Here is a 57,671-nt window from a genome sequence, read left to right on the forward strand (position 1 = left end):
ATCGAGGTCAGCCTGCGTAAGTTCATCCAGTTCAGCCTTGGCTTCAGCAAGGTTTAAATAGATCTCTGCAATCCGGAAAACGGGTATATCGGTCTCGCTTTTATCAAAGGGATCCGCTGCAGTACCCATCGTGTACTTGATCAAATGATATCCTGTTGTAGAATAGGATAAATTAGGGGCAACACGTACCGTAGAATTGATACGCGTATAACCCGGTGTACGGATCGTCTGTGCCAGTCTAGGATCGCGGTTTTGGGTCTCTTCCACAAATTCTTTCAGTTGGTAATTGGGCAAATCCGTAAACCTCCCACCAGAAGAAGTTAAGTAGCTATTTACCATCGTTTTTGAAAGACCTGGCCGTCCAGTGGTACTCGAATTCGTGTAATTTTGTACGTTGTGAAGCAGATTTAGCGATTCCTGGTAGTCCCTAGCCAGGATTACTTCCTGCGAAGTGATATTCGTCGTAGCAAAAAGATCACGATAAGGCGTAGACCCTGTACGGTAAAGCGTGTAACCACCTTCGTCCATTAATCTCTCAGAAGCTTCTACACATAATCGCAAATAGTTGTCTGCATCAGCTACACTATGGTATTTACGAAATGTACCTTCAAAAAGCGTCGCCCTGGATTTCAAGGCCAGCGCCGCCCATTTATTGACCCGATAAACCTGCTTGTTAGCAGGAAGGTGTTCGATCGCATAATCCAAATCCCGGACGATGGAATCGATGATGAGACTTCTGGAATCCCTCGGTTTAAAGAGCAATTCATCCGTCGATTCGATCACGGTATTAAACCAAGGCACTTCTCCAAAGCGTTTTAATTTTTCAAAATAGAAGTATGCTCTGAAGAACTTAGCCAGCGCATTATATTGGTTCCGAACGGTGACATCATCCGTCTGATGCGAATTTTGCAATAGGTAATTTACCCTACGCAACGCATCCCAAGACCATCCCGAACCTGTCGCTGGTATCATACGCTGACCCGACACCGCATCATTTAGTGGGCTAATGATTATCGCGTCCGCGTTATCACTGTAAATGTTCGGCCCTGTAAGCAAAATATCGGGGTAGAATTTGTTGCTATATAGCTCAAGCTCCTTTTCATTTGAGAAATACGTATCAGGTGACAAAGTTGCTAGTGGAGTTTTATTCAAATCACATGACGCCAGGAAGAAAAGACATCCTCCGAGGTACAACATGATGTAGCTTATTTTATTTTTCATGACTGCAATGATTAAAGACTAATGTCCAAACCGAACATAAATGTTTTCGCCCAAGGATATGTCCTTGCGGTGCTTGTTGATACATTGTGTGAATTTAATGTCGACGCTTGCTCAGGGTCGATATACCTGCTTTCAAGCTTTGTAAAAGTCAATAAATTCTCTCCGCTAAAATATACACGTAAGCGAGACAGGCCAGCTTTAGACGCTACCGAAGCGGGCAAGGAATATCCTACCGTTACATTTTTCAGGCGCAGATACATCAAATTCTGTACGTACTTTGTATTGGCGACGCCCAGCGAGCGGTTGGTATTATTAAGCGCGACGTAACCGCGGGGCCTTGGAAAATAGGCATCGGGATTGTCCTCGCTCCACACCTTACTTAAAAAATCCGAAGCAACAAAGCTCGAATATGGTCTAGAATATGGCCCCCAAAATTGGGACGCATCCGTTCCTGGATACCAATGCTGCCTTCCGATCCCGTGTACGAACACGGAAAGATCGATATTATTCCAATCTCCACCGAGGTTCACGTTAAAATTATACCGCGGCAATGCGTTTCCGATAATTCTCCGGTCTCCGGGATTATCCAATGTATTATCGCCGCGTGAAATGATTTTATCTCCGTTTAAATCCTCAAACTTCAGATCGCCGGCACGTAGACCCTGATCCACCGCCGATGAATTAATAATCGTGTTTACCGCGCGCTGATCCACGTCATAATTTGCTGCCTCTTCGTCCGATTTAAAAAAGCCGTTCACTTCATAGCCCCATATCGCACCCAGATCCTGTCCTTCATAAAAATTCGCTAAATTTTTGTTCGGATTGTCAAACCGTGTAATCTTGGTCGTATTATCCCCCATACCTGCGCCGATAAAATAGTTAAAATCTTTATGTCCGAGCTGAATTCTATCTTTCCAGTTTAGGCTAAATTCCCAGCCTTTGGTCATCAGATCAGATGCATTTTCTCTTGGTATATCGGCGCCATAATATGCCGGTATTGTTTTCCCTGCTGTAAGCATGTTCAATGTTTCGCGCCAATAGATATCACCGGTAAATGAAAATCTAGATTTGAATAGGGCTACATCCAAACCAAAATTCGTTGTATTAACCGTCTCCCAGGTCAGTGCGCTCGAGTTTGGTGCGCTCTCGGTTGCAAACGGAGCCCGTGCCCCCTCTCCAAATGAGTATTCCAAATTACCGCCTGCATTAATTGTCTGCAGGTAGTCATAGTATCCAACCTGCTGGTTGCCCAAGGAGCCATAGGATGCCCTGATCTTAAATCCATTTAGAACTTGTTGATCAATAGCTTGGAAAAAGTCTTCCTGATCTAACCGCCAGCCCGCAGAAAAAGAGGGGAAGAATCCAAACCGGTTTCCTTCGGAAAATCGAGAGGTCCCGTCATAGCGTCCAGCAGCTTCAAACAGGTACTTGTCTTTATACCCATAATTTGCGCGGTAAAAGGTTCCAAATATGGCGTATTCATTCTGTCCGCCATTGATTTCCAATACATCCCCTGTGGCAATCTCGAAATCGTCCAGCTGTGTACTCAGTAAGCCATCACGCGCCACTTTAATATCCTTTAGGTACTTGGTCTCGTAGTTATAACCTCCCATCAATTTTAAGTCGTGTGCACCATTGATCCTTGTCTCATAGGTGGCGTACGTATTTACGGCTTGGTATTCATGGTTCGTTTGGATTTCGTACAGCCTATTGTTACCTATTCCGGAGACGATATTTAATACTTCGCCCGGATATTTTGAATATTCCACATTTGCCGACCGATTCATTGTTTGGTAGTTGTAATGAATAAACCGGTAGCTGGATCGGAGCTCAAAACCCTTAAATGGGTGGATCACCGCCTCGATTGTTGGCGAGAATTCGCCCACCTTATCCATGTTTCGATGTAAGCCCTGAGAAAGCATAGCGGAATAACCGTCCATCACGTTGTAGTTGCTTATTGACGTACCGTATACATAGGTACCGTCCGGGTTTACCGGTACGATACTGGCCAGCGCATGATTTGATGAATTATCGAACGTTTTTTCTACACCACCCGGTCCGGGATATGCGTAGGCAGACTTAAAATAAGAGATGTTGGTATTTACATCCAACCATTTGTTAACGTTAAAATCTACCTTTGACCGCATATTGTATCGGGTAATATTGTCCGTATTCTGGCGAAAGATACCATCCTGCTTGTATAGATTACCCGACAGACTATATTGGATCTTATCCGAACTTCCATTCAGACTGATATTGTGCGTCTGCATTGGTCTGCGCAGGTTGTACAAGTGATTATACCAATCCGTATTACCATAATATACATAGCTATCCCGTCCGTCTCTATTTTCGACCACTACCCAGGGCCGTTCGGGATTTTCTGTTTTATCGTTTCTTCTGATCCACAATTGGTACATATCATCATCTGTGTAGCGTGTATAGTTGGAGCCCGCATAGTTCGAAAAAAACAGATCATTGATCGCGGCAGAATAAAAGCCTCTCGTTTCATAATCCGTATCCGTGGTAGACGCACTGATGGAGGTCTGTCCAGCATAAGAGATCGAAGCCCCGCCTTTTTTACCGCTCTTGGTCGTAACCAATATCACACCATACGAAGCCCTTGCGCCGTACACGGCAGCCGAAGAAGCATCCTTCAGTACAGTTACCGATTCCACATCGCTGGGATTGATGCGATTAATATCCCCCTCAAAACCGTCGATAATCACCAGCGGCGAGGCATTGTTCGAAATCGAATTCACACCGCGGATATTAAAACTCCCCGTTGCACCCGGTCTACCTGTCTCGAACCGCACTTGCAGATTAGGAACGGTACCTTGCAACAGCGAGGACACATTGGCCGCCGGCCTACTTTGCAAAAGTTTGGAATCCACAACAGTGGTTGCCCCCGTTAAGTTTTCTTTTCTTTGCGTACCATAGCCCACCACCACGACATTGTCTATTTCAGCTATAGCGAGTTGCATGCTAACCACAACATTATTTTCATCACCGACTTTCATCTCCCTCTTTTCATACCCCAAAGAAGTAAATTGTAGTGTAGGATCATTTCCCTGCACGACCATTGAAAAATGACCTGTGTCGTTGGTGATAGCTACGCTTTGGTATCCGATCTCCCTTACTGTGACGCCCGACAAGGGATTACCGCCGACATCAGATACTGTACCCGATATACGACGCTCCTGCTCTACTTGAGCCGAAAGCTCCGTTGGGGACCTACGTTTCATTTTTGATAGGATAATATTCTTATCTACTATCTTGTAATCCAGCTGGTATTTATTTGATAGATCCTTCATTACCTCTTCTACCTTAGCTTTTTTATAAGCTACACGGATTGCCTGACTATCAGGAACTACCGATTCATTATAAAAGACGTTATACCCAGTCTGGCGCTGCAGTTCGTTAAAGAGTTGCGCCATGTTAAGATTATTCCGTTTTAATGTAAAGGTTTGGCCGAATGTACTTGCGCAAAGCTGCAGATTGGCTACCAAAAATAAAGGAATAGTTAATGACAATTTCATTAAAATTGTGATTTTATGTGGAAAACACCGTCGTTGCAGTAAATACTTCCACGTTTTTTTTTCATACATTTGTAGTTGATTGATTATTAATTATTAACAGGTTATTTTCAATCCTAGGTCAAATTGACAAAAGCAGGGGCGGTCGCAACGCTCCTGTATTTTTGCATCTTTGATTTATTTTAATATTATTCTAGTACCAGCACCCTCCTTCCTTCGATTTTAAAGTGTATGGTTTCCGTTAGTTCTATTGTTCTGAGCAGTTTATGTATATCTTCGAAACGCGACAGCGTACCCGTAAAATAAGTGTCTTCAAAGTCACCTTTAAATACGACCTCAACATCATACCATCGGGCTATGCTTTCCAGCACTTCATGGATAGATGCTCTCTGAAAGGCAAAGTTCCCCTTCGTCCAGGCCATGGCATATAAGGGATCCACGTCATGCACTTCAAAAGCATGATCATTAAATATGGATTGCTGGTTAGGTTTTAAGATTACAGGTTGGTGTCCATCCGTCAGCGACTCCAAGCTTACTTTCCCTTCTATCAGCGTTGTTTTTACGTATTTGTCATAGCTATTGATATTGAATTCCGTACCTAGCACCTGTAGTCTTTGGTTGCCTGCATGCACGACAAAAGGAATAGATTTACCATCTCTATGACTTTTAGCCACATCAAAATACCCCTCACCCACCAGTTCGACGATGCGTTCATCGTCTTCAAAATAGACCGGATATTTAAGACTACTTTCTGCATTCAGCGATACCTGCGTACCATCAGGAAGTGCTATTCTGTATTGCCCTCCTTTTGGCGTTACAATGGTATTGTATACGGTTTGTTGTATAGGTTTGTCTTGTTTGTCATATTGGTAGTACACCTCGCCGTCTTTACTTTTCACGATCGAAAATCCTTCCCGATAAATTACCGTATCACCTTGAATCTGGTCAAGATTGACTATCGTGCCATCTTCCAGAAGGATGTGGGCCTTATCTCCACCTGGCGTAATAGCTAAATGTAATTGTGCGGATTCATCTGGTGTTACTGACCTATCTGGTCCAAACATATAATAAATGGAGGGTACTAAGAGCAGCAGGACAACAGCGGCCGCAGCAGCCCAAGACCAGGCTCTAAATGGTATTATTTTATGGGGGTTAGGTTTTGAACCGATTTGTTTTGCGATACGCGGGTCGTTTACAATACGGCGTAAAAGCTGGTCTTTTCCTGCCTTTAACGCATCATCTACCGTTACTTCATCGAGTTCGTCATAGACATCTTCTAATAGCGCCTGCTTTGTATGATTTGATAACAGTTCTTTGAGGATCTCGAGTTCCTCGGCGGTACACTTGCCCTGGTGGTATCTTTCTATTATTTCTTTGACCCGATGTTGATTACGCATAGTAGACATTTGCTTCTATCTATATACACGTTTTGAACATCAAATCGTACTAGCTCAAAATAAATTTTTTAATATAAAAAGTAACACAATCAGGTTACTGAGCTTAAAACGCACTATTTTCGTAGCGCTAGCGATGTGATTACGCACTGTATTTTTTGACAAACCGATATCGCGTGCTATTTCATCGTAAGATTTGTCTTCAAATTTATTCATTTTATAGACTAGTCGCTGTTGTTTCGGCAATTGCTCGATCACCTGCGTCAACATCTTATTCAAGTCTTTGGCGTCGATGTTGTGTTGGCATTCATCCGTCTGCTCCTTCCAATCAAGCGAGAATTGTTCTTGAAATTGTGTTTTGATCACTTGTTTCCTAAAGTGAGAAATAGCTAATCTTTTGGTGACGACATAGATATAAGGATAAATACCCGCTGCATCGATCAGCTTCGTCTTATTCAGAAATAGCTGAACAAACGCTTCGTGGACAATATCTTCCGTAGCTTCCATATCCCGGCATAGCCGATATACTTTCTGAACGATCACATCGTAGTAACGACTATAAATCTCTTCAAAGATGTGTTCATCGCCCGATTGAAAACGTAAAAATTCATCTGATGACAACTGATTTTCAATAAATTTCATCTATAAATCTTTGATCGGGTAAATATATTAGTCCAATTTTAACCTAATGTTAAGGATAAATAAAATTTTCAAAGTTTGCGTCATATCAAAATTAGAACTGGTTAAACGAAGATAATCAAAATAATATGATTTCCATCAATCTGTCGTTAAACCCATTCGTTCTTATCACAAAATCGCCCTACCTTTTACAGTAGGGCGTTATGATTTTGGCTAGCGCCTCTTTTTTCGCGGCAGTAATCTCGACAGCAAGTAGCTTACCACTGTGCCGACCGCAGCGAGTATGATCGTCTGGATCAAATCCGTCCAGGGGATTAAGCCCATGATGCTGCAACAACTCCCGCCCAATACTGGAAACCAACCGCCGCCATGGCTATTCATCGCGTTCCTCCTCTTTATCGGTTTCCTTTTCATTTTCTTCGCCAACATCGATGGAACCAATAATCACTTTTTCGCTTTTATCCTGTTGGTCTTCGCCTTCTGTATCGCGCTTTTCCTCATCGAGGACTGATTCCAAGATTCCGAGCCCGACGGCTACGTATTTTACGATATTGAGCGCCTTACCCGGCAATTTAATTGGAGCCAGCAGTACCACCTGTAGTGCCCGGCTGATTTTCTTTATAATGTTTTTCATTTCTACTTTGCGGATTCGCGAATTTGCCTATCTGCGTATTCGCCTATTACCAAAAACACTTCTGCTTCCATATCCCATAGGCTGTACACCAGTTCTTTCAACTTCTCGAGTGCCTTACGGCTGTGGTCGCCTGTACCTTCCCCCGTGAGCGTCGTAACCGGAGCGATGCAGCCATGTAACTCTTTCATCGCGTTATTGGCTGGATGGATCAGGATCGCTTCGCGCCCCAGAACAGCAGGGATTCCGATCTGCTCCCCGTGCTTATAGTACTTTGTCTTCTGCAGTTTGTATCTTCCTTCGGGGATGCAGCTCAGCCTTTGTGTATTGTTCCGCCATGGCAATTCGATCGTATGGCAAATTTGTTCACCTTTATAGGTGATGGTTCCGTTCGTTCCCTTCTCTCCGTATGTCCGTCGGAGATAGAGTGTGTGTGTATTCATTTAGTATTAAGTATTGAGTAGTGAGTATTAAGACCTAGCTATAGGTTGAGATCTGGAAGCCGGAACCAGGTAACCGAATCCAGCTACCTGATTCCCTGCTTCTAGACACCAGTCACTGATCACCAGTTACTAGTCACTAATCAGTAGCCACCTAACTCCCGGTCATGCTAACCTAGGCTATGGCTCCATGTCCTCACCGTATGCTTTGATTACCGTTGTGATATTCTTGGGGGTGTCGAGCATGGTGATCCGATAGATCGCATTTTCATAGTCTGCGTTTGCCACAGTAGCCGTATAGCTCCACTCGACATTATCGGCATCGAGGGGAACTGCCAGTCCGGATTCGATCAGGACTTCACTTTGATCCAGGATCTCGATATTGATTTCTGTGACCTTCATGATATCTTTGATCAGGAAATTGAGCTCATCGCCTACCGCGCCTTTGTAGTTGATGTCGTTGAGCCGGCGCACCTGGGGAGCCGCAAAATAGTCCTTGAACGCTACGTTGTAGGCCGACTGATTGATGTTCGCTTTCGCCGCATAGGCTGCTTTAATCTCTTCGTCTTTGATCGCTTTCTTTGCATAGAGTGATGCATCCAAGAAGCGGTTCTGCACCTTCAGCTGTTTTTCGCTAACCGGTCTGTCGACCGCTGCGGCTCTGGGTCTTTTTGCGATAATCGTCTGATCGCCTTTTTGACGGAAGACTAGATTTCTTCCTACTTTACCTGATGCTCCCTGCATCACCACATTGTCTTTTGACTTTGCCATTTTTTTAGTTTTTATTACTGTTAAAAAATTTGTTCAGATAAGCTTTTCGGGGTACCCTTTCGATCGGCTTACTGAAACAAAGGTTTATAAAATATTTCATAAATAAATGACAATCAACTTGTTGTGAATGATTACGAACGAATATGAACGATTACGAATGATTATGATGTGGATCGGGAATATATTGCATTTTGCCAGTCGTGTCTTGGTCATTTCTTGGGAGTTTCTTGTTTATAGACAGGGTATAGGCTGTACTGCGGTAGGCTCTGGCTAGGGTGATCCTTGGGTTGCGCTAGGCTTGTTGTTGTATTGCGCTAGGCTTGTTCTTTGGTTGGACTAGGCTCAGGCTAGGGTGACTGTAAGGTGAAGTGGGTGGATAAGATCGCCACACCTTCGTGCCTCAGGTTCGCGATGACGACGATGTTACTATCGCGATGACGGGATAACTCATTGATCGTGATAATATCTATGACGGTGCTAAGGACCATCATTATTGGTCTGGCTATTGTCTTTTGTCGCCATGCGATGCTTTTTAATCGTTTCCAATACTTCATCGGCCAGATAGAAATCCGTTGAATTGAGCTCATAGGTTTTGAAAAGCTTTTTCATCTGGAAGAATTTAGTATTTCCGCTTTTAAACAGTTCTTTGAGATCCATATTATCCATGAGCATTTTTTTAAGCATTTCTTTATCTACGGGGATCTTCATCGAAACTAATTTAGCAATGAGGTTATTTTGTTTTTTGGTAAGTTTGATGTTCTTTTTCTGTTGTTCAATTAAAATTTGTAGTAAGTTTTCCATGTAGTTTTACATTGTGCTTCTTCTTTATCCAGGCCTCAGATGCACGTATTACTACTTCTGCACGGGCCCGGTCGCCTCATTTATTGCGAAACCAGTCCGGCCGATACGAATTCTATCGAAAAACACATGCAAACCCTCCTAACGAAGCGGTTAAAAAATTGGTTAGCTATCTTATCCCTGTAAAGTCGGGAGTCAGCCTTTAAGATCCGGCACCTCCCTTCGCGTTGATCTGTTCGAGCCTACGTAACATCCCTCTTATTGGCTTTTCTAGACGTTCAAAACTTTTGTCCGTCATCGCGCTGTATTTACGACGCAAGCTCGCCGCAGAAATGTTGATCTGTCCCTGACTCGAAAAATACAGACTCACCCTATTAAATGCTGCCCCCAGCTGGTCAACCTCTATCAGGTCAACTTCCTGCATGAGCCGTAAAAGCATAAGCATTTCATCGACTGTGAGGTTAAACCTGACTTTGTCTTCGACATGTGATACCAACCAATGCTCCAGACAAGTTTGGTAAAACCGGAACAGATCATCCAGAAACATGGCGAGCGCACCCGCATCCAATTTTTCCTTCTCCATGTAGATCTCCAACAGTTCACGGCGAAAGCTAAGCTGCTGCACCGTGTCAGCCATTGCTGAAGTGCAGGCTATAAATGCTGTTTCGACCTGCTGTTGCAACCTTAGCAGTTCGTCTTTTTCCAGCTTTACTCCCTCTGCCCCCTCCCGGGCCTTGTCCTGTAGACCAAAAATAAGCTGCCGCAGTCGCGTCAGTTCGGTTTGCCACTGCTGCCCTGTCATGTGTCTTTGCCAAAAACGTGTGCTAATACAGCGGGTTTAAACGTGTTGGACACCTTCAACTCCTCGTGGTTGCCGCGGAGCTGGAGATACTGCCCTTGAATACCGCGGATACGATTACGGGCTACAATCCCCGACTGCGAAATTTGTATGAAACGGTGGGGCGACAGCACCTCCAGAAACCAAATTATCGGTCTACTGGTCGGTATAATTTCATCACCGAGGTAGACGCGTACTTCCCGGTTGGTACTCAACACATAATCAATTTCCACCTCGTAACACATCTTGTAAGCACCTTTCTTTACCTGTAGGCTAATCACGTCGTCGACACTGTCAACGCGTACTCTGGTACTGTTCGGATTACATTTTCTGTCGTAGCGTTCCATTGCACTATCAAAACGGGGCTGTAAAACGGGCTTGTTCAGGTAGTCCACTGCTTCAATATCGAACATATTAGACCCTATTTTATCATCTGCCGAACAGAAGATCACGGCGATATCCGGTGGTATTTTGGATTTAAAGGTAATACCGTCTATTTCGGGCATATGCACATCCAGAAAAATAAGATCTATTTTTTCCGTGGTCAGTACCGCCAACGCTTCGAATGCACTGGTTGTCGCCAGCACGATTTCGACGTTTGCATGCTCCAGTATCCGGGTTTTGAGGACATCTATTGCCGCTGACTCATCGTCCAGGATAACACATCTGATTGTATTTTTCTTATTCATATTGTTATTGTTTTATTGTCATTTCAACATGGAAGTACGTTCCATTATTGTGGTACGTTAAGTTGCCCCGTTCACCGAAGACAAACTTCAACCGTTTTTCAATATTCTTCAGACCCGATCCGAGCGAATCTGCTTTTTTATCCCCTTGTCTAACCTTATTCCGACAGATCAACGAGACCCTGTCTTCGCCCAGTTTTACCACAATGTACAAGGGGCTGTCTGGATCATTCAGGTAGCCGTGTTTATACGCGTTCTTGACCAGTGCGATCATGGCCATTGGCAGCACCCGTTGCCCAGAGCAAGAGCCGATAACCTTGAACGAAACGTGCACCTGATTTCGGAAGCGCCACTGCTGCATCTCTATAAAGCGCTGTAAAAAATGCAGCTCCCGATCAATCACCACTGTACCACGGGAACTGGTTAAGCAGTACCGCAGCAGTTCGGCCGTTGTCCCCACGACATGGGCCAGTTCCTTGGATAAATGTTGCACATCGGCATATATGCTATTTACCATATTGAAGGTAAAGTGTGGATATACTTCGTTGACCAGCGCCTTATACTCCAGCTCATTGCTCCGTTCCTTCAGGATATCATATTCCTTCACAGCGGCGTTCAATTTGCCATCCGTCTTTCTGTACCGCAGCAGGAAAACAACTAAGAAACTGCTTAACACGAACACTTTAAGACGTGACCAGATCCGGAATGTGAAAGCCAAATCAAATTTTTGCCATTCTTCGGTGATAGACAATCCGATCGCGGGTAAGAAACGGTGCAGGATTAAAAAGGAAAAGGGAACCAGCATCAGGACAAATACGCTAATTATGGACAATGCTTCGTACCATCTGCGCCGGTAAAGCAATACCTCACAGATGAAGAAGAGCCCATACCAGCAGATTCCCGTGAAGCCCACTACGAAGGGTACGGCCCATAAAGACTGCTCCGGGTACTGGATCCATGTACCTATCCAGACCGTTAACATTATTATCGTCCATGCTACAGTATGGCCTAACCACAGCGATCTCATTTCCCATAGGTTATGAATCGCTTGTAATGGTCGCCAGCCATTGTTGCCTAAGCCGTTTAAATAATTTTTCATCTATTTTGTAACTTTTAAGTGTGTTCTTGTCCAGCACAAAATAGGATGTGCCAAAAGCCAATAGGCTACTTTTCTCGGGATCGAACTGCGGGTTCGGGTCGTTCACCCTATCCGCTTTCAACTGGAGCAGATGGTGCATACTGCCCCAGTTTTCCCAAGCCATCGGATCTTTGTTCAGTATTCCTTCAAACCAGCAAAAGAGATCCTGCATGACGGACACGGGGCTGCCATCGCCAAGTTGCGCCGCCGTCCATTTCTGCGCATGTATAGTATGCCCCGTCATTCCGTTTCGGGCCGTGAAGACGGCTATCATATCGGTCTTAAATTTTGCTGCCAGGCGCGGAAGGCCTTCCCTTATTTTGATCTTTCCAGCCATGATGGAAATGGATGGGCACTTGTGCTGTTCTGCATGCTGGATAGCCTGTATACCATCCAGGTAACTCAGGACATGGCACCCATCCCGGAGCATACGACGCACTTTTAAGGCGGCGAGCGGATCTTCCGCATCCAGCAATTTTATTGCAAGCTGTTGGCTACGGTGTGTGCCATTCAAGCTTTGAAAGAAAGGTATCTGTTGCGTTCTTACTTTTCTGCGCACCAGCAGACAAAAGGGTATATCGTGCTTTTGCAGCAGATAGGGCAGTAGGCGGTATGAGCCGTAATGAAAAGAAGCGATGATAGATGGGCTACCCTGTCGTAGATTCGCAAGGAGCTGGTCCAGCCCGTCGACCACAAAGGGATCATCATCCAGAAAATATGACATATCCAGTGCTGCCCAATGGCTTTGAAAAAGATAATCCCGATACAGGTCTGCATGCTTTTGGTAATCCAGATGGGGCATTAGGTGGTAGAGTGCACCAGAGAACAGTCCGAATCCATTCACAAATTCTGGGTTGTTAACATAATTCGTATTTCTATGTCTTTCTTGCAATTGACAAATGGCATTAATATACTCTTGGTTCATAAACAGTTATTGCATATCGTAATAACTCTTATGAGAAGCAGTTCTTCCTAGGTAGTCTAAATATACCCCTTTTTTGGCATATGCCAAAAGATAATTCCGAAATAAAGGTCGCCGCAGCCTTGGCGGCCACCTTTATCGGACTAACCTATAGGAACGGAAAAAAGATCCGGCATGGACTTGATCCGCTGAAATATTCAGCGTATTGCACTACCAAAACATCGATAGTAGTCCATTGGATAATCTCCGCATTTACTTCATTCATAAGTATTGCAGTTATCACAATTTACGAGGTCCTCTTTTTATACAGGTTGGACCGCTTCACCCCTTCTATGGCCATATCAGTTTTACCCGATCGTTTAAACAAATATGTTTTATCGTATTTCGTTGACCAAAAAAATCGACCCAAAGCCGGATTCTCGTTACCAAATTGGAGATTCTCGGAATATTTGAAATTTGCTTTTCTCCCATTTCCCCCATTTTGGGTGCACAGTTTGTCAAATTTTCGAGCAGAATTGTTGGTAACTCCTCCTTTTATTCCCCCCTTTTCTCTTGACAGGCTAACTTCAGGCTATTTCTTTCGCGTGAATAACCAACTCCTTTACGCTATGAAAAAAAATTTAGACATCGACCTGCGAACCTATTTCGGAAAACAAGTATCCGTCCATCAGCTCCGCTCGGCTACACAGGGCTTGACGATCCGGCATGCCGAGCGAACGTACTATCAAACCCCAGCTGATGAAGCTATACTACAGGAGTTTGATGGACGGAGCGGCTATCTGTACAGTATAGAACTGACGCTAACCAAAACGATGGACATCCCCATCCGTACGGAGCAACCCGATCTGCATATCCTGTACCTGATGGAAGGTGCAGGTCCTATACAGCTGATCGATGCACACAACCATATTATCTGCCGTCTAGCCACAGAGCGCTCCTGCTATCTGTATCTTCCAGCCGGCGATTACATCATTCGGGTATCCAGCGGTTGGAGCAATATATTTGGATTTTACTTTGACGGTGGGATATTTCGGGACGGCAACGACAAGGAATTCCATTTTCTGGAACAGGTACTAACCTACTACCGCAGCCGCTCACCCCAAGCTATAGCCAGTGTAGACTTTTGGGTCGGTCCACTCACGAAGGTTGCGATCATGCATTTCTGCCGCAATCTAAAGCGGGGCATATTGAGCAATGAAGATTTTATCAGCAGGAATATTTACAGGTTGATTGATATTTCGAAGAAAAAAGTAGCTATGCCAAATGGCAATGATTATCCCATGTACTACATCCATGCTGTACGCGAGCATCTTGTTCACGAGCTGAAGGAAGGCAACGGTATTCCTTCGCTGGAGCATATCGCTGCCGATATTCAACGCAGCGTGCGTCATATTAACAGACTTCACAAAGAACTTTTCCAGATAACGCTACGGGAATATACCACTACAAAGATAGCTGAACTAGCGGTACCGATGTTGCAGTCTGGGATGTCGGTAACTGCCGTCAGCAACCATTTTAATTACAGCGACTCGTCTGCTTTTGCGCGTATTATTAAATCGAAGACTGGGAAAATCCCGAGCCAGTGGGCTGAAGAAAAAAAATAGCTCGCTATATTCTATGTCCGAAAGTGTATGATGCCATGTCCGAAACGGTATGATCTTTCACAATTATAGGCTCTACCTTTGAATTGTAAACATCAACGATAAGAAAGAAATGATCGAACAGAAACATATAATAAAAAGACATACATCGATACATCGATGGCACAAGTTCGCACTGTTCACGATCATTTTGATCTTTGGGCTTCCAGGAAGCCGATCGATCACGTACCAGACTATCTCTGCAATACCACAGAGGCTAAATTGAGGTATGCAACAATAAATAATTTTTACCGCTTAAATTTATCGTTATGAAAACGAAAATCGCAAATAGCCTACGGGCATTATCAGTATTATTTTTTATGGGTTTATTCTTCACCGCGCAAGCCGGCGAAATAGATCCACCGAAGAAATCAACAAAAGAAGTCACGGAGGTAAAAAATGATAAGGGTGTATCGACAAAGATAGTGCTGAAAGCACAAACTTCTTATAAATGGTTTCAAATATCAGGGACGTATGATCTTAGCGATCCTGTAATGCAGTCTGACGCTATTTATCTAGGAGAAGGAACAACTCCTCCTCTGGGAGAAAACTGTGGGACTGACAACGCGCATCAATGTGTTTCGGGATTTGCCTCCAATCAGGTGAACCCTTCGACAAATCAGCTAATAAACGATGATCAAGCTCCTCAGGCAACTCCTCGCACAAAAGACTAGGAATCAGGTTACATTTAAAATTGACAATAGAGAAGAGAGAGAACTGGCATGTGGAATGCCAGTTCTCTTTTTTATTATTCCATATAGCCTGGATTCTGCTTTAAATTGGGATTGGCATTCAATTCGTTTAATGGAATAGGAAAAATCAGCGCTGTGTTACTCCATTCAGGTTTTAAGTCGCCCAATACAGATTCAGATAGATTTAACCGCTTCAGATCAAACCAACGATTTCCCCACTCACAGAAAAGCTCTCTCCTCCTCTCCTCAATTATCTCCTGGACTACGACATTCTTATCATCTTCTTCAATTTCCAGTAGATCTGCCTTTGCCCGGACAAGGTTCAAGTCAGCGCATGCTGTTTCGAGGTTATTCAACCCCGCCGATGCCTCAGCACGTATCAGATACTGCTCCGCAATCCGAAGGACAGTGGAATGTTCCTTTATTACGGTACCCGACAGTCGATTTCTATACTTACTGGGATAACGATACTGCTGGCCCTCGATCGTCACAGTACCGATCCACTGCTCCTTGCGTAGGTCATCAGCCGCAAAAGAGTCATAAAGTTGTGATCGGACTACGAATTTGGGCATAGTCTGTGCTGTTCCGGGCACAAAATGGAAACCCTCATGTGTCTGGCGCTCCGGAATTACAGGAAGGAGTTTCCAGATTGTCTCCCTGCTGTCCGCAACAAACGTATTCATCGGTGTTTCCAAATGGTATCTGGTCGATCGGATTACCTCATCTGCTTCGACAAAAGCCAGATCATATCTTTTATTATACAGGTATACCTTGGCCAATAACGCGGTCGCCGCGTCGTAGTTTCCTCGGTCGTTACGGACAGGAATATTTTTAAGCGCACTTTTAGCATACTTGAGATCGTCCTCTATTTGCAGGAAGACATCATCAGCCGTCGAGTTATTCAGGGATCGATTAACCGAATAATCAGTAGATATCGTGAGCGGTATATTCTCAAAGAGATTGACTAGATTAAACAGATAAAATGCCCGCAATAGTCGAGCTTCGCCCACGAGGGCATCTTTTGCTGCCGAATTGATACCCTTGCTGGCTGTTATACCCTCAATACAGGAATTCGCACGGTAGATGTATTCATATGCACGAGTCCACAATGCATAATTGCTTGCATTAAGGACTGTGACTCCGTTAGTAAGATATTCTTCGAGATTCGCGTCGACGGCAGCGAGGGTCAGTTCGTCAGCAGCGAGACCCAGGTTTGCCGTCAAGGCCCCACTACCAAAGCTCAATCCATTTTCACTCATAGCGTATATGTATAGACCAGTCAACGCTTGCGCCGCACTCGTACTATCATTGAATATGGTGGCTGAGGTAAGCTCATTACTGGGTGGATCAATACTTAAAAATTCTTTGCAGGACATAATACCGGAGGAAAAAAAAGCAATCAGGTATATCTTTATAATTATTAATGTTCTCATGATTTAAAGCTTAAAATTTCATTTGTAAACCAAGGATAAAAGATTTTAATGGAGGAACGCCGTAGAAACTCTGTGTTTCCGGATCGTTACCACGAAACCGCGTAAAAGTCAATAAGTTCTGCGCCGTTGTGAATATATTTAAGCGCTGTGCGCCTACGCCTTTAAGATACGATACCGGAAGGTCGTAGGAGAGCGACAGCATCTTCAGTCTGATATAGGAAGCATCACTATAAACCTCATCCGAATTGACAAATATCCTAGTTGCCCTGCCGGCGGCACTGTTACTAACAGTGGAGTATTGTTGATAGGCGGCCACATCTCCCTCCTCTTGCCACCTGTCCAATAGTTCTACCGGCATATTAGATGTACCACCAGGCCGGTAATTGTAGACCTGGCCCAGGAAGTTCTTTCCGATCTGTTTTCTGAATTCCATAAAGATATCGAGCTTCAGCGCACCATAGGAAAAAGAGTTCATCATTCCTCCGAAGTAGCGCGGGTCGGTATTTCCAGCATAATAAAGGTCATTGAAATTTCCATTTTGTGCATCTTGAGGTGTACTCGTGATCGTACCGTCATTTTTCGAGAATGTAAATATACCAGAAGCTGGATCTACACCAGCATATCGAAATAGGTACAGGGAGCGCAGCGAACGGCCAACAGTGTACATCGTGGCATACGAACTTTCAGCTAGGCCAGGAAAAGAAAGCAGTCGGTTCTGCGGTATCGTCAGGTTAAATGATGAAGACCAGGAGAAAGCCGATTTCTTTAATAGCGATACCTGCAATATCGCTTCAAGCCCATTGTTTTCCACTACGGCATCCCAATTCTGAACGACTGACCCAAAACCCGTCGAGATCGGAAGCGAGTAATTCACTAGTTGATTTCCCGTTCTATTCCGATACCAGGCTGTAGTCAATAATAACCTATCACCGAAGAAACCAAGTTCCAATGCAAATTCAAGCTTTTTTGTTGTAGCCCAGCTGAATTGATCATTAAAATGATTTACAGGTGCGAAGCCCAGTTGCCCAGCATATTGGTAGAAGGTAGGTTGCCATCGCGATAGGAAATTGTAGTCACCAATACCGTCCGAGCCCGTCACACCATAACTGCCTCTGAGTTTACCAAAGCTCAGGACTGGAATCGCATTTTTGATAAAATGCTCTTCATTAAACAGCCAACCGGCCCCGATCGACCCAAAATTACCAAACTGTCTCCCCGGCCCAAATCTACTGGATCCGTCTCTCCTAAAGTTAGAGCTAAATAGATACTTACCATGTAGATTTAACTTTACACGACCAAATATTGCACCATACCGGTACTCGCTAAATCGATCGCTTGCGTTCTTATTCGGTGCACCAGCAATAGATCCAATTAGCTCATCGCTCATATAGCCTGATGCATATACCTCGTTACTTTTATTCATGTTGCTCTGCAATGTGCCGCCGAGGAGTGCCCCCATCTCCAGACCACCAAATCTTCTTGTATATTCCACCTGCGGCTCTACGATCAACGACGTGAAAGAGCTATTCCCGAAGTTTGCCTCTGCTATGGGATTGAATTCGGGCGTCCGCGAGCTTTTGGGGCTGCCGCTATATTCGTCTGTCCGGAAGTTGCTTACACCAAAGCTTGAGCGGATATTCAGGCCGGGTATAGGCTTGTAGGAAAACACCATGTTGCTATTCAGGGCATCGGTACCCATAGCATATTGCTGCAGCAGATACGCATATGGATTAGCGGACACCACGGCGCCATTGAGTGAGACACCGCGATAATTCCAGATGAGGTCGCCATTGTTGCCGTATGGATGGGGGTAGTTGGGCTGTAGATTCGCGGCAAGTAACAGATTCGGCGCCGACGAAGAGTTATTTTTTCCATGATTATAGGTGCCTGAAAAATCAAACGTTAGCTTTTTATCGTTGGTACCGTGATGAATCCCGAGGATCATTCCCACTTTTTGATCCGAGAAGTCACCCGGAAAGTTAAAAGTAGCTTTATGGTAATTGGTACCAAAGCGGAACTGTGTTTGTGCATTCCCGCCTGACAGGCCTAGATTGACGATGGAGTTTCGGGACTTCTTACCGAAAAATTCGTCCTTCCAGTTTACATTCCGATCGCGGTCGAATAGCAAAAGATCAGGTGCGTATGTACTGGATGCGGGATTATCCGAAGGAACACGGCCATCATTTTTATATGCTTCCTCTCTCATTTCGAGATACTGTGTCGTATTCATCAGTTGCATGCCATAGCCCAGTACTCCGATTCCACTATTCGCACTCCAGGTAAATTCTGTTTTCCCTTGCTTTCCCTTCTTGGTGGTAATAAGTATCACGCCATTACCAGCTCTTGATCCATAGATCGCTGTAGCATCGGCATCCCGCAGTACCTCTATGCTCGCGATATCGTCCGGATTGATACTGTTGAATGGACTAAGTCCACCGTACGCATTATTGAACATCCTACCCGAGCCCGGCGACATTGCGGACGAAAAGCGGTTGATATTCTCGTTCTGCGTTGCAAACGGGACACCGTCAATTATAAAAAGTGGATTGTCCATTGGCGGTATAGTACCCCTATTGGTATTAACAGAATTCTGACCTCGCAACTGTACGGTAAAAGATGCACCCGGCATACCACTGGTCGAAGACACGACCAAGCCAGGAACACGGCCTTGGAGGACGGCAAGCGGATTGGATACAGCCTGTGTTTCAAAATCTTCCGCCTTTATCGACGTGACAGATCCCAAGTTATAGCGCTTCGTACTGGTACCATAGCCCACGACCTGAATCTCATCGAGGGCATTCTCCCGTCGCTCCAATACAATCTTTACCGTCGAGGTACTATCTCGCAACGATACTTCGCGTCTATGGACCATCAGCCCGGAAAATATTAAGTTGGAAGGACTATTACCGACATCGATCGTAAATCGTCCACCATCATCTGTATACGTTTGTTTATTTGATCCCTTAACGGCGACAGTAACAGATGGTATAGGTTTGCTTTCCGGATCGACCACCAATCCTGAGACAGATTGCCCGTACGTAGCATATGAGCAAAGGATGTAAACTAAGAATAATAACTTTTTCATAAAATAGATTAATTAGTTTGTTTTTCAACGATTTCCATCATATCCAGTTTGCGTCTATCTAGCTTAAGTTCTAAGCCATATCTTCGCAGACTGCGCTTTAATTCATCGCTATTATGCAGGTCAGGTGGCAGTACAAGTCTTACGTTCTGTTTAATGCACGTTTCATCGACAAATGGTATATTGTATATTCCTTCAAGATACTTGAGCAGATTTTCCAGGCGATAATTGTTATAGAAGATAGGTGCGCTACTTTTCTCATATAGATTAGTCTCTCGCGCCAACGTGTCCGGAAAGTCGACGGCAAGCTCCGGCTTGACGGCCGTCAATACCCAGCATTCCACTTCCTTCATAATAGAATTAAATTCCAGCGGCATATAGCGTTGCAGATCCTCGGCAACAAGTCTTGCCACATCTTCTTGGGGCATGGAAGGAGTTTCAATCTCATACGTAAAGAGGTTACGCGTCTCGTCCGACTTTCTTTCCGAAAACAATAGCGGATCCGTAACATTGTACACGATGCGTGTATGCCTATAGCGTGACAGGGAGGGGTGAGCAAAGCGGAGTATGGTGATCAGCGGCACATTGATCAGAGAAACCTTCTGCGTATTCGATCCGCCCTTGTATATTGCACTAGGTAAGCCTTCTATATAATGGCTAAGAAAAGATCCAAACAGATATTGTGGGCGATTACCGCCATTACCGTTATGAAAAAGTGGATATCTAAAATCATATTCCCGGTAGCCCTTTGCCTGTTGTACGGTATAGTCACCTTTGCTGATTTTTTGCCAGTCGACCATATCACTGGTTCCGCCATCTATAATACCTGCGATCTTTCCGTCGGCGATCAGCACATAGTGTGGTAGTGACTGATGGGGAAATAATTTTGACAATATTGTATCGCTGACAACCGAAGGCATACTATAAGCCTGTCTTCTCTTATGCAGAAATCCTGCAATCTTATCTCTTGTATCTCTTGTCGTTATCGAATTGATGAGTATAGTCTGGATGCTGCTGTCATTTCGTTGGAGCTCGTACAACTTGGGAAAATTCTTGATACAGCTTGTACACCATGTTGCCCAGAAATCTAGAATGATCATCGTTTTGTCTCGGTAATCGCTAAGTGTAACGGCATCCTTCCCGTCTGGATGGTTTACCACATGCAGCGGAAGATTCCATAATGTCTCGGGTAGGGTATCCCCTATTTGCAGTGTTTTGATTTCTTCTGCCCCGATCACAGCCCGCTCTACAGCGGACTGCGCCTGGGCATCACTAAACAACACACATATAAGACTTAATACGAAGCTGAACAGCGTGCAGCTTCGGTTATTTTTAGATTTGAATAGATGAGATAGCCGCTTCAAACAGCACAGTCCTCTCCCACCCCTGTAAAAATTCTTCATTTTTTCATGGTTTTAATTGAACCTTAATGGAATGAAAGAGCTCGTTTCATTCGGTTTAAGGCTAATGGCGTGACCTGTACTCTGTGCTGTCGCTAGAACTTATATAGCGCTATTCATCTCTACCCAAGCCTAAAGCTCAGGCCACTTGTAAATAAAAGTTGATTGATAATCCATCGGAATGCTGTTCAGATTCTTCATAATTGGTACAACGGTTTTCTTCTAGGCATTCACCGATCTTAGAAATGTCCGCAACCACGGACATGCCCGGCCGAGATTATTCGGGAGGCGAGATTTTGTTTCTGTGCAATTGTTTTTTTGAGTGTTTCATATGACTTGCTAATAAACAAGTCCCGCAGACGGTATGCAATTGAATGAAAAAGGGCTGCATCCCGTAACTCCAAAAGTTTCTCAGGCCTTAGTCGCGACGAGTGAACAGCAGCCCCCTCACACTTCGTTTAAAGTATTACGAAAGTAAGACTTTTCGACGAAAGTGTGGAGTATTTTTCTGCTGCCTTGCCACTTGGCCTGAGAAATGGAGTTGCAAGATCTTGAAATACGTAATTTTATATATTTATTCTAATTATCTATTTCATAAAACAAATATAAAAAACTTTCTTAAGTAAACAAATTTGTTGACCAACTTTTTTTGATATTGTCGACATTTCAATATGGACAAAACACAAGAAACGTTCCGGAGAAAGCTCGGGCGACGTATTGAGAAACTTCGAGAAGAGAAAAAACTGGAACAAGGCGAACTAGCAGCAATGATAGGACGAGACAAACAATTTATCAATAGATATGAACGTCAGGGAGCTAACCCCACAGCTTTTATTCTTGTACAAATCGCCGATGCACTAGGGGTTACACCAAATGATCTATTAGATTTCTGATATTTCAATTACATACGATTATTTACTCAGAGAGCAAAACTACACCGAAAAGCTAATCAGACTGAAGCACTTCAGTAAAATCAATCCGTCCTAACTGTTTTATAATGGAATACAAACCCTACATAGCTTCTTTTTCGGGCGCTAATAGCCAAATGGAGGCTTTTTCAATACATCCTTGAGGGTTATATACTTTTTTTTGATTTATCTTTCATACGGAAGGTTAATAAATTTGATAAAGATACATAAAAAAGAAAAACCCTCATCAATCGGGCGACTGTGAGGGCTTATATTATCTATCCTTTGTGATTTAACCCAAATCACAAAAACCTAACCAATTCGCCGAGTAAGAATAACTCAGCAATTCAACCTTGATTAAAATTAGCGATTCCTTTTCTTATTTCAAAACGATCTTGTGTAACTTTATATCTAATACCGTTTCATCCAGGGCTTTAAATTTTGACTTCCCGACGGAAAGTAATTTTTTTTCTATTAGAAACGGATGTTTATCTGCCCTCTCTTGTATTTTAAAATATAACTGGAAACGAGACGTATTTTTGTAAATATCTCGAAAGCGGTGTACTTCACCCTTCTTCTGTAATTCTACGCGAGTGTATAATCTTAACCGACGTGGTCTTTACCGGATGAAGCAATTTTATGAGCTGTACACACCCAAATCAGCTATTTTTAAACTTTGGAAAGAAACAGCGTCGCCAGTAGCGACACAAATGAAAAACGAACAACTTGCAATTGTGTCGCCGTTGGCGACACAATTGCAAGTCACAGATTGTCAGTATACTAGATTTATCTCATTAGTACTTTTACAAATATTATGGGCAAATCACGGCTATCGTATGCAGTACATCAACCATGGCCAGGGATTTTCTTTAGAACGGACTTACCCGAATTTCGCAGACACCGGTTCGTACCAATAACAATCCTGTTAATAACATTTAATTAGAAATTAATACGTAAATTTGCGCTAATGATTGATAAAAAACTTTACATAATTGCAGGTTGTAATGGAGCAGGAAAAACTACTGCTTCGTTTACTATTCTACCTGAAATTTTGGATTGTAAAGAGTTTGTCAATGCTGACGAAATTGCAAAAGGTTTATCTCCATTTCAACCTGAAAAAGTTTCGGTTGAAGCTGGTCGAATAATGTTGAACAGAATAAGTGAATTATTTTCCGAGAATGAAAGCTTTGCATTCGAAACAACATTATCAACGAGAAGTTATAAACAGAAGATAGAAAAAGCAAAAGAACAAGGGTACCGGGTTACGTTATTATTCTTTTGGCTTCAAAGTATCGAGTTGGCAAAAGAACGCATAAAGCCTGACGTTATCGAAAGAAGGTACATAAAAGGAATAAAAAATTTATTTGATATTTATCTTCCGATAGTTGATGGAGCTTTAATATTTGACAACTCTGAAGGAAAACACGACCTATTAGCAGATAAACAAATTGATGGTTTATTAAATGTTGTAAATCAAGAGAAGTTTCACCTTTTAAAAAATTACTATGACAACAATTGAAATTCAAATAGAAGAAAAAGATCGAATTCTCAAAGGACTTGAAAAAGTTTACGAAAAACTCATTGAATTTAAAAAGGAAAAAAACAGCGAACTGGTTGTTTTACGTGACAACAAAATCGTAAAAATAAAACCAAAGTAAGAGAATTACATCTTACTCTTACCTCCACACATCTTGAATATTCATCCATTTCAAGCTTTATGGATCTGCTCCTCCATACGCATCGCATGTCATCCGCCAGGTTCTACGGGGTACTGCGCTGGTACCAGTTGAATATCTTGCCCTACTATGTACGGAACGAAAATAGGACTGACGGATCTATTATCACCTTCGTCGACATCGCCCAACGTACCAATGATATCAAGAAGCAAGAAAAGCTGATGGCAGAGCACACACTCTTATTAGAAACTATTGCGCACGACCTGAAAAATCAGATTCTAGGAATAAGTCTATCGCTCCAACCTTTGACTAAACGATCTCGTCTATAAAGCAAAACATAATGGATACATTGATTGATAATTGAATAATGAGGAGCAGTCTAAAAATAATATTTTATATACTTTCTCTTCTTCCATACCATTCTTTAGGTCAGGAGAAGGATAGCTGCAAGTGTCTGAAAAATCTGGAAGAGATTGTAAAGGACATCGAAGCAAACTATCCTGGCTACCCAACCAAAACAGATAGGGGTGCTAACAGTGCTTACATCGATCGCAAACGACAAAGCATCGTACAAGCGTCAAATGCTATAGATCGGGAACAGTGCTTTTATATCATCGCACATTACCTTGATTTTTTTAAAGATAACCATATCATATTCACCGATACTAAAACCACTGCTAGAGCATGGCTTAAAGACCTATCTGCGAACAAAGACCGGGAATTGAACAATGACCCCCTCCTGGGAGTCTGGCGTAAAGATGATGGTTCCCTCTCTGTAGAGATCATTAAGATGGAACCTAATATCTATAGAGGCATTATATCAGAGGTCAAGGGCAGCAAATCAGATCTCTTAAAAATACATTTTACCCTTATCGGCAATAGCGAAAAGTTTAGAATCAGGAAACATGGAAGCTGGCTGACTACAGACCTACTCCGCGGAAGGCTTATTAACAATATTATCGTAGAACCTGAAGGTTTGTGGTACAGATCCAACCCAGGAGAAGAACTAAAAAGCCATAGCATAAATGTACTGGAACGAAACGATCATTTTCGATATACTTTGTTGGATGATAGCTCTTATTATATAGGAATTCCTGCATTTGAGATGAATGAAACCAAATTTGACTCTATAGTGGTCAATCATTTGATCACTGAAATCATGAAGAATCAGATCAAACATTTGATCATCGATCTACGCAACAATGTCGGAGGAAACAGCTCATTTCTCTCATTACTAAGGTTAACGTTTGATAGGTCTTTTGCTCTGCCTGGCGACTTCGTATACGCCAGTCCATCCATGATAGAACGATATGAAAAAAAAGCAAAAGAAGGTTCGCAACGACATATTAAAATGCTCCCGAGGTTAAAAGCACAGCTAGGTGGCTTTCTCCAACGAGATTCACTGCGGGTCGATCTGAAGGAAAAGCTACATTATCCTAAAAGGATATCCATAATTGTAAATGACAACGGTGCCAGTAGTACGGAATACTTTTTGATCCTTGCAAAACAAAGCACGAAGGTTAAAATTTTTGGAAGAAACACGGCCGGAACATTGGATTATAGCGAATTGTTTTCTCCTGAGGATCTTCCGTGCAGTGACTACCGATATATACGACCTACTACCAAATCATTTTATGCGGACGACGCACCAATAGACAATATAGGTATAAAGCCAGATGTCGATCTAAGTGCATATCCAGAAAACGAATGGGTAGAGATCGTGCGTGGGGGGATAGATTCGAGATTGATATACTGATCAACTATGGAACAACTCCTGGGGGATTATATAGGTCTATTTCTGCATTAAAAAAATGGTGGTCGTCAGGGCGCTTCTCTGGTAAGTGGTGCTGGGGCAAAATCCAAATAAGAAATTTTAGCGATCTCTCATCCTCCTATAAATACTAACCTTGGGATGAAAATACGGGAGAATATTCTTTTATCCGGTGTATTTATCCCTGTGGAAATGTATCCATTAGGAAAATGGTTGAACCAAAAGACAGTCGAATAGCGTATTCCGGAAGGGACAAGGTGCGATGCGTAATATGCTACCCAACTAAAAATCGGTTACTAAAGCGCTAATACGGGTAATTTCTTCTTCGCTCAAATCGAATTTTAGCGCACCGGCATTTTCGATAGACTGCATTGCATTTCTTGCTCCGGCCAATGCAACTGTGATACCAGGCCGTTCGACAGTCCAACGCAAAACCAGTTGTCCAAGCGTAACGTTATGCTCCTGCGCTATGGGCTTGAGCTTATCCAGAAATAAGTTGGTCTTTGCAATAAAATCGGGTTGAAAATAGGATAAAGTAGCTCTGCTATCTCCTTCCTGAAACTCGTAACCTGCATGAATTTTGCCTGTAAGCAACCCCCGCTGTAAAGGACTATACGCCAAAATTGATTTTTCATTTACGATACAATAAGGTAATGTCTCTTCTTCAATTCCTCGACTCACCATACTGTACGGTACTTGGTTGGACATTAACGGTACTATTTTATCCGCCTCAATCATTTGGGAGGCGGTATAATTGCATACGCCCGCATGACGTACCTTTCCTTGTTCAATAAGCTGGGCGACGGCCTCAAAGGTTTCATCAATGGCTGTGGTATTATCTGGCCAATGGATTTGATACAAGTCGATATAGTCCGTGCCCAACCGCTTCAGGCTTTGCTCACATTCATAAATAACACTTTCCTTTCCAGCATATTTATAAATATCTATCGCTTTCCCACTATTGTCCGTACTGTTCATAGCAAGATCACCTTTTACTAAATCCCAACGCATGCCAAATTTAGTTAAGATCTGGACACGGTCTCTGGCAATTCCTTTTATAGCTTCGCCGACAATTTCTTCACTGGTTCCTTGCCCATAAATCGGTGCGGTATCAATGGAAGTAACACCTAGATCATACGAGGCCTTGATGGCTTCTACCGCGTCTTTTCTATCTGTACTTCCCCACATCCACCCCCCAGCTGCCCAGGCGCCAAATGTAATTACTGAAACCTCCAGATCGCTATTTCCTAATTTTTTGTATTTCATTCTTCTACTTAAACAAAAACTATTTCCGTTAGTTTACCATTTCGGTGATTTATTTCTATTCGTGTAATTTATTTTGTAATAACATTTTGGGTAAGACAGACAACGAATTTAACTTGGAAACTGCCGCACTGACATCAATATCTTTGATATAGCGCACAGAAAAGTCACGTTCGTAACAGTGACCCGTCCTAAATAACTATACAGTGTTTCAACTTGGATATGCAAAAAGCTGAGTCGTTTTCTATAACAAGTTTTTATTACATTTACTGTTGCTTTTTACGCAATGCCCATGTAGAGAATATTTGACGAAGCGAAAGCTGAAAGCCGAGCTCTACGAAGTAACACGGATTGTGTTAGAGAAGTAGTGATAAGCAATCCGCTTCGCTACCGGCTTATCAACATCTGGGCGGCGTCCTCCATTTAGCAGTAAGCATAACCACCAACACATAACAGAATGGATCCACTAATAAAAAAATTCAAAGAATACGGAAACTTACCGCCCGAAATAGAAAACGAACTTTCGAAACATATCAAAAGCCAAACAAAACAAAAAGGCGATTTCTTTTTAAAACAAGGACAAATTGTCTCCGGCCTTTTTGTTATTGAAATTGGACTTGTACGTTCATATCACATCAAAGACGAACGCGAAATAAATTCGTGGTTCGGTTTTGAAAATATCATTTTGGGTTCAGTTATGCCATTATTTTACGACCAACCTGCTTATGAAAGTATTCAATTTTTAGAAACTTCTACTTACTACTATATTTCGAGTAAAGACCTTAATATGCTTTACAAGAAACATCACGAAATGAACACTATTGGCAGGAAAATGGCTGAAGAATATTGTGTTATTTTAGAACAAAGAATAAGTTCGCTACAAACTGAAAATGCAGAACAACGTTACAATTCCTTACTGAAATTTCAACCAGATGCCACGCAGAGAATTTCTTTAGGTCACATTGCATCCTATTTAGGAATCACAAAGGAAACATTAAGCCGCATCAGAAAAAAATAAACGATTTTGACTTATGTCAAAAAAGTCGGTTCCTATTTTGGCGTTCTTTGCATCATAAAATTAATTAACTATGATATTAATTACAGGAGCATCAGGAAATTTAGGAAATGCAGTAATCGAAAACTTATTAAAACAAGTTTCTGTAAATAAAATAGCAGGCTTATTTAGAAATGCGGACAAAGCAAAAAGCTTGTCAGAAAAAGGAATAAACGCTCGTATTGGAGATTACACAGACAAACCTTCCCTTCTAAAGGCGATGCAAGGTGTTACAAAATTGTTTATGATAAGTATAGAGAGTGAAAACACGTTTGCAGACCATAAAAATGTAATTGATGTTGCTAAAGAAGCAGGTGTAAAACACGTTTATTATACAGGTGGTGCTTTAAATAAAAATGTAACACAATCAAGGTTGGGACCTTTACTCGATTCCTACATCACTACCGAAAATTACATTATCGAGAGCGGACTAACTTATACTATTTTTCAAAACGGTTTGTATGCTGAAACCATTCCATTTTTCATCGGTTATGACGCAGTGAACAACGGGATTTCATTTCCGGCAGGCGAAGGAAAAGCAAGCTTTGCAACACGATCCGATATGGCAGAAGTTTTTGCAAACGTCTTAGCCAACGAAGAACACGATAATAAGATTTATCTAATAACAGGATTTCCCACATACTCGTTTCATGATATAGCGCAGACGCTTTCAGAATTGTGTGATAAATCTGTCTCTTATCACAGTCCTGACACAAATAAATATGAAGCGAGACTACGGGAATATGGTGTGGCTGAAAACGATATCTATTTTTCATCGCTTCTAGCTGCCATTATTAAAAATCAAGAATATGACATTATTGGTTCAGACCTTGAAAAACTTTTGGGCCGCAAACCAACCGATTTGAAAACTTATTTAAAAGAAACTTTTTTATTCTAATCAAAATGAAATATTTATTTCTATCCTTAGCAATTGTCTTAGAAGTAATTGGTTCAGGCTTTATGAAAGCTTCAGACGGCTTCTCAAAATGGCTTCCCACCAGCATTTTTGCAGTGGCATACATCATTAGTTTCTATTTTCTTTCGTTGGCGCTCAAAACAATTCCGCTCGGTACAGCGTATGCAATTTGGGCAGGATTGGGCATTGTGCTTACATCAGCTGTTTCCGTTATTGTATTCAAACATAAGTTAGATTTACCAGCAATTATAGGCATTCTCTTTATCGTAACAGGCGTAGTAATTATGAATTTATTCTCAAAAACTGCGGCTCACTAAAAATCCCTGCTGCTAATAGCTAAGTTTTCGTTGGGTACGTAGCGCCAACTAAGATAGGATTAAAATCTACTCGTTAGTGAACAAAAATCGATTTCAGATGTCTTTAGAAATACAATTAAAAATATAATATATGAATTTCGATAGTATTCAACTAGGTGATTTGGAAAGGGATACTTCCATACCAAACACGGTAGAAGAGCAGGTGGAAGAAACATGGTTTGTAAAATATGGTGAGCAAATCGTGGGTGTAGGTCTTTTCTTGCCTAATAACGACAGGTGTGTAGTCGCTATTATCGGCGAGGATTATGATAACAAGATTATGTTAGGCACTTATGGCTCAGGAGATGATTATAAAAATGTTGTCTATAAGGGTTTAAATATTGCCTATGAAGGTTATCTCCGCTCTATCAAAGGAGACACCGTGATCGGCGAGATTATAATTGATAAAGAGTAATCTCTTGCATAGTTGATACCTAACTAAAAAATTAAAATTGCTCTGTGTCATATAAATATTTTTTATATTAGATATGAGTTAAAGTCACACCCTAAATTAACAATCTCCCCGTTCAATATCACTGATACATTCCGAAAGTAATTTTCTGACCTTTTTTAACTGACGGATTTTGCTATCAATTTCATTGATTTTATTATTTACTACTTCAACTTTTTTATCAAGAGAAAGACGTTTATTATACCAACTCTCTAACAGCTTTTTAATTTCAGACAGCGTAAAGCCCGCCTCTTTTGCACCTTTTACCATTTCTATTTTTTCTACAATACTTTCCTCGTAGTCCTTGTAGTTGTTCGTTTTTACTTTTTGATCGGACACGCCTTTGAACAAGCCATAATTTTCATAGTATCTTAATGTAGGTATTGACACACCTGTGCGCTTTGACAATTCGTTTATTAACATAACTCTATTATTGTTGATAAAAATAGATAAAGTATAAACCATACTTCATACTTGTTAGTTGCAAAACTAACATATACTTTTACGCCGACAAATAATTTTTCGCGAAACGGAATAAAAATATGGACAAATGGTTCGTGTAATCAAAATACTAAAACGAATGACGATAATAATAGTAAGCAGTTTAGTTCTTATAGGGATTGTAGCTTTCTTTGTTTTACGGCAACCACAATTTGGAAAAGCACCAAGCGGGCAGCGTTTGGAACGCATAAAGCAATCACCCCATTACAAAAATGGCAAATTCCAAAATTTAAGCTATACGCCTACTCTTGCCGAAGGACATAATTATTTCGGAGTCATTTACGAGACCTACTTTAAGAATAAACCAAGACAATATCCAACGGACATCATTCCGTCCGTGAAAACAGATTTATTGAACTTGCCTGTCGATGCAGACATTTTAGTTTGGTTCGGGCATTCTTCTTATTTCATACAGATAGACGGAAAACGAATTTTGGTTGATCCTGTGTTCAGCGGAAATGCCTCGCCAATTCCCCGAACGGTAAAATCATTCAAGGGAACGGATATTTATACTGTTGCCGACTTACCTGACATTGATTATTTGTTTATTTCTCACGACCATTACGACCATGTTAATTATGAAACATTGATTGCGCTAAAAAGCAAAACAAAAAAAGTGATCTGTGGATTGGGTGTTGGATCACATTTTGAACATTGGGGTTATGAAAGCGACAAAATTATTGAAAAAGATTGGAACGAAAAGGTAGAATTGGATAGTGGCTTTACCGCTTTTGTGGAACCGGCCCGACACTTTTCGGGTAGAGGATTTTCAACAAACAACACTTTATGGGCTTCGTATGTATTACAAACCCCAAGTATGAAAATTTATATTGGCGGTGATAGTGGCTACGACACACATTACGCAGCTATTGGAAACAAATACGGCTCTGTTGATTTAGCCATTTTAGATAATGGACAATACAATGAAGCTTGGAAATACATTCATAACCTGCCGGAAGACGTATTGAAAGCGGGACAGGATTTAAAAACCAAACGGATTTTTCCTGTTCATTCTTCTAAATTTGCATTGGGAAGTCACGATTGGGACGAGCCTTTGACGAAAATAACCGAACTGAATAAATCGTATAATATTCCATTGGTCACGCCTATAATCGGAGAGCCTGTAAACCTTAAAGACACTACTCAACAATTTAAACAATGGTGGACGGGATTGAATTAGAAAGACCGACTATCGAACGACAAAAAATTTTATATCGCAGGAGCAGTTCGTGAGAACAGGTGGCAATGTGAATGGTGGATCGAGACCGGTATAACTTTCTCTAATTTCGCCTAAAGCTACTATGTACGGAAAGAAAATAGAACAGACGGGCCGCATTTGATCATCAGAAAATGAGAAATAAATCTTGAAAATTTGTCTCAATCAACATTTATTAATTAAGCTTGTGTATGCAAAAAGGGATAAACAATATCCCCTTTCTCATAGTTAGCGATCCTTGATTTGCATACAACTTTCAGGGCTTTGCTTACGCCTATGCAAATGTTCTTAGCGAACTTTGACTTATTAAAATTTAATAGTATGGTAATGAAGAAAATAAATTTAGGAAGCGAAGGTCTGGCTGTACCTGGTATAGGTTTGGGCTGCATGGGTATGACAGGTTTTGAGGGAGGAAACATGTATGGCGAGGCAGATGAGAAAGAAGCTATTGCCACAATTCACCGGTCGTTCGAATTAGGTGGTAATTTTTTAGATACTGCAGATTTATATGGTCCTTTCAAAAATGAACAGTTGATTGCGAAAGCAATAGGTGGTAACAGGAATAAATATATTATCGCGACAAAATTTGGCTGGGAGATCGATGAAAACGATAAAGTAACCTGGGCCATAAATGGTAAAAAAGAATATGTTAAAAAAGCGGTGGAGCGATCTCTAAAAAACCTCAATACAGACTATATCGATCTGTATTACATGCACCGACTTGATAAAAACACCCCCATCGAAGAAACCATCGAGGCGATGAGTGAGCTGGTGAAGGAAGGAAAGGTGGGTTATCTCGGACTATCAGAAGTATCTTCAGAAACTATAAAAAGAGCACACGCGATTCACCCGATTACGGCTGTACAAAGTGAATATTCATTATTTGAGCGTACAGCAGAGGAACGTGGCATATTGAATACGTTGCATGAACTTGGGATAGGATTTGTGGCTTATTCTCCTTTAGGTCGCGGCTTTCTATCCGGCCAGATCCGAACCATAGATGACTTGCCGGAGAATGATTTTCGCCGCGCAATTCCACGTTTTCAGGAGCCTCATTTTTACAAGAATATTGAGCTGGTTAAAGCAATTGAGACCATGGCCGACGAGAAAGAGATAACCACAACACAGTTGGCACTTGCATGGATTATAGCCAAAGGTATCTTGCCAATCCCCGGTACGAAACGGAGAATATATTTAGAGCAAAACATCGCATCGACTGAAATTGAATTAAACGAAACCGATCTATCAAAACTCGAAAACATCGTACCGTTGGGCACCGATACCGGCAACCCATACGACGAGTTTAGCATGGGGCTCATCGATTAGCGTATTTTCTGTAGCGTTGCATTTTAAAGATGCAAACGCTACTATGTACATTAAAATATGTAAATTAGTACTATGAATGCTATCAGATCAATATCAGAATTTCACCGATTACTGTCTCTGCCCGAGCCACGCCATCCATTGGTAAGCGTGATTAATCTCGCCGAAAGTATTTTTCTGGATGATGATGTATGGAAAGGCTTTGTAAATAGATTTTATTGTGTTGCCCTTAAAAGGAATGCAAAAGGTAAAATACGATATGGACAGCAACATTATGATTATGATAAGGGAGTACTGAGCTTTACAGCGCCTAACCAAGTCCAATACCTGGATCTGAACAGTGTACAATGCGGATCGGGCTACCTGCTAATTTTCCATCCCGACTTTTTACTGGCCCATCCCCTAGCACGCAATATCAGTGGTTATAGCTTCTTCTCTTACGCTGTAAATGAGGCACTGCATCTTTCTGCTGATGAAGAAGATGATTTGATTACCATATTGAACAAGATCGATAAGGAATGTCTTCATATTGATAAATACACGCAGGAAATTATCTTATCGCAAATCGAGTTGTTGCTCAATTATTCGAATCGATTTTACGAGCGGCAATTTATTACCCGGAAAAACCATAATAATCAACTGCTTGCCAAATTTGAACTTCTTATTGAGAAATATTTTGACGGCAGTACGACAACGCAACCCGAACTGTTAACGGTACAACGCATGGCCGAACTCATGAACCTGTCTCCTAACTACCTCAGCGATCTACTGCGCATGCATACCGGACAAAATACTCAGCAGCATATACACCAGCGTGTGATCGAAAAGGCGAAGGAAAAACTTTCGACGACAAATTTATCCGTAAGCGAAATTGCGTATACACTAGGCTTTGAGCATGCGCAATCGTTCAGTACACTATTTAAGAAGAAAACCAGTTTGTCGCCTCTTGAATTCCGGCAGGCATTTAACTGATAACCAAGAAAAAACAGCGGAGATGTTATAACATGACCAGAACATCGTCAAGCGGCGATGTAATAACCAAGGAAATTGATTTGAGAATATATCGAGACGGGGCATTGAAAATTAACACGGTTAATCCCCAAATTGAAACGATCAATACCATCGAAGATATGGCAGTCGTTATTGTATCAATGAGATAAAGTGAAGCTACAATGCGGAGCCTTTTGAAGCCCAATACCGTTACATCCGATTCTGGAAAAAAAATCGACGAGGTTATAAAAGTAGACGGCCGAAGTGGAGTTGCAATTTAATTTAACCTGCCAAATAACTTGTTACCTTATCTTTGAAATAATCAATATCGAAAGGTTTGCTGATAAATGCATCTGCGCAGCCCGATTCCATCGCCTCATCGGGTCTGGAGTGTGCAGACATCAAAAGCACAGGTACACTTGATGTGTTGCCTCTGTCTTTCATCTCTTTGCATAGTTCTATCCCGTTACCATCGGGAAGCATGATATCAAAAACAACAACATCTGGCACGGAGACACTAATAATGGCGTTAAACTCCTTCGCAGAACTACAAAGTTGGACGTTATAACTATCATCTTCCAGAATATAACCGATGATATCGCGAATACCGGCGTCATCCTCTACGATACATATACTTTTTTTCATAAATTGCTTTTCAAGTCATTACGTGCAGCGGATAGGTTGGCATAAGCTAACTACTCCGTAATCATTATCTCAACAAGTGCCCTATCCGTATTGTTTTGAGTATGGATGTCATTTTTTAGTTTGATACAAAATAATGCTTTACGATTACTTCACTTAGACCAAAGCGCTGTTAGTGCAAAAAGAAACTGCTCTACGTGCATGCTTGTCACGTATTAATTTGTTAAAACACGTAAATGTACACGAAACTCTTCGGCAATGAAACGGTTGTATAAATACAAACTTTAAATAACATGACAAACTATGAAGCGATTACTTAAACTCAGAAAACTTGCGCTACTATCCCTCATGGGATCAGTATTGGTGTTATCTGCCTGCGGTGGTAATAACACAAAAGATGCGCAGGGTCAAGAAAACCAGAAGGTGGGTGGTTCCGAAACGGGACAGGATTCGGACGATCAAGATGAAAACAACAGCAAATTTGTTAACGATGCTGCTAGCAGTAACGACTTTGAGATTGCTGCTGGAAGCCTCGCGATAAGCAAAGGCGTGAGTACTGACGTAAAAAATTATGGACAACATATGGTTGATGACCATACCGCTGTAGGTACAGATCTGAAAAAACTGACTGCTTCCAAAGGATGGGGGCTACGTGGTCAGTTAATGGAGCGGCATACAACGCTTCTCGAAAAACTAAAAGCAGCTTCGGGCGCGGAATTCGACCGCCTGTTTGCCGAAGTGATGGTATCCTCCCACCAGGAAGCTATAACCCTCTTTAGAGGTGCCACGGAAAACAGCCCGGGTGTAACTGATCCTGACCTGAAAAAATTTGCCAAAGAAAAACTACCAGGTTTAGAGATGCACTTAGAAAAAGCCAATAAACTTCAAGACGGTGTTAAAAATTAGTGGCAAATGAATGTATATGTATTGCATAGACGTTCGCGCTTGCCTACACTTTTAACCTGTGTTAACCTACCGAAGGAGCTTTATGGTGTAAAAAACCGTATTGCTCCTTTCAACCTTCTATTTCTGCAATAGTCTCGATTGATTTTTTAGTACCTGAATGTTCTTTCACAAAGCTAAAGCATGCCTATTAGGGGCAAATAGGAAGCTCCATGCGAAACGCTGCCCTTCACCTAGCTCACTTTCAACGCTAATCTTTCCATCGTTACCGAAAGGGCTCTCTAGGGAGGCCAAGATATATAAAGCAATAAGAACCACACACCCGTTTCGCTCTGGGTATCTTCGATATACCGATGCGCTGTGATTAACATCAAAATATTTTTCTTTTCTATCGCTCTAATGTTATACTGATTATATTGAACTCGAACAATCTACGGAAACAAAAGTTTACCTACGAATAATTAACGTAGTAAAAGTCAAGTTAACAGCATAACTGTTTACCTAATCGATATTTATACCCTATTTCAATTCTCGATATCTCAATTCAAAACAAGATTGGAGCTCGATGTGTTTGTATAACACAGTTAAAGGCTACGTACTTTCTCACAGCGTTTTTCAACGGGAGAGTATATCGATTTATCTTAATAAAACACAAAACAAATTCTAGTCGTATGGAAATCGTAATTGGAATCATAGCCGGAATATTGACCTCCATTTCGATGGTTCCTCAGTTAATTAAGGTGATAAAGGAAAAAGATGTGGCAAACATCTCTCCGATTATGATCACTATTTTGTTAGGCGGTGTATCAATGTGGGTTGTTTATGGGGTGTTGCTGAAAGAATGGCCTATTATTCTATCCAATGCCTTTTCTGTTCTCGTCAATACCACCTTATTGACCTATTACCTTCTTTATAGGGAGCGCACATAGGATCCTACAGGGTATCAATGAATATACGCGTGCTTTTTTCTAAGTTCCGTTTGTATTTGCTGTTATATCAATATTATAAACTTTATCACGGAACAATGCCATTTACTATTTTATATCGATGTTTAAAATTAGTACCTTTTAATTACTAAAAAGCAATTGATTTATAGCTGGCCATCTAAGCAAATGGCTGTACCAAGCATAGAGAAAAAATGGAGATAATAAAAGCTGCTTTAATTCATAAGCTGTTAAGGAATGAAAGTGTCAAGATCATGGCTTTGGGCGAGTGCACGCATGGTGGCAGCACAGTTGCTCGTGCTAGAGTCGAATTTACAAAAGACCTTTTTAAATCATAACTGCGATATGGTATTGCTAGAGCACCCTTTTGATGCATCTTTATAGTTCGACCTCAATGCGCAGTGTATGGCACCAAACCGCACTTTTGTTGAAGATTACATAAAAAATACCATGTTTGCATCGGGGGGAGAATTTTTGAGATTATTTGACTGGACTAGAGATTTCAACTTAAAATCGGAACCAAAGGTTCATGTAATAGGTATCGCTCTGTGCCCATAGAAATTTGCTTATGTATGTCCGCACCCTCGATCAATACAACGAATTCCGAGGTCCTGAAACACAAAAAACGAAATACGTCTATAGGGATGGATTAGCAAAATATTCTGTATCGATATAAGAGACAATCCAATGATTGACTGCCTCTTATAAATGTGGAACTTAGCCCTTATTGCCATCCTCCTCCTAAAACTTTGTATAACACGATTTGGTTTAAAATCCGTTCCTTGGCAATATCAACCGCAGCTGTCTGTGCGTCAATTACATCACGCTGTGTGGTTATAATATCTAAATAGCTGACGCGTCCTGCAATAAAGAGCTCATTCGCTGCTGCGACAGAAGCATTGAGTGCCATTTCCTGGTCCCGAATATATGTCGCCCGGCGGTGGATAGACAGTTGTTGGTGTAATGCCGAAGACACTTCGTTCATAGCTCGAAGTACCGTCTTCTCATATTCTAAGAAAGCAATGCCATAGTTACCTTTCATGACCTCATACTGAGATTTAAGTTCGCGTTGCTGAAGTAGCGGGACTGTAAAGCCAGCCAACAGACCATATGTAAAGGACTTATCAACGGCTAAAAGCTTATCTAAATTAAAACTTTGCAGACCGAGATACGGGCTAACTGCAATAGACGGCAAAAAGGAAAGCCGAGAAGCTTCTAGCTCATAAAATTGTGATTGCATTCTGAACGTAGCTTCTCGGATGTCTAATCGGTTCTTAACGAGATCAGCGGGTGAACCTATCGCTAATTCAGTAAAGAGTTGCAGCGAATCCAATGATTCATCGCTTCTTTCGATGGGACGAAAAGCTCGTCCCAGCAAGAAATTAATCTGGTGTTCTAAAGAAATAATATCTTGTAAGACTTGCTCGCGTGAAGCCCGAGAGCCTTCTAACATAGCTCGAAATTGTTGCACCCCTAACTCATTAGCACGCCCTGCCTCCTTCTGAGCCTGTATAATTTCTAAAGCTTGCTCATGTAATTTGATATTATTGTTGTACACCTCAATCTTTTTGTCGAGACTGATTAATTCGTAATATGCTGTTGAAATGTTGGTAATCAATTCTGTTTCCAACAGCCGTCTTGCTTCGTTTTCTGCGATTAAATCTGTAAAGGCAGCCTCGCGACGATGGCGCAACTTACCCCAGACATCTATTTCCCAAGAAGATCGTATACCTACAAAATAATCCGGCACGAACGGTTCGGGGATCTTTTCATCACCTTTCAGGTTTTCTGAAAAATTAGAATCGTAGTTGCCTATTCCGGATTCGGTGTAGTGACCGTATTTACGTAATCCTCCTTCTGCAGAGGCAGCTAAGCTGGGCAACAGCGTCGCTTTTCGTTGTTTAAAATGTGCCTGCGTCATTTCTATACGACGTAAAGCCTGCTGTAAATCCTTATTACGCAGTAAGGCGGTGTCAATCAGCTTCGTCAAGAGCGTATCCTTCATGAAATCATTCCAGGGTATAGTTGCTAAGGAAAGACTATCACGCAGCATACGGTGATCTTCTTTTTGTATTGCCTGATTTAGATTTGGATCTGACACTCTTTTAGGAACTGTACAGCCCGTAAATGCCAAAAGTAAGACTATTGTCGCAATGGCTGCGCCCATTTTTCTATTCTTTCCATTTTTAGCGAATAACACAACTAGTCCCGGGATAACTATGACACCAACGATCGTCCCAATTACCATTCCGCCCACGGAGGCCGTTCCGATGGTACGGTTTCCGAGCGCGCCCGCTCCACTCGACAACATAAGAGGTATAAGGCCGGCCGCGAACGCAAAAGAAGTCATTAAAATCGGCCTTAAACGTGCAACAGCGCCTTCGATGGAAGCTGTTAAGACGTCCATTCCCTGTTTGCGCTTTATATTTGCGTATTCTACAATCAGGATGGCATTTTTACCCAACAGACCGATTAGCATAACCAATGCAACCTGTGCATAAATATTGTTTTCAAGTCCGAATATCTTCAAAAATAAGAACGCGCCAAACACCCCTGCCGGTAGGCACAGAATAACAGGCAATGGGAGTAAGAAACTTTCGTATTGTGCCGCTAGTAAAAGATATACAAATACTAAGCATAATACAAAAATATACCCCGCTTGGTTGCCCGATATTTTTTGTTCGCGTGTCATACCAGACCATTCAATTTCATAACCTTGAGGCAGAGACCCAGCAATACGTTCCACTGCCTCAATAGCTTGTCCCGAGCTGAAACCGGCGGCTGGCTGCCCCGTGAGCATTGCGGAGTTAAACATATTGTAGCGCGTGATCTGCTCGGGTCCGTAGACCCGTTTCATCGTCATAAACGAAGAATAAGGCACCATCTCTCCCTGTTCAGTTTTCACATATAAATCCAATACATCTGAAGGCCGCTGCCGTGCAAAGGCGTCAGATTGAACCATTACCTTATACATCTGACCATACCGAATAAAGTTTGTTGCATATAAGCTCCCTAACAGCGTTTGCAATGTATTCATAGCATTCTCTACCGAAATACCTTTCTTTGCAGCAAGGTCATAGTCGATTTCCAACATGTATTGTGGAAAATTAACATCGAAAGAGGAACTTGTATTTTCAATTACTTCGTCCTCGTTTAGGGCAGTCATGAAGTCTTTGAGTACTACATTTGTTTTAACAAGATCTTCATTACCGCTTTGATCGAGCAAGCGTAACTCGAAGCCAGACGAATTACCAAAACCAGGTACTGTAGGCGGTGGAAAAAATTCAATCAATCCGTCGGCAATATGAGCTGTGCGCTTACGAAGTTCCTGTATGACTTCCTCTATCGATTGATCTCGGTCATCCCAAGCCTTCAAGTTTATCATTCCCATGCCGTAGGATGCGCCGGTTACCTCCGTTACGATGCTATAACCCGATAACGTAGAAACGGTTTCGACAATATCCATCTCGCGCGCGATTGCATCCACCTCGTTCAACACCTTTTCGGTTCGATCGACGGTTGCTCCGGGAGGTGTAGTCACAGACACATAAATCATTCCTTGATCCTCGGTTGGAATAAACCCGGTTGGTAATACGGCACTCGTCCCCCAAGTGAGTACGAACATGCCCGCAAGCAGCAATAAAGTAATCAACCTTCTTCCTGCGATCCGCGATAATAGGCTCTTATAATTACCTGCTAGTTGGTCATAGACAGAATTGAATTTGGTAAAAAATCTCGTCAACAAACCGTTAGATCCTTTTTCTTCGTGCGGCGAGCGCAGGATGATAGCACAGAGCGCCGGCGTTAATGTAAGGGCGTTAATACCTGATATGACTATTGCGGCTGCTAATGTCAGGGAAAACTGTCGATAGAACACACCCACCGGACCGGAAAGAAAAGCTACGGGAATAAAAACGGCAGACATCACAAGCGTGATCGCGACGACAGCGCTTCCTACTTCTTTCATGGCCGCTAACGTAGCTTCCATCGGAGATAGGTTCTCTTCTTCCATTTTGGCAAATACAGCCTCCACGACGACAATACCATTGTCGACCACGATACCAATGGCCAATACAAGCGCAAACAAAGTCAGCAAATTGATTGAAAAGCCCATCATCTGCATAAAAAACAATGATCCGATTAAGCTAACCGGTATGGCCAGGATTGGAATGACAGTAGCACGAAAGTTTTGAAGAAAAATAAATACGACTAAAAACACAAGCACGAACGCTTCGAAAAGGGTCAACATTACGCTGGAGATCGATGCATTCAAAAACCGCGATACATCATAGCCCATAGTATAGGTCATTCCGGAGGGAAAGCTATTTTCTTTTAATTGATTCATACGCTCCTTAACACGTTGAATCACTTCCTGCGCATTCGATCCAGGGAGTTGCTTCAACATAATGGAAGCTGAAGGACGCCCATCCGTCTTGGAAACCATTTCATAATCCAACGATCCAAACTCCACTTGGGCCACATCTCTGACGCGGATGACGGAACCATCCGTATGCGCCCGAATAGGAATGTTTTCGTACTCGCTGATTTCGGTAAACTTACCGGGATATCGCAACACATACTGTTGCATATTTATGGCCTTATCCGAACTGATACCAGTTTGACCAGGTGCTGCTTCTATATTTTGCCGTCTTAATGCATCCACTAATTCTTCGGTAGATATAGCGTATGCCGACAATCGATCTGGATTGACCCAAATACGCATGGCGTAATCTTTCATTCCCATAATCTGCGCAAAACCTACTCCTTCTATCCGCTTCAGTTCTTTTAGTATATTGATATCCGCAAAATTGTAAATGAAGCGTTCATCTGCTGTAGCGTCATCCGTGTAGACATTGAGATACATCAACATGCTATTCACTTCCTTTTCTGTCGTAACACCTGCCTTTATTACTTCCTCTGGTAATTCATCCAATACCGTAGTTACTCTGTTCTGCACATTTACAGCCGCAATATCGGGATCTGTCCCCACCTTGAAAAAGACTTGGATAAGGGTTGTACCGTTGTTTGTCGAAACCGAATTCATGTATGTCATTCCCGCTACGCCATTTATTGCCCGCTCCAACGGGATTGCCACCGCATTTGTGCTTACCTCCGCATTTGCTCCGGTATAACTTGCGGTGACAACCACTGACGGAGGTACGATATCCGGAAATTGGGTAATCGGCAATGTAAATAATGCAAGTAGCCCAAGTATTGTTATAAATAACGATATAACCAGTGATAATACTGGCCTTCTGATAAATTGTTCAAACATCTTTGTTGCCCCCTCTTAATTTGTAATTGTTCTCGGACTAATGACCATCCCGTCTCTTAGCGACTGTACACCCTCAAAGACCACCTGAACATCTTTATCTAAGCCCTCTTCTACAACATAATAATGGCCGATGCGTTGACCGCTCTTGAACGGGGTCATTTTAACCTTATTATCTTTAACGGTATATACATAGGCCTTATCCTGTATCTCTAAAACTGATTTTTGATGTACGAACGTGAGGTTTCCCGTCTTTGTGGGTACGGCGACCTTGCCCGATGCGCCATGCTTTAGAAGTGCATCGGGATTGGGAAATTTGGCACGTAAGGCTATGGAACCCGTAGTGGCCTCAAATTCACTCTCGACGATCTCTGCATTACCGACATGCGGATATAGCGTTCCATTGGCTAGGATCAGACGTACTTCAGATTTAAAACTATTGCCGTTAAACTTACCATCCGATGCTATCGCTAGATACTCTGGCTCCGAAATAGAAAAATAAACGTTCACGCTATTATTGTCCGAAATGTTGGTGAGCAGCGCGCCCTCTTCCAACAAAGAGCCTTCTTTTAAGAGGATACGATCAATCCGTCCAGCAAATGGTGCTCGTATTTCAGTGTAAGTTAATTTGGTTTTAGCTTGTGCAACTAGTGCCTGAGCTTCCTTTATTTTTGATTTGGCTGCATTCAACTGCGCTTCCATCAGATCGATTTCTGTATTACTGACTATATTTTTTTTGACTAACTTTTTTGTACGCTCCAGCTCAAGTTCCACCTTTTTTGCCTCGGCACGTGCATTGTCAAGGCCTGCTTCGGCATGTGCATAATCCGCTTTATACTCTTCTGAATTTACCTGAAAAAGCACTTGACCCTTACGGACATATGCTCCTTCATCGACATAGATTTTATCTAAAAATCCGGATAATCGAGAACGTAGCTCAATATTTCGATGCGCTTGGATATCGGCTATATACTCTTTAAATATAGTGGTGTCCATGTGCATTAAAGTGGAAATTGGCACAATCCGCTCAGTGGATTCTTTGTCATTTTCGCTACTGCTTGCTGTACAGCCTGACGCGAGCATAATTGCCCCCAATATGGGGAGAAAGATCATTTTGTTGTTCATGATAATATAAGATTCGGAATTAAATTACAGTAGAAGATATCCAAAAGAACATTCATGATGATAGATTATCAACATGCTACTTTGGAATATAAAAAGATGTGTAGTAAGATTAGAAGGGTCTGTAACGGTACAGAAAGGAATAATATCCTGGTCGATTTTGTGTTTTGTCTTTACGATTGAATAGCGGTGTGGTTTTCGCAAGCAGAAAGATCATGCATAATAGCCAACCGAAGATCAGTTCCGCGGGCATCACGCCCAAAGAGAACTGAATTATCTGGTATTCATCATATATTATTTCTGGGATTGCAGCACTCGCGTCCGGATTTTCGAGGTCAAACATCTCTTCAAAAACAAGTTCGAGTAGCGTTTCATTTGCCTCAATAGGGTTTAAGTTTACGAAATCGTCAAAACGTACCTCATAACAAAGCATGTTGAGATAGCCAAATAACATTAAAAAATTGAACAATTTTAACATCGAGCCAAATATAGCAACACAGGTGTAATACTGTCAAGTCAGTTTTTGTAAAAAAGCTGTTATTCATTTCCCGAGACATTTAAGACTATGCGTAAAAGACCTAAACGCCAAAGTCGAAAAACGACCAAAATCCCGTTTAGCGATTCTTTCCGGTACTAGGCATTGGGGTATGACGCAACAGACGGACCTGTTGGTACCAAAGGCGGCATATGCATATCCTCGTTTGAACTTTCAATCCGTTTCATTTCTTTTGCTTTTTTTTAATGCTCTCCCTGCATAAGTAATTCCACTTCGGATAATCTAAAAAACATCGTCAGATTGATTTGCGTTGCACCAAGAATACCTTTCTTTTGCCCTGTACGTCTGCAATGTTCTTTTACTCACATTCCCATGCTGGTGCCGGAATGTTTCCGGTATCTCTCGCGCCGGCATATTCCTTTAAATTCTGAATGTCTAAAACTTCCCATTGTTGTTCAAGGCTGATGGGACATTAAAAAAGCAGACGCCTTTCATTGTTCGTCTCTCTGCTGTACATTGAAAACAGTTCCTGCCGGATCTGTAATCCAATGCATATTTTCCGGAAGTTCTTCCAATTCATCACAGGTTTCCACCCCGTTCAATTGCAAATAATTTGTCGCTTCTTCTACATCAGGAACAGTAAGTTGTAACCACGTTTCAGCATGGGTGTAATTGTCCACGCAGTCTAACCAAATAACGTTATTGCCGAATTTTACTTCGTGTGTTCTAGAAACGGTTGGATTGCCTATGGGTTTTTCTTCGACTTCCAGCTTCAAAATATCCTTGTAAAAAGCAACCGTTTTTTCGTATTTATTTTTAGGAATTTTTATTGCAATATTAATTCCTGCTTCAAATTTTGGTGTCATATTTATTATTTTTGAACGTATGTTATCTGGAGAGTTTATTCGGCTGGAATTTTTGACATATCCATATAGAAAATTTCCCAAGTATGTCCGTCAAAATCTTCAATAGTCCGCTGTTGCATAAAACCATAATCTCTTAGTTCACTGGGCTCGACTCCGCCTGCTTCTAATCCATTTGCGACGATTTGATTCATTTCCTCAACACTCGCAACAGACAACGAATAAAGACCTGCAAGACTGCTTTTTGTGTCTGCAATCGGTTTTGTTGCAAAGCCAGCAAATTTTTCATGGGTCAGGAGCATAACAAAAATGTTTTCGCTCCAAACCATACACTTTCCACTGTCGTCTGAAAATTGAGGATTGTTTGTGAAACCTAAAGCGCTATAAAAGTTCATTGATTGCTGAAGATCTTTTACTGCTAAATTGATAAATACCTGTTTTGCCATTTTATTTAATACTTACTTGCTAATTTTGTAGTCTTTCTATCGATGAAATTTCAGAAAAGTTATCTCCCACCTAAATCGGGATCGATAGATTTAGAACAGCAAGATATGAAGATTTTAAACGGCAACACTTGACTTATGACAAGAAATATACAAAACACTACCTCTTTAATTACGTTTAAAGAGGTAGTGTAAACCAAAATGTTGCACCTTGTCCCGCGTCGCTATGCACACCGATTTCCCCATCGTGTCGGTGAACGATATCGGCGCTGATGTAAAGACCCAAACCAAGGCCCGACACTTCTCGTCCGCTACTATCGACCCTAAAGTAACGCTCAAAAATTTGCTTTTGCTTTTCTGGGGGAATGCCTGGGCCGGTATCACGTACAGATATTTTAACAAACCCATCTATTTGTTCAGCCCGGAGGTAAATATCAGAGGACTTAGGTGCATATTTAACGGCATTATTTACAAAATTAACAACAACTTGGTCGATCCGACGTTGATCAGCATGTACCTGCAGTGATGGATCTCCCTCAAATACCAGCTTATGTTTACCTGTTTCCCTGATGTGGCCACAGCAGTCGTCCAACAGATCCTTTACGATAAATGTTGTTTTATTCAATACTGTCGCGTCCTTATCCATGTTACTCACATTCAATAAGTCTTCAATCAGCGTGCTGACCTTTTCCATACTGCGCTCGGCCTGCGTCAGTAATCGAGGGAAGAGCTCATGTCCCGGCGTGTCCTTTATCCGTTGCAAAAACTGCAGGGATGCTTTTAGGGAAGTAATGGGTGTTTTTAGCTCGTGACTGGCAATGGAAATAAAATCGTCCTTTTGCTGCTGTAGTCGTTTGAAATCAGTGATATCCAAAACCGTACCCATTAATTTGTCCGGTATTCCGTCTGTCCCGTAGAAAACCTTCGCCTGAACCCTGATCCAATGTATCGATTTGTCTTTATGCAGGATTCTTGCCTCGTACATCATCTTTCCCTTAATTGCTGCAGCGGCATGTGCCTTCGCGCTCAAGTGCACGTCGTCAGGATGAAAAGTATCCAGTAGCTCCAGTCTTGATATCGGATCGGACGCCTCGAAAATCTCATTGAACCGTTCGGATGTGATAATTGCATTGGTGCTATAACTGTATTCAAAGGTGCCGATATCGGCAGACTCTACAGCAAGACGGGTACGCTCTCCCGCTTCCTCGATTGCTTTACGTGCCTTCACTTTTTCGGTTACGTCGATAGCTACGACTAAAATAGCCATTACATGGCCGTCGGCCTTTAACACCGGTTCGTAAACGAAATCGATGAATACGTCTTCGGGTTTACCATACCGGATAAGCGTTACCTGATGTTCGGTAGCAACGAAAGGCACTCCTGTTTGTATGACCTGGCTCAGTACTGGGGCGTAATCTTCTGCTGCTTCGGTGACCCCTTCCCAAATAGCGCGGCCTTCCAGTTCTGCCCGCTCCTTGCCTACCAAATTTAAATAGTTATCATTGACTTCTAAAACGTAGAGGTCGTGTGAACGTATAACACATATACCTACCGGAGCCTGTTTGATCAGTAGTCGAAAACGGGCCTCGCTTTCGATCAGGTCATCATTTTTTCGTCTTATTTCCTCTTGGGACACCACAAGGTCCTCATTGGCTGCCGAAAGCTCCTCAACTGTTGCCGCAAGTTCCTCGTTCAGGGAGCTCATTTCTTCCGTCAAGGACTGTTCCTTTGCCAAGGCCTCTTGCAACATCTGGCGCTGATGTACTTTTGTTGTGATATCGTCCGCGGCGACGATGATACCAACAACGTCCCCCTTATCGTCGCATAGGGGATCATAATAAAAACTCACATATTTTGTCGCGGGGCCTTTAGGAGAATTATAGTGGAAAATTTGTTCCTCCTGCCCGTAGCCTACACCTGAATCATATACCTGCCTTAGAAACATGGGGAAAGGCTGACTCTCGATCTCGGGCAGGATATCCATCAACTTATGACCCGTTACCTCTTCGATCGTTCTGTCCCACAGGTTTACCAGGGGCTGATTGGCGATCTCTATTATCCAATCCCTGCCTCTTAAAATCATTAGCGGATAATGGGCTGCCATCACGAGACTTCGCAGACTACGCTCCGAATTAGCAATCGCTTGTATACCGTGGGCAACGCGCTCTTCCAGTTGACGGGAAAAGTTTTCCAATCGCGTATGTGAGACCTGTAGGTCCTCCAACGTCGCGGCCAGTTCCTCATTCGACGCGGCCAGTTCTTCGTTCGTAGCTGCCAGCTCCTCGTTGAGCTCCTGTTCCCTTCGTTCCGACATCATCTCGTTGGTCACGTCGTGAGTGGTAACCAGTAGATAGGTTGCCCGATTACCCTCCTTCGCTACAGGGAGTATTTCCAACTGCCACCAGTGCTGAACCACTGTTCCGGTCTCATCCGATAAGATATCATACCTAAATACGGGCATTTTAATTAAACTATTTTCGGCAAGCGCTTGCTCCAACGCTGCTGCAAGCAGTTCTGGTCCCTCACCCCCCGCCATAGCAGGGTCATAAGCTTTCCATATACTTTCGCCCCTATAATTAATTTTAGTCCTTCCGGTAATGGATTGATGCGCAATATTATAATCGAGGATGGTAAATTCCGGAGCATCCGCCTTTAAAATGATGCGCGGGCTTTCCGATTGGAACAAGGCTTGGAAGATCGGTGCGGTTATATGATCCATGCAACTAATTTAGAAAAGTTTATTGATAACTGCAATTGTAAAATAAAGACTTTCAAAACGTCCTCATGTGTGTTGTAAGAACGCTGGATTCCCGTATATTTAACATCATGGCAATATAGCGTTAATATGCAATTAAAAATAGAGATCTACATTTGACAAAAATTTAAAACGTAACTCAAATGAGAAGGAGATCTATTTTACTGGCTTTGATAACCGCAACTTCAATGTCGGTATTTGCGCAGCAAGATGACGGTATAATGCAGTTGAAGGAATTTAGAAACCCGAAGAAGAGAGAGGTTATCAATATCCCTAACGTGAATAACTATCAAGTATTAAAATGTGACTTTCATATGCATACTGTTTTTACCGATGGGCATGTTTGGCCAAATGTTCGCGTACAGGAAGCCTGGAAAGAGGGATTGGATGCGATTTCTTTTACCGAACATGTAGAGTACACACCACATAAAAAAGATGTGATTCCCGGTAATTTGCGATCCTATGAATTAGCAAAAAAGATGGCGGCCGAGAATAACATTTTGCTCATTAAGGGTACCGAGATTACTAGAGGAACGCCCCCAGGTCATTTTAACGCCTTGTTTATTCAAGATGATAAGAATCTTATTGTTGATAACTCATCGAGTTTGGATGAAAAAGCGATACAGGCTGCAGTAGATCAAAATTCGTTTATTTTTTGGAATCATCCAGGATGGAAAGCAGCAACGATCAAAGGTTCATACGAATGGATCCCATTTGTAGAGAAGATGTATGCCGAAAAGAAATTGCATGGAATTGAAGTCGTCAATGGTTTTGGTTTCCACAAAAAAGCCCTCGATTGGGCGTTAGACCGTAATCTTACCGTGATCGGAAATACAGATATCCATAATCTTATTGCGCATGACTACGATATTTCACGATCTGGCATACACCGCACAATGACATTAGTCATGGCTAGAGATCGCTCCGCAGTATCCATCCGAGAGGCTTTGGAACAGGGCCGTACTGTCGCTTGGTCGAGCAATTATCTGTTTGGTAAAGAAGAGCATCTTCGCGACCTATTTTACGCCTGCGTCACATTAAGTCCTGCTTATCATCATACGGCTTCTACTAAAAATGGGAATACGAATTATTATGAATTGACAAATAATAGTGACTTGTATTTTGAGTTGGAACTTAAGGAGGGCAACGCCACCAAGAAATTGACTTTATATCCTGAATCCACACAAGTGTTGACGGCTTCATCTGGCCAAACGGCATTGACCTATGAAGTCGTTTCCACCTATATCCGAAGCGACAGACATCTACAAATTAAACTAGCCCTGTAACGGGGCTATAGTCTCTAATGTGCTTTAAGCCTGTTCAGAGCCGATCGTCTTTGATATAAAAAGGAATATGGACATATAGCTGGCTGACTAATTTCAAGGTCGGATCGTGGTCGTGATTTTTGACATTCCAATAACCGAAGCTAATTTTTCTTTGTCTAATTTGGGACACACACAAACAATATAAAACAGGTTATATGTTTGACGTTCAAGAAAAAGAGAATCTGGATTATCGCTAGAACTTTAATGCCGTTAAAGTGTTTATATTCTGGCCGCTATCGGTACACGAGTTTGATAAATCATATTTTCAAAACAGAATCAATGAAAAAGAAATCAATAGTTATTCTTAATACTGTTTCCCTAATCATCACGTTGGTAATTAATTACCTATCCAATACCGGCTTTTTTAATGGAAACACGATGAAAACGGTATCTGATCGGTATGATAATTTATTCACTCCAGCATCCTACGCTTTTTCCATTTGGGGATTGATTTACCTATTCCTAATCAGTCACATCATCTACAGCATAAGTATAAGAAAGAGCGAACATGAGAATAGCATCATTAAGGTTATTGGGATCTGGTTTAGCCTATCTTCTATATTAAATAGCGTCTGGGTAGTGTGTTGGTTAAATGATTATATTGGATTATCTGTATGTATCATGATTGCTTTACTCTTAGTATTGTTGAAAATCATCACGAACATTCATGCCAATTACAACCGTCCTTCTTTAAAAACAAAAGTATTTGTTTTCTTGCCATTTTCCCTGTATGCAGGATGGATTTCGGTAGCATTGATCGCCAATATAGCAGCGTTTTTAACGAAAATAAAATGGGACGGCTGGGGTGCATCCGAAATGACATGGACTGTTGCGATGATCTTGATCGCTGGTCTTGTTAATGTGCTGATGATATGGAAAAAAAACCTTATTTCTTTTGGTCTAGTCGGAATATGGGCTTTGATCGCGGTGGCAATATCGAACGATCAGGTAAGTCCGATATGTTTGGTAGCGGGAGCCACTGCCTTGCTTATCCTATTAAGCTGTATTATTCGGGGTATTGCTATTTTTCGATATAGAAAGGTAAATACGCCGTAATCTGCCGTTGTACGCGTGCTGGTTTGCCCCTCCGCCTTTCAGTTTGCAAAGAAAAATACGGAGGAAGTCGGGTTTTTCTCAACACGGATGGGGACCATCCAATAATGTAGGGGTCCAAATCGTATCTAACAAAAAAAATGTAGCAGATCGGCATAAATGCCTTCCACTACATCATCTTTATCATATATCTTGTAGGAAAATATGAATCTTTCTAGATAGTTATGCTACGCGTACGTTAACGGCGTTAACGCCTTTTTTGCCATTTTCTACGTCGAATGTTACGCTATCGTTCTCACGTATGTCATGGATTAAACCTGAATTGTGTACGAAAACGTCCTGACCACCATCTACTGGTGTAATAAAACCGAAACCTTTGGTAACGTTAAAGAATTTTACTGTTCCTTCTTGCATTGTGTATTGTATTTATTTATAAAAATTATTCATTTTGTTGGGTAAACGCCATTATTGAACTGATGATAACAGCAGCACAATAATAAATCTAATTGTTCGCAAGAAATGATGTTTGTATTTTTTCGGACCTCGAAATGCTCTTGGCTTAAAATGGTACTTAACCGTTATATTGACAACAAAAATTAGCAGCTGAAAAAGCGAAAACTGAGAGAGAAGAATGAACTTAACGGTTTCAGAGAAGCATCGGCAGAGCCTGATTATAAAGCAAAGATAAACTAATTTTTTTAAAACACAAGACTTTGATTCTTTTTTTTAAAATTTGGTAAGCTATGTCGGGCCGGTATTTATGTTATCCATCTGCTGCACCGGAGATCGTTAAAAGCCCCTGCCATGCGTTCTCTTCACGATGGCGTTTGTTAGAACGGGCATCTTTTTTAGCAGTGATACAAATAAATCCGTTTGCCATACCTTGCCAAATCGAGCTTGCACAATACGTCCGACGTGCAGGCGTGCAGCGAACTGTTTTCGCCATTGATCGGTATAGAGGCCTAGCATTTCATCGAGCGATATTTGTTGTTGTATATACCTATCTACCAAAACGGTAAGCAATTTGCCACTATGCATGGCCATACTCATACCATTACCACACAACGGCGTGATCATACCGCAGGCGTCTCCAATTAGCGGTGTCCCGGCAAAGACGGGTTCTTTGTTATCAAACGAGACCTGCGAAATGGATAGCGGCTGGCTATAGCAGAACTCGCTCTGTTCGAACAATTGTTTTAGGTACTTATTCTGATAAAGAAATTGCCGTTCCATTTCTTTGATTCCTCCGCTCTGCTGCAGATTAGCCGCTGTTGTCAGGTAGCACATGCAGTATTGCTCTTCTTCAATTTTCGAAATGCCACAATAGCCATCCTTAAAATTGTGTAGCGCAATAATATCGTCCGGAAAATCAGCTTTGATATGGTATTTTATTCCAATATGGTTATTTAGATTATTTAGTTTTCGGGCTAGAAAGCTACGCCTCCACTGTACGTCGATATTACTACGTTTACCAAAAGAGCCGATTGCTAGCTGTACGCGAACCTCATCATCAGATGCCTCAATGCGGTAGTGATCCGAAAGCCGTTGCATACCGCTTATCTTGCAATTATCCCGCACTTCGACTCCTATTTCGCGGGCCTTCAGCGCGAGTAAACCGTCGATTTTATAGCGGCTGATGCCGAAGCCGCCGAGATCAAGATCTGCTGTCAGCAGTGTACCGTTTAACGAACTTACCTGTAACTTTTTTATAATCGGCAATTGCATATCGGCTAAGTCGATACCGCAATCGAGCAGATAATCCCAGCTTTCGACGCTGATATATTCTCCGCAGACCCGATGAAAAGGGAAGCCATTCTTTTCAAAAAGGACGACGGAGTATCCCTTCTTGCGCAACTGAATGGCTGTGGTCAGGCCCGCTAAACCGGCACCTACAATACCAATATCGTAATCCACACTAACCATTCTTGTATACCATTAAATGTCGGAAAGCCCAACGCCAGCGGACGCTTGCCGTGGACAGACCTGCCCTCTCCGAAAGCGTTGTCCACTCGTCTTTCGTAAATCCGCGAAGTACAGAAAGCGCTGCGTCATTTTTAACCATATACGATCTTGAAAATAACCCTGTCAACAGTTTGATACTGTAATATGCAAGCGGATGACGGTGGAGATCGTTGATAAAGAATCCTGTACGGCTATTTACCGACATCCAGCGTAGCATATCAACCAGTTCGTTGTTTTCGAAATGGTGGCAAAAAAGGGAGTTAAAAAAAATATCCGGTTTTCGGTCAAGCACATCCGCGCGGTAGTCGCTGCATATAAATTGGATACCTAACGCGCCATACTGGGCTGTTGCATAAGAAATGGCATGTGGATTCATGTCGATCCCTGTCAACGCTGCCTCAATTCCATTCTTATGACACCAGTTGTGGATTATCATCAAGTTGTTTCCGCCGCCGCATCCGATTTCGCAGATGCTTACTTTCTTCGTATTGCGGAGCAATGTCTTTAATCCAGCTAAAGTCGTACGATGCCCGCCCAACCAGGCATTAATCGTATCCAGCTCCCGCATGGTTTGCTTAATATGCTCAAAGGGGATCGACGGATCGTCCAGTAGTTCGCTTTCGTTGCTTCGTTTTGAAAAATCAGGCATGAGACAGGTGAAAAGTTTCTAATGTTAAGCCCGGACCAAATGCCATTCCGATCAGATTTTTTTGTCGTATCGTATATGCTGGATTTTTTATCATTTTTTCAAGCACAAAGAGTACGGTCGGACTGCTCATGTTACCATAATCACGGAGTACCTCGTAGCTGTCAGCGAGCTGATCCTTTGTGATATCGGCACCACGTTCAATGGCTTCCAGTATTTTCTTTCCGCCTGGGTGCACACACCACAGATCCACCTCATTCTTAGCTATCCCGTAACGCTTCAACGCGCGTCCGATCACTGCATCGCAGGTGCGTTCCAGAATCGGCGGCACCTGACTGGTCAATGTCATGAGGAAACCATCAGCCGAAATCCGCCAGGCCATATCATCCAGGCCTTCGAAGTTAATTTCACTGTAAAAACCATCCAAACGCCAACCGTTGTGCGTTGAATTATCGCCCTCCACCAACACCGCCGCAGCACCATCGCCAAAAATAATGGTACTCGTCACATTATCGATCGTCTGATCGGTCTGAAAATGCAAGGTACAAAGCTCCACACATACCAACAGCACTTTTGCATCGGGTTCCTTTTCAGCAATATAATGCGCATGCTTCAACCCATGGATTGCTGCATAGCAGCCCATAAAGTTGACGGAGGTGCGACCGATATCCCGACGCAGACCGAGGCGACGTATCAGGTCGATATCCAAACCCGGTGCCTTCATTCCAGTACAGCTCACCGTTATGAGATGGGTAACGTGAGTTTTATCCATGCCTTCGGGCAAGCACTTTTCGACGACCTCCACCGCTAATTCGATTGCCTCCTCATCATATATTGTGAGTCGGTCTTCGAGCTTCCGCGACACGGTAATACCTTCGCTATCGGTTAGTATTTTGTTGTCGCCCTTATCCGAACAAAAATCCGGTACGACAGAATAACGCGTATCAATACCACTAGATCGGTACATAAACCTGAGCTTGCGCTGATCCTCCTCTGTATTCGTATGCATGTGTTTTATCGCTTCAAATATTTGCATCTGTTGCTGTTGATATCGGGGCACCGCTGTTGCGATCGAAGCTATTGTACTCATATTGTTATAACAAATAAACGAGGCAGATGTTTGCTTCGTCGCTTAGATCAAATTCGTCGACGACTCCCTTGATAAACAACATTATAGGACTCATATGAATATACGAGAAAAATCTTTCAGGATTATGGGGCCTGAGAAGGCCCCTCCACAAAAAAATATATCCCAAACCAATGTAAGTCAATACTTTTGTTACTTATATAGCACCACCATTTACAAAAAAAAGTATAGCTTTACAATTACTAATTGTAAAACGCTATAAACTTAAATTAGAAAAATAGCACAAATACCTCTTAATATGGAAACCAGAAGAGACTTCATCAAGAAGAGCACCCTTTCCGCTATTGGATTAACCATCGGCGGACTTGGGATGAGCGCCAAGAGCTACAGCAAGATCCTCGGTTCGAACGACCGGGTACGCGTGGGTGTTGTCGGGTTTTCGGACCGATTTAAACATTCGTTGCTTCCTGCATTTAATAGCCATGCCAAAGCGCTCGATTTCGAATTCGCCGCACTGTCAGATATTTGGGACAGGCGCCGCAAAGAAGGGGCTGCTTATATCCGCGAAAAAACGGGGGCCGATGTCGCGCTATGCCGCAATAACGATGAGCTTTATGAGCGTGGGGATATTGACGCAGTGATTATCAGCACAGCAGATTTCCAACACGCCTTCCACCTGGCTGAGGCGGCGAAAGCCGGTAAAGATGCGTATTGCGAGAAACCTTTCGCCGAAACGATGGACGACGCCAACATCGCACTTGATGCGGTCAATGCTAGCGGTATTATTGTACAGATCGGCTCGCAGCGTCGAAGCGGGGGCAATTACCAAGCGGCCAATGATTATATTCGTTCGGGGCAGTTCGGTGATATTGTGATGGTGGAGATGTGCTGGAACGTAAACCAGCCTGGCAGGTGGCGCCTACCGGCACTTACGTCTTCCATCCGTGAATCCGATACCGACTGGAAGCGCTTTTTAATAAACCGCCCCTACGAGGCATGGGATCCCCGGAAATACCTGGAATACCGGCTTTTCTGGCCTTATTCATCCGGCATCCCCGGGCAATGGATGTCCCACCAGATTGACACGGTGCATTGGTTCTCCGGGCTAGCCTACCCACGCGGCGTGACAGCCAATGGAGGGATATACCAATGGAAGGACGGACGCACAAACCCCGACACATTGACCGCCGTATTCGATTACGGGCCATTGGATAGTAAAACAGATGGTTTCCAAGTCGTCTACTCTTCGCGCTTTAGCAACTCCGCTGGAGATACGAAAGAACTGTACTATTCCAACGGGGGCATGCTGGATTTGGACAAAAACAGGGTCACACCGACTGGTGGGCTTCAGAACGATGCTGCAAAGGCGATGGGACTTAAAGCGAACCTATTGGCAGAATATAAGCTTCCCGACGTGCAGGCCGCCTCGGGCGCAAACACCGGCGGGGATTTCTTGACGGATGCACACATGCGTAACTGGATGGACTGTGTTCGGTCGCGCCAGACTCCCAATGCGCCAGTGCAGGCCGGTTACAACCATGCTGTCGCCTGCATAATGGCCAATGCAGCATACCGCACAGGTACACGGGCTACATTCGACCCCAAGGCAAGGCAGGTTATGGCAGGACAGAATATATTCAAGTATTAACATCGTATCCATGGCAATGAAACTGATTTTAAAGGGAATGATTACGCTAGCCTTTGCGTTTGTTACGCCGGCTGGCAGCATTGCGCAACAGCTCTTTAGACCGGAGCTGGGCGTCTGCGCGTCGATGAAAAATAACGACCTGGTAGCACTTCATGGTTTTTCGTTTATACAACCCACCGTGTCGGAGTATTTGAAACCCAATGCCCCGGTTGACTCCCTAAAGCTATCTGAAGGTCTTCCCGTCTATGCGTGCAATGTTTTCCTACCTGGCTCGCTAAAAGCGGTCGGGCCTGAAGCAGACCATGAAGGTATCCTATCGCATGCTGCAAACACATTCGCGCATGCCCAGAAAACGGGAGTCCGGATCGTCGTCTTCGGTAGCGGTGGATCCCGTGGGGTGCCTGAGGGTTTCGACCAGCAAGAGGCGGTCGACCAGTTTACCAATCTTGCAGGCGAGCTGGCCAAGCTGGCAGCAACATACGGGGTAGTGATATGCTTGGAAAACCTCAATAGCGGAGAGACTAACCTGATCAATACAGTGGAGGAAGCCTACGACATCGCAAAACGGGTTAACCACCCGAACTTCAAACTATTGGTGGATATTTATCATATGCTCAAGGAAAATGAGTCTCCGCAGAGGATCGTTGAGGCAGGCAGGGAATTCGTCTACCATGTGGATATCGCCGAGAAGGAAAAAAGGACAGCACCTGGTGTAGCCGGAGATGATTTCCGCCCGTACCTGCGGGCCCTGCGGGAGATTGGGTACACCGGAAAAATCGCGTTGGAATGCCGTTTCGACGACATGCCTACCGAATTGCCGGCTGCTATGAAGGAGCTGACATTGCAGTTGGAAACATTATAAATTCAAGCAACCACGCTTGATAAAGGTATTATGATCAAGGAATAGGGATTAAAAGACAACAGTCGAACGCAGAATAATATAAAAAAAGCAAATATCGATCATGATACCTTTCGATTACCTAAACAGTCCTTTTCCAAGGTCTTTCTATCCATACTGCTCCAATCAGTTCCTTTTCCAATATATTGTTTAATGCGTCCTCTATAATTAATATTGCCGGTTGGCTTTGCGGTGTAACCGTCAAGTCTTCCAACCATTCCCATACATCGTCTACCTTCTCCGGCATGTAGGTCGGGTTGTCGTCGTGGACTGTATTAACAGATGTTAGCACATTATATCCGTCGCTTTGCAATTCCCTTAATACGGCGTGTGTCAGCTTCACAAACATCTGCTTAATAATTTTGTAATATAAACACAAAGCTTACTATTTTGTTTTACCGTTTTTCCTACTTCTCAATAATGGTCTTCTTTCACACTTAATTTATATATTTCGTTTGTTGCTTTCCATTGCAATGAACTCCGGCAAATAATTGGGAGTACACCCTTTTGACACCATTTCACCTTTATAAAGACCTGTTTTCTCGCCAAGGGCGACACACCGATTTCGATACTTTTTTTCATAAACTCCGATCCAGCCTGCAGTGAAATTCATGGCCCATTGAACTTCAGGTTCTTCGGTCGCAATGGTGTTCTCAATTGCTGAAAGTAGATGGGACGTATTTTCCGGGGGGGTCTGCCCTGTCCATCTTAATCTTGCTTGATAGTACCAATAAATGCGTCTTTGAAGTGGAGAAGGACTATTCTCCCAAGATTGAATCAGCGCAATTGCTTTTTTTTCCTTCGTAAGCTGATTGGCCATTAGCCAATCCATTAGCTGATTTCGCTCATCAACTGGATGCGCGTGCATATCCTTGTCAAGTTTATCAATCACATCTTGGGATAGAAGCTTGTTGTCCATAATCAAGATGGCCAGTAGTCTAGGCAAAAATCTTTCAGTTGACCATAGTTCAATAGCCAGTTCATGATCCTTTTTGATATCCTTCGCAATTTTCCGTAAGTCCCCTAACTTAGTGTTAGTATTGATTTGAGCCAAGATGTTTTTAGCTTGTAAAGCGTGTTTCATATCGATCTTTCATATTTTTGGACAAATAATTATATCTAACGCTGCTTAATAGAAAATTTCTAATAAGATCTAACACCTCATCAAAATTTGTTTCCAGTGCCATATGCCCACCTTCCAAAATGTGCGTTTCCGCTTCAGGTAAATCCTTTTCATAGCAATGTGCTTCTGCCACGTCGAAGTAAACGTCGTATTTGCCCCATCTGCTATCGCCTGCTTCTCGATAGAAAATATTGACTCCGTCTACGTTTATGGTTTTGTTATATAGCTGCCTGTTCATATACTTTTTCAAAATCATTGAATACAACTAATCATTTTTCATACCGAATTAACTCAAAGGCCCCTTTAAAAATAGTAAAATTCTGTGTAACAGCAATTTAATCATTGTTTACCGAAACTTAATATTCTATTAACACGCCATGGGCTACTTTTGTCCTATCTAAAATTTGAGCTATTTCATGGACGAAAGTATATCTCACTTTATCGCAGGCGACCGGGCAGCTTTTGCAGCGGTATACGAGCGTTATCGCAATCAAGTGATGGCCTATTGTTATCGTACTGTCCATTGCCATGAAACAGCAGAGGAACTAACGCATGATATTTTTCTCAAACTATATGAAGAACGAGGGAAACTCGACGCGCAGCAAGGTGTAAAAAACTACCTTATGGCAATTGCGCGTACATCGGTATTGGGTTGGTTTAGAAAAATTCACTACGACCAAAAACTCAAAAAAGAATTCTGTCAAAGGTATCAAAGCGCACAATCAACCGAAAATACAGAACACCGGATACAATCCGCTATCGATGTAGGTTTAGTAAAATCAGCCATGGCGTCGTTCCCTCAAAAA

The 57,671-nt window shown here is 42.4% G+C and carries 54 protein-coding genes (1 of these 54 running past the window's edge); 23 read left to right on the forward strand and 31 right to left on the reverse strand.

Translation table 11 applies throughout. The features are described from left to right. The 12 genes from C4F40_RS19570 to C4F40_RS19625 all read right to left on the reverse strand — a co-directional run. A partial coding sequence (locus C4F40_RS19570) for a RagB/SusD family nutrient uptake outer membrane protein (protein ID WP_196941122.1) occupies positions 1-1,221 on the reverse strand: 1,221 nt, incomplete at its 3' end. An 11-nt stretch (positions 1,222-1,232) separates the two neighbouring features. Further along, positions 1,233-4,757: a SusC/RagA family TonB-linked outer membrane protein gene (locus tag C4F40_RS19575; RefSeq protein WP_196938887.1), complete on the reverse strand. Its 3,525-nt coding sequence runs from the start codon at positions 4,755-4,757 to the stop codon at positions 1,233-1,235. A 185-nt stretch (positions 4,758-4,942) separates the two neighbouring features. Continuing rightward, complete coding sequence (locus tag C4F40_RS19580; RefSeq protein ID WP_196938888.1) at positions 4,943-6,151, reverse strand: FecR family protein; 1,209 nt, start codon at positions 6,149-6,151, stop codon at positions 4,943-4,945. Positions 6,152-6,205: 54 nt separating this feature from the next. Further along, positions 6,206-6,790: an RNA polymerase sigma factor gene (locus C4F40_RS19585; protein ID WP_196938889.1), complete on the reverse strand. Its 585-nt coding sequence runs from the start codon at positions 6,788-6,790 to the stop codon at positions 6,206-6,208. Positions 6,791-7,160: 370 nt separating this feature from the next. After that, positions 7,161-7,421 carry a hypothetical protein gene (locus C4F40_RS19590; protein WP_196938890.1) on the reverse strand — a complete coding sequence of 87 codons (261 nt, stop codon included), beginning with the start codon at positions 7,419-7,421 and terminating at the stop codon, positions 7,161-7,163. A gap of 2 nt (positions 7,422-7,423) precedes the next feature. After that, positions 7,424-7,861 (reverse strand): DUF5675 family protein, encoded by a 438-nt coding sequence (locus C4F40_RS19595; RefSeq protein WP_196938891.1) that lies wholly within the window; start codon positions 7,859-7,861, stop codon positions 7,424-7,426. Between the two features lie 177 nt (positions 7,862-8,038). Beyond that, a complete protein-coding gene (locus tag C4F40_RS19600; RefSeq protein WP_196941123.1) occupies positions 8,039-8,602 on the reverse strand; it encodes a hypothetical protein in 564 nt (187 codons plus the stop codon). Between the two features lie 504 nt (positions 8,603-9,106). Next, positions 9,107-9,430 carry a hypothetical protein gene (locus C4F40_RS19605; protein ID WP_196941124.1) on the reverse strand — a complete coding sequence of 108 codons (324 nt, stop codon included), beginning with the start codon at positions 9,428-9,430 and terminating at the stop codon, positions 9,107-9,109. A gap of 199 nt (positions 9,431-9,629) precedes the next feature. Next, positions 9,630-10,229 carry a hypothetical protein gene (locus C4F40_RS19610; RefSeq protein ID WP_196941125.1) on the reverse strand — a complete coding sequence of 200 codons (600 nt, stop codon included), beginning with the start codon at positions 10,227-10,229 and terminating at the stop codon, positions 9,630-9,632. Continuing rightward, positions 10,226-10,954 (reverse strand): LytR/AlgR family response regulator transcription factor, encoded by a 729-nt coding sequence (locus C4F40_RS19615; RefSeq protein ID WP_196941126.1) that lies wholly within the window; start codon positions 10,952-10,954, stop codon positions 10,226-10,228. The genes C4F40_RS19610 and C4F40_RS19615 overlap by 4 nt, the downstream gene beginning before the upstream one ends. A 4-nt stretch (positions 10,955-10,958) precedes the next feature. After that, the gene (locus C4F40_RS19620) at positions 10,959-12,050 is read right to left on the reverse strand and encodes a sensor histidine kinase (RefSeq protein ID WP_196941127.1); all 1,092 of its coding nucleotides are present in this window, start codon (positions 12,048-12,050) and stop codon (positions 10,959-10,961) included. Continuing rightward, positions 11,989-13,014, reverse strand: a complete 1,026-nt coding sequence (locus tag C4F40_RS19625; RefSeq protein ID WP_196941128.1) for a lysophospholipid acyltransferase family protein — start codon at positions 13,012-13,014, stop codon at positions 11,989-11,991. The genes C4F40_RS19620 and C4F40_RS19625 overlap by 62 nt, the downstream gene beginning before the upstream one ends. A 605-nt stretch (positions 13,015-13,619) precedes the next feature. Between C4F40_RS19625 and C4F40_RS19630 the strand changes: the two genes are divergently transcribed. After that, a complete protein-coding gene (locus C4F40_RS19630) occupies positions 13,620-14,615 on the forward strand; it encodes a helix-turn-helix domain-containing protein (protein WP_196941129.1) in 996 nt (331 codons plus the stop codon). Positions 14,616-14,920: 305 nt separating this feature from the next. After that, positions 14,921-15,325 carry a hypothetical protein gene (locus tag C4F40_RS19635; protein ID WP_196941130.1) on the forward strand — a complete coding sequence of 135 codons (405 nt, stop codon included), beginning with the start codon at positions 14,921-14,923 and terminating at the stop codon, positions 15,323-15,325. Between the two features lie 74 nt (positions 15,326-15,399). Here the strand turns inward: C4F40_RS19635 and C4F40_RS19640 are convergent, their stop codons facing one another. Genes C4F40_RS19640 through C4F40_RS19650 form a run of 3 tightly spaced genes read right to left on the reverse strand, consistent with a single transcriptional unit; the run spans position 15,400 to position 21,261 of the window. Further along, positions 15,400-16,776 carry a RagB/SusD family nutrient uptake outer membrane protein gene (locus C4F40_RS19640; protein WP_196941131.1) on the reverse strand — a complete coding sequence of 459 codons (1,377 nt, stop codon included), beginning with the start codon at positions 16,774-16,776 and terminating at the stop codon, positions 15,400-15,402. 10 nt (positions 16,777-16,786) lie between these two features. Next, positions 16,787-19,861 (reverse strand): SusC/RagA family TonB-linked outer membrane protein, encoded by a 3,075-nt coding sequence (locus C4F40_RS19645; protein ID WP_196941132.1) that lies wholly within the window; start codon positions 19,859-19,861, stop codon positions 16,787-16,789. 8 nt (positions 19,862-19,869) lie between these two features. Beyond that, positions 19,870-21,261 carry a TlpA family protein disulfide reductase gene (locus C4F40_RS19650; protein WP_196941133.1) on the reverse strand — a complete coding sequence of 464 codons (1,392 nt, stop codon included), beginning with the start codon at positions 21,259-21,261 and terminating at the stop codon, positions 19,870-19,872. A 668-nt stretch (positions 21,262-21,929) separates the two neighbouring features. Here C4F40_RS19650 and C4F40_RS19655 point away from each other — a divergent pair. The 6 genes from C4F40_RS19655 to C4F40_RS19680 all read left to right on the forward strand — a co-directional run bounded on the left by C4F40_RS19655 (position 21,930) and on the right by C4F40_RS19680 (position 25,598). Further along, positions 21,930-22,151 (forward strand): helix-turn-helix domain-containing protein, encoded by a 222-nt coding sequence (locus C4F40_RS19655; protein WP_196941134.1) that lies wholly within the window; start codon positions 21,930-21,932, stop codon positions 22,149-22,151. A gap of 641 nt (positions 22,152-22,792) precedes the next feature. Then, complete coding sequence (locus tag C4F40_RS19660; protein ID WP_196941135.1) at positions 22,793-23,083, forward strand: hypothetical protein; 291 nt, start codon at positions 22,793-22,795, stop codon at positions 23,081-23,083. A 50-nt stretch (positions 23,084-23,133) separates the two neighbouring features. Further along, complete coding sequence (locus C4F40_RS19665; RefSeq protein ID WP_196941136.1) at positions 23,134-23,685, forward strand: zeta toxin family protein; 552 nt, start codon at positions 23,134-23,136, stop codon at positions 23,683-23,685. Further along, positions 23,672-23,824: a hypothetical protein gene (locus tag C4F40_RS19670; protein WP_196941137.1), complete on the forward strand. Its 153-nt coding sequence runs from the start codon at positions 23,672-23,674 to the stop codon at positions 23,822-23,824. The genes C4F40_RS19665 and C4F40_RS19670 overlap by 14 nt, the downstream gene beginning before the upstream one ends. 59 nt (positions 23,825-23,883) lie before the next feature. Next, positions 23,884-24,171 (forward strand): hypothetical protein, encoded by a 288-nt coding sequence (locus C4F40_RS19675; RefSeq protein ID WP_196941138.1) that lies wholly within the window; start codon positions 23,884-23,886, stop codon positions 24,169-24,171. A gap of 38 nt (positions 24,172-24,209) precedes the next feature. Further along, on the forward strand, positions 24,210-25,598 hold the full coding sequence (locus tag C4F40_RS19680) for a S41 family peptidase (protein ID WP_196941139.1): 1,389 nt from the start codon (positions 24,210-24,212) through the stop codon (positions 25,596-25,598). Between the two features lie 297 nt (positions 25,599-25,895). On the opposite strand, the gene C4F40_RS19685 is transcribed toward C4F40_RS19680, so the two are convergent. After that, on the reverse strand, positions 25,896-26,879 hold the full coding sequence (locus C4F40_RS19685) for an aldo/keto reductase (protein WP_196941140.1): 984 nt from the start codon (positions 26,877-26,879) through the stop codon (positions 25,896-25,898). A 454-nt stretch (positions 26,880-27,333) separates the two neighbouring features. On the opposite strand from C4F40_RS19685, the gene C4F40_RS19690 reads away from it, so the two are divergent. From C4F40_RS19690 to C4F40_RS19705, 4 genes are all read left to right on the forward strand, one after another. Beyond that, a complete protein-coding gene (locus tag C4F40_RS19690) occupies positions 27,334-27,894 on the forward strand; it encodes a Crp/Fnr family transcriptional regulator (protein ID WP_196941141.1) in 561 nt (186 codons plus the stop codon). Positions 27,895-27,964: 70 nt separating this feature from the next. Beyond that, positions 27,965-28,828 carry an SDR family oxidoreductase gene (locus tag C4F40_RS19695; protein WP_196941142.1) on the forward strand — a complete coding sequence of 288 codons (864 nt, stop codon included), beginning with the start codon at positions 27,965-27,967 and terminating at the stop codon, positions 28,826-28,828. 5 nt (positions 28,829-28,833) lie between these two features. Then, entirely contained in the window at positions 28,834-29,163 is a 330-nt protein-coding gene (locus C4F40_RS19700; RefSeq protein ID WP_196941143.1) for a DMT family transporter, read from the forward strand. Between the two features lie 130 nt (positions 29,164-29,293). Next, the gene (locus C4F40_RS19705; protein WP_196941144.1) at positions 29,294-29,617 is read left to right on the forward strand and encodes a hypothetical protein; all 324 of its coding nucleotides are present in this window, start codon (positions 29,294-29,296) and stop codon (positions 29,615-29,617) included. 96 nt (positions 29,618-29,713) lie between these two features. Here C4F40_RS19705 and C4F40_RS19710 read toward each other — a convergent pair whose 3' ends face one another. Then, complete coding sequence (locus C4F40_RS19710; protein WP_196941145.1) at positions 29,714-30,076, reverse strand: MerR family transcriptional regulator; 363 nt, start codon at positions 30,074-30,076, stop codon at positions 29,714-29,716. A gap of 157 nt (positions 30,077-30,233) precedes the next feature. On the opposite strand from C4F40_RS19710, the gene C4F40_RS19715 reads away from it, so the two are divergent. The 4 genes from C4F40_RS19715 (at position 30,234) to C4F40_RS19730 (ending at position 33,853) form a co-directional block, all read left to right on the forward strand. Beyond that, entirely contained in the window at positions 30,234-31,334 is a 1,101-nt protein-coding gene (locus C4F40_RS19715) for an MBL fold metallo-hydrolase (protein ID WP_231390149.1), read from the forward strand. A gap of 363 nt (positions 31,335-31,697) precedes the next feature. Then, on the forward strand, positions 31,698-32,696 hold the full coding sequence (locus C4F40_RS19720) for an aldo/keto reductase (protein ID WP_231390150.1): 999 nt from the start codon (positions 31,698-31,700) through the stop codon (positions 32,694-32,696). Positions 32,697-32,768: 72 nt separating this feature from the next. Next, on the forward strand, positions 32,769-33,665 hold the full coding sequence (locus tag C4F40_RS19725) for a helix-turn-helix domain-containing protein (RefSeq protein ID WP_196941148.1): 897 nt from the start codon (positions 32,769-32,771) through the stop codon (positions 33,663-33,665). 32 nt (positions 33,666-33,697) lie between these two features. Beyond that, positions 33,698-33,853, forward strand: coding sequence for a nuclear transport factor 2 family protein (locus C4F40_RS19730; protein WP_196941149.1), 156 nt, complete (start codon positions 33,698-33,700; stop codon positions 33,851-33,853). A 112-nt stretch (positions 33,854-33,965) separates the two neighbouring features. Here C4F40_RS19730 and C4F40_RS19735 read toward each other — a convergent pair whose 3' ends face one another. After that, a complete protein-coding gene (locus C4F40_RS19735; protein ID WP_196941150.1) occupies positions 33,966-34,328 on the reverse strand; it encodes a response regulator transcription factor in 363 nt (120 codons plus the stop codon). 300 nt (positions 34,329-34,628) lie between these two features. Here C4F40_RS19735 and C4F40_RS19740 point away from each other — a divergent pair, with 300 nt between their 5' ends. Both C4F40_RS19740 and C4F40_RS19745 read left to right on the forward strand, forming a co-directional pair. Continuing rightward, positions 34,629-35,231: a DUF4142 domain-containing protein gene (locus tag C4F40_RS19740; RefSeq protein WP_196941151.1), complete on the forward strand. Its 603-nt coding sequence runs from the start codon at positions 34,629-34,631 to the stop codon at positions 35,229-35,231. 668 nt (positions 35,232-35,899) lie between these two features. Continuing rightward, positions 35,900-36,157 carry a SemiSWEET transporter gene (locus C4F40_RS19745; RefSeq protein ID WP_196941152.1) on the forward strand — a complete coding sequence of 86 codons (258 nt, stop codon included), beginning with the start codon at positions 35,900-35,902 and terminating at the stop codon, positions 36,155-36,157. 739 nt (positions 36,158-36,896) lie between these two features. Here C4F40_RS19745 and C4F40_RS19750 read toward each other — a convergent pair. From C4F40_RS19750 to C4F40_RS19775, 6 genes are all read right to left on the reverse strand, one after another. Continuing rightward, entirely contained in the window at positions 36,897-41,447 is a 4,551-nt protein-coding gene (locus C4F40_RS19750; protein ID WP_196941153.1) for an efflux RND transporter permease subunit, read from the reverse strand. Positions 41,448-41,462: 15 nt separating this feature from the next. After that, entirely contained in the window at positions 41,463-42,569 is a 1,107-nt protein-coding gene (locus tag C4F40_RS19755; protein ID WP_196941154.1) for an efflux RND transporter periplasmic adaptor subunit, read from the reverse strand. A 109-nt stretch (positions 42,570-42,678) separates the two neighbouring features. Then, entirely contained in the window at positions 42,679-43,020 is a 342-nt protein-coding gene (locus tag C4F40_RS19760) for a hypothetical protein (RefSeq protein ID WP_231390151.1), read from the reverse strand. A 533-nt stretch (positions 43,021-43,553) separates the two neighbouring features. Continuing rightward, a complete protein-coding gene (locus C4F40_RS19765) occupies positions 43,554-43,928 on the reverse strand; it encodes a VOC family protein (RefSeq protein WP_196941156.1) in 375 nt (124 codons plus the stop codon). 35 nt (positions 43,929-43,963) lie between these two features. Next, entirely contained in the window at positions 43,964-44,371 is a 408-nt protein-coding gene (locus tag C4F40_RS19770) for a VOC family protein (protein WP_196941157.1), read from the reverse strand. A 175-nt stretch (positions 44,372-44,546) separates the two neighbouring features. Then, a complete protein-coding gene (locus C4F40_RS19775; RefSeq protein WP_196941158.1) occupies positions 44,547-47,087 on the reverse strand; it encodes a PAS domain-containing protein in 2,541 nt (846 codons plus the stop codon). A gap of 179 nt (positions 47,088-47,266) precedes the next feature. On the opposite strand from C4F40_RS19775, the gene C4F40_RS19780 reads away from it, so the two are divergent. Both C4F40_RS19780 and C4F40_RS19785 read left to right on the forward strand, forming a co-directional pair. Continuing rightward, a complete protein-coding gene (locus C4F40_RS19780) occupies positions 47,267-48,409 on the forward strand; it encodes an Sb-PDE family phosphodiesterase (protein WP_196941159.1) in 1,143 nt (380 codons plus the stop codon). A gap of 318 nt (positions 48,410-48,727) precedes the next feature. Continuing rightward, positions 48,728-49,504 (forward strand): hypothetical protein, encoded by a 777-nt coding sequence (locus C4F40_RS19785; protein WP_196941160.1) that lies wholly within the window; start codon positions 48,728-48,730, stop codon positions 49,502-49,504. Positions 49,505-49,723: 219 nt separating this feature from the next. Here the strand turns inward: C4F40_RS19785 and C4F40_RS19790 are convergent, their stop codons facing one another. The 4 genes from C4F40_RS19790 to C4F40_RS19805 all read right to left on the reverse strand — a co-directional run bounded on the left by C4F40_RS19790 (position 49,724) and on the right by C4F40_RS19805 (position 53,199). Beyond that, a complete protein-coding gene (locus tag C4F40_RS19790; protein ID WP_196941161.1) occupies positions 49,724-49,915 on the reverse strand; it encodes a cold-shock protein in 192 nt (63 codons plus the stop codon). Positions 49,916-50,290: 375 nt separating this feature from the next. Then, the gene (locus tag C4F40_RS19795) at positions 50,291-51,415 is read right to left on the reverse strand and encodes an NAD(P)/FAD-dependent oxidoreductase (protein WP_196941162.1); all 1,125 of its coding nucleotides are present in this window, start codon (positions 51,413-51,415) and stop codon (positions 50,291-50,293) included. Position 51,416: 1 nt separating this feature from the next. Further along, complete coding sequence (locus C4F40_RS19800; protein WP_196941163.1) at positions 51,417-52,112, reverse strand: methyltransferase domain-containing protein; 696 nt, start codon at positions 52,110-52,112, stop codon at positions 51,417-51,419. Further along, positions 52,105-53,199, reverse strand: coding sequence for a type III polyketide synthase (locus C4F40_RS19805; RefSeq protein ID WP_196941164.1), 1,095 nt, complete (start codon positions 53,197-53,199; stop codon positions 52,105-52,107). The genes C4F40_RS19800 and C4F40_RS19805 overlap by 8 nt, the downstream gene beginning before the upstream one ends. A 295-nt stretch (positions 53,200-53,494) precedes the next feature. On the opposite strand from C4F40_RS19805, the gene C4F40_RS19810 reads away from it, so the two are divergent. Both C4F40_RS19810 and C4F40_RS19815 read left to right on the forward strand, forming a co-directional pair. Then, on the forward strand, positions 53,495-54,844 hold the full coding sequence (locus C4F40_RS19810) for a Gfo/Idh/MocA family protein (protein ID WP_196941165.1): 1,350 nt from the start codon (positions 53,495-53,497) through the stop codon (positions 54,842-54,844). Between the two features lie 10 nt (positions 54,845-54,854). Further along, entirely contained in the window at positions 54,855-55,706 is an 852-nt protein-coding gene (locus C4F40_RS19815; RefSeq protein ID WP_196941166.1) for a sugar phosphate isomerase/epimerase family protein, read from the forward strand. Between the two features lie 118 nt (positions 55,707-55,824). Here the strand turns inward: C4F40_RS19815 and C4F40_RS19820 are convergent, their stop codons facing one another. The 3 genes from C4F40_RS19820 to C4F40_RS19830 all read right to left on the reverse strand — a co-directional run bounded on the left by C4F40_RS19820 (position 55,825) and on the right by C4F40_RS19830 (position 57,103). Continuing rightward, positions 55,825-56,085, reverse strand: a complete 261-nt coding sequence (locus C4F40_RS19820) for a hypothetical protein (RefSeq protein WP_196941167.1) — start codon at positions 56,083-56,085, stop codon at positions 55,825-55,827. A 99-nt stretch (positions 56,086-56,184) separates the two neighbouring features. Continuing rightward, positions 56,185-56,826, reverse strand: a complete 642-nt coding sequence (locus tag C4F40_RS19825; RefSeq protein ID WP_196941168.1) for a DNA alkylation repair protein — start codon at positions 56,824-56,826, stop codon at positions 56,185-56,187. Further along, positions 56,804-57,103 carry an alpha/beta fold hydrolase gene (locus C4F40_RS19830; protein WP_196941169.1) on the reverse strand — a complete coding sequence of 100 codons (300 nt, stop codon included), beginning with the start codon at positions 57,101-57,103 and terminating at the stop codon, positions 56,804-56,806. Before C4F40_RS19830 ends, C4F40_RS19825 begins: the two co-directional genes overlap by 23 nt. Before the next feature lie 178 nt (positions 57,104-57,281). Here C4F40_RS19830 and C4F40_RS19835 point away from each other — a divergent pair, with 178 nt between their 5' ends. Further along, a protein-coding gene (locus C4F40_RS19835) for an RNA polymerase sigma factor (protein ID WP_196941170.1) crosses the window boundary here: on the forward strand, positions 57,282-57,671 show its 5' portion. Its footprint extends 189 nt past the window's final position; the window shows 390 of its 579 coding nt (coding positions 1-390); it begins with the start codon at positions 57,282-57,284; the stop codon falls past the right edge of the window.

The organism is Sphingobacterium pedocola (genome assembly GCF_015209965.1).
Taxonomy (GTDB): domain Bacteria; phylum Bacteroidota; class Bacteroidia; order Sphingobacteriales; family Sphingobacteriaceae; genus Sphingobacterium; species Sphingobacterium pedocola.

Bases quoted from the DNA above. Each gene is read 5' to 3' on its own strand.
- C4F40_RS19575 (WP_196938887.1), bottom strand. From the start codon at position 4,757: ATGAAATTGTCATTAACTATTCCTTTATTTTTGGTAGCCAATCTGCAG.
- C4F40_RS19580 (WP_196938888.1), bottom strand. From the start codon at position 6,151: ATGCGTAATCAACATCGGGTCAAAGAAATAATAGAAAGATACCACCAG.
- C4F40_RS19585 (WP_196938889.1), bottom strand. From the start codon at position 6,790: ATGAAATTTATTGAAAATCAGTTGTCATCAGATGAATTTTTACGTTTT.
- C4F40_RS19590 (WP_196938890.1), bottom strand. From the start codon at position 7,421: ATGAAAAACATTATAAAGAAAATCAGCCGGGCACTACAGGTGGTACTG.
- C4F40_RS19595 (WP_196938891.1), bottom strand. From the start codon at position 7,861: ATGAATACACACACACTCTATCTCCGACGGACATACGGAGAGAAGGGA.
- C4F40_RS19600 (WP_196941123.1), bottom strand. From the start codon at position 8,602: ATGCAGGGAGCATCAGGTAAAGTAGGAAGAAATCTAGTCTTCCGTCAA.
- C4F40_RS19605 (WP_196941124.1), bottom strand. From the start codon at position 9,430: ATGGAAAACTTACTACAAATTTTAATTGAACAACAGAAAAAGAACATC.
- C4F40_RS19610 (WP_196941125.1), bottom strand. From the start codon at position 10,229: ATGACAGGGCAGCAGTGGCAAACCGAACTGACGCGACTGCGGCAGCTT.
- C4F40_RS19615 (WP_196941126.1), bottom strand. From the start codon at position 10,954: ATGAATAAGAAAAATACAATCAGATGTGTTATCCTGGACGATGAGTCA.
- C4F40_RS19620 (WP_196941127.1), bottom strand. From the start codon at position 12,050: ATGAAAAATTATTTAAACGGCTTAGGCAACAATGGCTGGCGACCATTA.
- C4F40_RS19625 (WP_196941128.1), bottom strand. From the start codon at position 13,014: ATGAACCAAGAGTATATTAATGCCATTTGTCAATTGCAAGAAAGACAT.
- C4F40_RS19630 (WP_196941129.1), top strand. From the start codon at position 13,620: ATGAAAAAAAATTTAGACATCGACCTGCGAACCTATTTCGGAAAACAA.
- C4F40_RS19635 (WP_196941130.1), top strand. From the start codon at position 14,921: ATGAAAACGAAAATCGCAAATAGCCTACGGGCATTATCAGTATTATTT.
- C4F40_RS19640 (WP_196941131.1), bottom strand. From the start codon at position 16,776: ATGAGAACATTAATAATTATAAAGATATACCTGATTGCTTTTTTTTCC.
- C4F40_RS19645 (WP_196941132.1), bottom strand. From the start codon at position 19,861: ATGAAAAAGTTATTATTCTTAGTTTACATCCTTTGCTCATATGCTACG.
- C4F40_RS19650 (WP_196941133.1), bottom strand. From the start codon at position 21,261: ATGAAGAATTTTTACAGGGGTGGGAGAGGACTGTGCTGTTTGAAGCGG.
- C4F40_RS19655 (WP_196941134.1), top strand. From the start codon at position 21,930: ATGGACAAAACACAAGAAACGTTCCGGAGAAAGCTCGGGCGACGTATT.
- C4F40_RS19660 (WP_196941135.1), top strand. From the start codon at position 22,793: ATGAAGCAATTTTATGAGCTGTACACACCCAAATCAGCTATTTTTAAA.
- C4F40_RS19665 (WP_196941136.1), top strand. From the start codon at position 23,134: ATGATTGATAAAAAACTTTACATAATTGCAGGTTGTAATGGAGCAGGA.
- C4F40_RS19670 (WP_196941137.1), top strand. From the start codon at position 23,672: ATGACAACAATTGAAATTCAAATAGAAGAAAAAGATCGAATTCTCAAA.
- C4F40_RS19675 (WP_196941138.1), top strand. From the start codon at position 23,884: ATGGATCTGCTCCTCCATACGCATCGCATGTCATCCGCCAGGTTCTAC.
- C4F40_RS19680 (WP_196941139.1), top strand. From the start codon at position 24,210: ATGAGGAGCAGTCTAAAAATAATATTTTATATACTTTCTCTTCTTCCA.
- C4F40_RS19685 (WP_196941140.1), bottom strand. From the start codon at position 26,879: ATGAAATACAAAAAATTAGGAAATAGCGATCTGGAGGTTTCAGTAATT.
- C4F40_RS19690 (WP_196941141.1), top strand. From the start codon at position 27,334: ATGGATCCACTAATAAAAAAATTCAAAGAATACGGAAACTTACCGCCC.
- C4F40_RS19695 (WP_196941142.1), top strand. From the start codon at position 27,965: ATGATATTAATTACAGGAGCATCAGGAAATTTAGGAAATGCAGTAATC.
- C4F40_RS19700 (WP_196941143.1), top strand. From the start codon at position 28,834: ATGAAATATTTATTTCTATCCTTAGCAATTGTCTTAGAAGTAATTGGT.
- C4F40_RS19705 (WP_196941144.1), top strand. From the start codon at position 29,294: ATGAATTTCGATAGTATTCAACTAGGTGATTTGGAAAGGGATACTTCC.
- C4F40_RS19710 (WP_196941145.1), bottom strand. From the start codon at position 30,076: ATGTTAATAAACGAATTGTCAAAGCGCACAGGTGTGTCAATACCTACA.
- C4F40_RS19715 (WP_231390149.1), top strand. From the start codon at position 30,234: ATGACGATAATAATAGTAAGCAGTTTAGTTCTTATAGGGATTGTAGCT.
- C4F40_RS19720 (WP_231390150.1), top strand. From the start codon at position 31,698: ATGAAGAAAATAAATTTAGGAAGCGAAGGTCTGGCTGTACCTGGTATA.
- C4F40_RS19725 (WP_196941148.1), top strand. From the start codon at position 32,769: ATGAATGCTATCAGATCAATATCAGAATTTCACCGATTACTGTCTCTG.
- C4F40_RS19730 (WP_196941149.1), top strand. From the start codon at position 33,698: ATGACCAGAACATCGTCAAGCGGCGATGTAATAACCAAGGAAATTGAT.
- C4F40_RS19735 (WP_196941150.1), bottom strand. From the start codon at position 34,328: ATGAAAAAAAGTATATGTATCGTAGAGGATGACGCCGGTATTCGCGAT.
- C4F40_RS19740 (WP_196941151.1), top strand. From the start codon at position 34,629: ATGAAGCGATTACTTAAACTCAGAAAACTTGCGCTACTATCCCTCATG.
- C4F40_RS19745 (WP_196941152.1), top strand. From the start codon at position 35,900: ATGGAAATCGTAATTGGAATCATAGCCGGAATATTGACCTCCATTTCG.
- C4F40_RS19750 (WP_196941153.1), bottom strand. From the start codon at position 41,447: ATGTTTGAACAATTTATCAGAAGGCCAGTATTATCACTGGTTATATCG.
- C4F40_RS19755 (WP_196941154.1), bottom strand. From the start codon at position 42,569: ATGAACAACAAAATGATCTTTCTCCCCATATTGGGGGCAATTATGCTC.
- C4F40_RS19760 (WP_231390151.1), bottom strand. From the start codon at position 43,020: ATGTTATTTGGCTATCTCAACATGCTTTGTTATGAGGTACGTTTTGAC.
- C4F40_RS19765 (WP_196941156.1), bottom strand. From the start codon at position 43,928: ATGACACCAAAATTTGAAGCAGGAATTAATATTGCAATAAAAATTCCT.
- C4F40_RS19770 (WP_196941157.1), bottom strand. From the start codon at position 44,371: ATGGCAAAACAGGTATTTATCAATTTAGCAGTAAAAGATCTTCAGCAA.
- C4F40_RS19775 (WP_196941158.1), bottom strand. From the start codon at position 47,087: ATGGATCATATAACCGCACCGATCTTCCAAGCCTTGTTCCAATCGGAA.
- C4F40_RS19780 (WP_196941159.1), top strand. From the start codon at position 47,267: ATGAGAAGGAGATCTATTTTACTGGCTTTGATAACCGCAACTTCAATG.
- C4F40_RS19785 (WP_196941160.1), top strand. From the start codon at position 48,728: ATGAAAAAGAAATCAATAGTTATTCTTAATACTGTTTCCCTAATCATC.
- C4F40_RS19790 (WP_196941161.1), bottom strand. From the start codon at position 49,915: ATGCAAGAAGGAACAGTAAAATTCTTTAACGTTACCAAAGGTTTCGGT.
- C4F40_RS19800 (WP_196941163.1), bottom strand. From the start codon at position 52,112: ATGCCTGATTTTTCAAAACGAAGCAACGAAAGCGAACTACTGGACGAT.
- C4F40_RS19805 (WP_196941164.1), bottom strand. From the start codon at position 53,199: ATGAGTACAATAGCTTCGATCGCAACAGCGGTGCCCCGATATCAACAG.
- C4F40_RS19810 (WP_196941165.1), top strand. From the start codon at position 53,495: ATGGAAACCAGAAGAGACTTCATCAAGAAGAGCACCCTTTCCGCTATT.
- C4F40_RS19815 (WP_196941166.1), top strand. From the start codon at position 54,855: ATGGCAATGAAACTGATTTTAAAGGGAATGATTACGCTAGCCTTTGCG.
- C4F40_RS19825 (WP_196941168.1), bottom strand. From the start codon at position 56,826: ATGAAACACGCTTTACAAGCTAAAAACATCTTGGCTCAAATCAATACT.
- C4F40_RS19830 (WP_196941169.1), bottom strand. From the start codon at position 57,103: ATGAACAGGCAGCTATATAACAAAACCATAAACGTAGACGGAGTCAAT.